Origin of the sequence: Aeromonas sp. DNRA1 (assembly GCF_963888745.1) — a bacterium.
Taxonomy (GTDB): domain Bacteria; phylum Pseudomonadota; class Gammaproteobacteria; order Enterobacterales; family Aeromonadaceae; genus Aeromonas; species Aeromonas hydrophila.
The window spans coordinates 57,672-114,683 of sequence record NZ_CAWPKQ010000006.1 but is presented as its reverse complement, the minus strand read 5'-3'; the positions used below and the strand labels follow the sequence as shown (position 1 = coordinate 114,683).

The following is a 57,012-nucleotide window of genomic DNA, read 5'->3' as shown; positions in this document are numbered from 1 at the left end:
CGACGTCAGCGCCCAGAGCCGCTTCTACAGTCTGGAGACCGCCCGCCAGCTGCAGGATCTGCAACTCGACAGCCAGCCCAGCAGCAAGCTGGGCCGCCTCGCCAGCCTGCGCGCTCACAAGCTGAGCCACCAGCTGGTGTGGCGTGCCGAGCAGGGCAAGATCGCCCTCTCGACGCAGGAGTCCAATCACCAATCGCTGAGCGAGCTGGAAAAAGGGCTGGAGGCGGAGCTGACCCGCGAACAGCTGGCCAATGCCTCTGCCCTGCTGCTGGAGAAGATTGGCGAGCTGATGGATGAGGCCATCGCCGCCGCCGGCGTGCAGCCGGATCGGGTCTTCATCACCGGCGGCAGCGCTCGCTCCCCGCTGATCCAGGCCTTCATCCGCCAGAAGCTGCCCCAGGTGCCGCTGGAAGGGGGTGATGACTTCGGCTCGGTCGCCTCCGGTCTGGCCCGTTACGCCGAGCGGCTGTTTGGCAACGGTCAACCCACCCCGATCTGACCCAAATGCAGCTAGGCATGGGGGCTGTGTTGCCATTTAACGACACAGGCCCCACCCACAGGGCGACAGAAGCAGTCGGGGGCGCTCCCCCTCGCCCTGCCTGAGGGCGCGCACAGAGGGTATGCTTGTCACTCCCACTACCGGAGCCCTTTCATGCCCAGATTCTTGCTACTGCTGCTCGCCCTGCTTCTGCTCAGCGCCTGCAGCAGTACTCCCCGCTTCGCCTCGCAAGACCTGCAGCACCACCACTGGGTGCTCGACAAGCTGGATGGCCAGCCCGTTGCCGCGCCGCGAGACAACCCACCCGATTTCGAGATAGGTGAGCACTTCACCGTCAACGGCATCGCCGGTTGCAATCGCTACTTCGGTCAGGGCCACCTTGAGGGGAACAAGTTCCGGGTGACCAGTCTGGGCAGCACCGAGATGGCCTGTCTGGCTCCGCTCGATGCGGTGGAGCAGGCAGTACTGACCACCCTCACCGAAGGGGCCACCCTGGACGGCACTACCCAGACCCTGATCCTGCAGGGCAAACGGCATCGTTTGGAATACACCCTGCGCGACTGGGTGCTCTAGGGCTCACAAACCGGCATCACAAACAGGAACATGTGCCCCGCCTGTGGCACAATATGAGGCAGTGCTCGCAATGGAGGCTGCCTCAGCCATGTCGATGGACCGTCTGTTTGACAAGATCAAACAACTCCCCACTATCCCGCAACTGCTTCATGAGTTGATGCAGAGCTTCAGCGATGAAAATGCCCGCATCGACGAGATTGCGGCCAAGATCGCCATGGATCAGGTGATCAGCGTCAAGGTGCTGAGAATGGCCAACTCGGCCGCCCTGCGCCGTGGCAACGAAGTCACTTCCATCGAACAGGCGGTGATCCGCCTCGGTTTCAACCGGCTGCGATCTGTGGTGGTCGCCTCCGGCATCATCGGTAGCTTCAAGGCGCCTCCCAGTTTCGACAAGAACAAGTTCTGGACCGAGACCTTCCAGGTCGCCACCATCGCCAAGACCCTGGCTCAGGAGGCCAAGGTGCTCGACCCCGAAACCGCCTTTACCTGCGCCCTCATCCACAATATCGGCGAACTGCTGATCCAGAGCACCTTGCCGGAAGAGGCGGAGCTCATCAATCTGGCGATCCAGAAAGGGAGCAGCCGGGTCGAGGCCCAACGCGAGATGCTGGGGTACGACTACGCTCAGCTCGGCGCCGAGCTGGCACGGCGCTGGAACCTCTCCGAGGCCTTCGTCGATGCCATCTCCCAGCAGCTGGATCCCCTCTCCCACGACCCGGTCAGCAAGGAGGCAGTGCTGATCCGCCTGGCGGTCTTCATCTCCTTCGCCTGGAACGCGGGAGTGCCGGCCCAGGCCATCATCGCCCGCTTTCCCAAGCCACTGGCCGACCAGCTGGGGCTGGATCCCAAGTCGCTCGCCGGCCAGCTCGAAACCTTGCATGAACAGGGCAATGCCCTCGCCGATCTTCTGACTCAATAAGCATCATGACCCATCCATTTCTGTTTCATCCCCAGGTGGCGCCCTGGTTCAAAGAGAGCGCCGATGCCCTGCAACTGACCCTGTTCAGCGAGCTGGATGCCCCGATCCGCGAGGTGTGGCTGCGCCACGAGCCGGACAACGAGGAGTACCTGATCCCGATGACGGCGGTCTCCACCCGCGACCGGCTGCAGGTATGGCAGGCGACCCTGCCGCTCATCAAGGGGCAGGACATTCACCTCTACTGCTTCAAGTGTCTCACCGATGAGGAGCAGTGGTGGCTGCACGGGGCCGGCGTCAGTGCCGCCATGCCGCCGCGCGAGCAGCATTTTCGCTTCAACAGCCTGCACCAGCCACCGGCCTGGGTGCAGGACCAGGTGTTCTACCAGATCTTCCCCGATCGCTTCTGCAACGGTGATCCGTCGCTCAGCGTCAAACATCACGAGTACGAGTACCGTGGCAAGGCGGTGATCAGCAAGGCGTGGGGCGAGCCGGTCAGCCGCCACGAAGAGGGCCACGGCGCCTGCGAATTCTACGGTGGCGACCTGGCGGGCATCGACGCCAAGCTGCACTACCTGCAATCTCTCGGGGTGACGGCGCTCTATCTCAACCCCATCTTCGATTCGCCGAGCAACCACAAGTACGACACCCAGGACTACTTCAAGGTGGATGCGCATCTGGGTACCAACGCCCAGTTTGCCGAGCTGACCCGCAACCTGCACCAGCGCGGCATGAAGATCATCCTGGATGCGGTGGTCAACCACACCTCCACCGAGCACCCCTGGTTCTGCCCTCCACTGGGTGCCCAGAGCAACCCGGACTCACCGTGGCGCAGCTTCTACACCTTTGACAACGAAGGGGATTATGTCAGCTGGAAGGGCATCCGCAGCCTGCCCAAGCTGGATTTCTCCTGCGAGAAGGTGCAGGACGCCGTCTATCGCGCCGACGATGCCATCCTGCGCTACTGGATGCGCGCCCCCTACCAGATCGACGGCTGGCGCTTTGACGTCATCCACATGCTGGGGGAGCGCGGCACCGCCGAGGGCAACCAAGGCCACGTGCGCGCCATTCGCGGCGCGGTGAAGCAGGAGAACCCGGACGCCTACGTGCTGGGCGAGCACTTCTTCGAGGCAAGCCAGTGGCTGCAGGGAGATCAGGAGGATGGCGCCATGAACTACTACGGCTTCGCCCATCCGATCCGAGCCTTCCTGGCCGGCAAGGATATCGCCTATCACCCCATCAAGATCAGCGCCGAAGAGCTGGATCGCTGGCTCAAGCTGGCGCGAGCCCACATCCCGTTCAAGAACCAGCTGGCCCAGTTCAACCTGCTGGACAGCCACGACACCGCCCGCTTCCTCCACCTGCTGGGGGAAGACAAGCAGCGGATGCGGCTCGCGGCCACCCTGCTGCTCACCTACATCGGCGTGCCGTCCATCTACTACGGCGACGAGGTGGGACTCTCCGGTGGCAACGATCCGGACTGCCGCCGCTGCTTCCCGTGGGAGACCACCGCCTGGGATCACGTGCTGCACGACCACTACCGCCGGTTGATCCAGATCCGCCGGCAACGTCCGGCCCTGCGCCGCGGCGACATCCAGACCCTCTATGCTGGCCCGCACAGCTATGTGTTCGCCCGCACCCTGCAAAGCGATCAGGTGGTGGTAGCCTGCAACCGTCACCCCAGCGAGCCGCGCACCATCAGCCTGCCCCTGTGGCAGACCGCCAGTCCCGCCAGCCGCTTCACCGACGCCTTCAACGGCGACAAGTTCGAAGTGGTGCAGGGCGAGGTACAGCTCACCATCCCCGCCAACTCGGCCAGAGTGTTGCTCTCCAGCTAGGCGTCAAAAAAGCGGAACCTTGTGTTCCGCTTTTTGTTAAAGCCCCCTATATCACATAAAGTTGTTTGAGCTGGGTTGGATTTCTCTATGAATCATCTAGTTAGTTCACTCAGAGTGGAATAAAACTGGCATCATACAAGGCCGCATCAGCCCCTTTTCGGCTAAACTGGCCCAAGGCACATAAATTGCTTGTCACTTGGCATCACTAGCGAGAATCCGTCATGTTCGACAATAAAACCCTATTGATTACCGGCGGCACTGGCTCGTTTGGCAAGATGCTGGTCAAAACAGTGCTGGAACGCTACAAGCCGAAACGGCTGATCATCTACTCCCGCGACGAGCTGAAACAGTTCGAGATGCAGCAGGTCTTCAATGCCCCCTGCATGCGCTATTTCATCGGCGACGTGCGGGACGCCAACCGGCTCACCATGGCGATGCGCGGGGTCGACTATGTGGTGCATGCGGCGGCGCTAAAGCAGGTGCCAGCCGCCGAATACAACCCCATGGAGTGCATCAAGACCAATATCCACGGGGCCGAGAACGTCATTCAGGCCGCCCTGCTCAATCAGGTCAAGAAGGTGATCGCCCTCTCCACCGACAAGGCCGCCAACCCCATCAACCTTTACGGCGCCACCAAACTGGCCTCCGACAAGTTGTTCGTCGCCGCCAACAACATCGCCGGTCAGGATCCGACCCGTTTTGCGGTGGTGCGCTACGGCAACGTGGTGGGCTCGCGCGGTTCTGTGGTGCCCTTCTTCCAGAAACGGATCGATCAGGGCGCCACCACCCTCCCCATCACCCACACCGAGATGACTCGTTTCTGGATCACCCTGCAGCAGGGGGTGGACTTCGTGATGAACAACTTTCCGCGCATGAAGGGGGGCGAAATTTTTGTGCCCAAGCTGCCCTCGGTGCGGATCATCGACCTGGCTACCGCCATGGCCCCTCAGCTGGACCAGGAGATCATCGGCATCCGCCCGGGTGAAAAACTGCATGAAGTGATGTGCCCGTGTGACGACTCCTACCACACTTTCGAGTTCGATGACTTCTTCATCATCGGACCGACCATCAACTTCAACAATCGCAACAATGACTTCTCTGTCACCGCCTCAGGTGAAAAGGGAACCATGGTGGCCCAGGGATTCGAGTACAACTCCCGTGACAACGATGATTTCCTGACGGTTGAACAGCTGAAAGCATTGAATAGCAAGGTGGTAATGGAATGATCCCGTACGGCAGACAGTCGATCAGCGAAGCGGATATCGAAGCCGTGGTCGAAGTATTGAGGTCCGATTTTCTGACCCAAGGGCCAGTGGTGCCCCGCTTCGAGCAGGCAGTGGCGGATTACTGCGGAGCCCGCTTCGGGGTGGCGGTCAACTCAGGTACAGCCGCCCTGCATATCGCCTGTCTGGCGCTGGGTGTCGGCCCGGGTGACTGGGTCTGGACCTCCCCCATCAGCTTTGTCGCCTCGGCCAACTGCGCTCTCTATTGCGGAGCCCAGGTCGATTTCGTCGACATCGAGCCCGATACCGGCAACATGTGCGTCATGGAGCTGGAGCGCAAGCTGGTAGCAGCCAAGGCGCAAGGATGTCTGCCCAAGGTGGTCATCCCGGTACACTTCGCAGGCCTGCCCTGCGACATGCAGGAGATCCATCGCCTGGGACAAGAGTACGGCTTTCGGATCATCGAGGATGCCTGCCACGCTCTCGGCGCCCGCTATCACGGCGAACCCACCGGCAACGGCCGCTACAGCGACATCACCGTCTTCAGCTTCCACCCGGTGAAAATCATCACCACCGGCGAAGGCGGCATGGCGATGACCAATGACCCTGCGCTCGCCAAAACCATGAGCATGTTGCGCAGCCACGGCATCACCCGGGATCCGGCCGACTTCATCAACGAACCGGACGGCCCCTGGTACTACGAGCAGCAAATGCTCGGTTTCAACTACCGGATGACCGACATCCAGGCTGCATTAGGGTTGAGTCAGATGGCTCGACTCGAGGAATTCTTGGTTAAACGACGGAAAATTGCTGCACGTTATCAGGCTGAATTACCACGCCTTGGCTTGGAAGTTTTATCAGACCGTAATAATCGACTCTCAGCTTGGCACCTGTTTGTTATCAAAGTCCAGACGGAAAACCGTAAGACTTGGTTTGAATTACTGAGATCATGTGGGCTTGGTGTAAACTTGCATTACGTACCTATTTACAACCAGCCTTATCATCATCAGGCTGAATGTATGCAGAAAATAGCAAGTATTTTTTCTGCTCAGAGTATATCGTTACCGATCTACCCAGATGTTGAACCATCGATAATAATAAACTCAATTAGTAACATTGAATTTGTAAACTAGATAATATGTAAAAAATATAAATAGATATTAACCTCTGCTGCTGCCTCATCTCTAGATAAAATTCACCCTATAAATAGCTCTCTCAAAATCATTATTTCATTGTAGTAACTTTAAGGAGCCGATAATGAAATCAAAGCAAGTTATAGTTACCGGTGCGACAGGATTTATAGGGCAGCATCTAATACCCCCTCTAATAGAACAGGGATATAGTGTAGTAGCAATCTCCCGAAACGTTAAAAAAGGGCATCAATTCGATTGGTTCGAAAAAGTACAATTTGTTTCAATGGACTATCATGAGGATGATTTCAATTTCACTCCAGAGGAAGGCTCAAGCCTTATTCACCTTGCTTGGCAAGGATTATCAAACTATATGTCGCTTTCTCATTTTGAAGAGGATCTTCCTAAAAGCTACAATTTCATTAAAAGATGCATATCATTGGGTGTTAAAAATGTCCTTATAACAGGAACATGCTATGAATATGGCATGCAACATGGGCAGTTATCAAGTTCGACCAAGACTGCCCCAGTCACTCCATATGGATTAGCAAAAGACTGCCTAAGACTATTCCTAGAAAATTTAAAACTGGAACACCCATTCACTCTACAATGGACTCGACTCTTTTATATATATGGTCATGGACAGAATAATAACTCTATAATTTCTCAACTAGATGCAGCAATTGAGAGAAACGATCCTATATTTTATATGAGCGGAGGAGAACAGCTAAGAGATTACCTACCAGTTGATGTAGCAATCATGCAGATTATGGAGATATTCGGTTCCGATCAAAATGGAATATTTAACATCTGTAGTGGCCAGCCGATTTCAATAAGAAGACTTGTAGAAAAAAGAATATTAGAAAAAGAGTCCAACATTTCTATATCGTTAGGCCACTTCCCATATAGAAGTTATGAACCAATGGCTTTCTGGGGTACCAAAGAATGAAGTTCGACATTAGGGAAATCACAGATAAAATATTAGATGATCTTTCTGAATACATGATCCAACAGTTAAGTTTTCTTTATCCAAGCACATCAATAAATGAAGATAAACTAGCAATCAAAAATAGCTTGCCATTAGCACTTATGAGAATAAAGGAAATAAAGAAAGTCGCCATGCCATATGATGAAAATATATTCTACACATACCATTCTATGGAATATAGTACTTTTCTTTATATCATAGCAAACACTATATACTTGACGAATGGGAGTATAGAACTATGTGATAGGCTTTTTCTCCTTAATAGGTCATTAAATTCAATTGATCTATTTTACAAAAACAATATGCCACCAATATTTATAATTGCCCATGGATTAGGCTGTGTAATAGGCAATGCAGAGTATGGAAATAATCTCATTTTCTTTCAAAATACAACCATTGGTAGAGTTGGAAATGACAGTCCAAAAATAGGAGATAATGTGATAATCTATCCAAACTGCGTTATTACAGGCAAGACTGTTATTGGTTCTAACTGTGTAATATCTGCTGGGACTGTAATACACAACAAAATAGTTCCTGATAATAGTCTCGTTAGATCTTCAGGTAATGAAATAAAATTCTCCACCTTAAAAAGGGATTACTTAGGATATTACTTCAGAGGAAAATAATTATATGTCAAAGAGTATTTTTGTTCCTGCGTTACCAAATAGTCCACTTATGTCAAAAAGTGATGAAGCTTTACATGGAGAGATACATCTTAGATTTAATCCGGAACTAGACTTTATTGAAAATTATGCCTTTGATCCAAAAAAAGCTGCATATGACAATAATTATCAGAACAGTCAAGCCCATTCAGATATATTCAATGCTCATATGAAAGGGATGTTTGGGATTATTAAGAAGTATATCCCCAAAGGAGGTTTAGTTGTAGAGGTTGGATGTGGCAAAGGGGATTTTGTTGAACTAATGGAATCTGATAGCTCATTCTCAGTAATTGGCTATGATGCAACCTATGATGGTGATAATCCTCTTATTGAAAAAAGATATCTATCATTTAACGATAAAATAGATGCTGACTTCGTTATTCTACGCCATGTTCTAGAGCATATTCAAAATCCACACGCCTTTTTGGTTCTTATGCAACATGTCTTCGGACATGTTAAAATATACATAGAAGTGCCTAATTATAGCTGGATTATAGAAAACCAAGCATTCTATGATATAACTTATGAGCATGTGAATTATTTCACACCATATTCTTTAGCATATCTCTTCGATCACCAAATACATAATTCAGGATTGTGCTTTAACAATCAATATCAGTTTTTAATAGCCGACCTTCAATTACTTTCCAATACTTACCAAGAGCAATATCTCAGTAATCAATGGATTGATATAGACTTTTATAAAACATTTCACATGCTCTCAGAAAAAATACTCCACATAGAGAAGAAGATAATAGAGAGTAATAAAATATATATCTGGGGTGCGTCCACCAAGGGTTGTATGTTCCTCGTACACTGCCTTGACCGTTCAAAGATAATAGATAACATTGGATTCGCCATAGACATTAATCCCAAAAAATGGGGGAAGTATCTACCTGGCTCACACGTTCCCATCCAATCAAAGGATGAATTTTTTCATACTGTTAGAGAAGAAGACATCTTGGTGATCGCAAACCCAAATTATAAAGACGAAATTATTTTCGAACTTACTTCACAAAAAATAAACAATCTAATTATAATCACATTATAATATTCTTAGAGAGGGGATTGCTGTGATGAATTTTGTGTTGAACTCTCGGAGATAATCTAATTGATTGATTATTTCATCTGAGATATTCCATGGTAATATCAGTACATAATCAGGAATCGACAAACATAAATCCTCAGGATGAAAAATTGGAATATGACTACCAGGTAAAAATAATCCCTGCTTTGACTTTGCTGCATCATATACACAAGGTAATAAATCCTTTCTAATACCAGCATAATTCAAAAGGGTATTACCTTTAGCTGCTGCACCATATGCAACCACAGTTTTACCTGCATGTTTCTGTAATAATAAAAATCCAAGTAGCTCATTCTTAATATTATTCACTTTCTCCTGAAAATCAGCATAAATATCTTTACTCTGTAAACCAAAATGCTCTTCTTCAGCTAGAACCTTACCAACCTCAGAACTAATACAGCGAGACTCCTCGGCATGACCCGCATATATACGCAAGCTACCTCCATGTGTAGGCAATCTCTCAACATTAAAAACTCTCAAACCTACAGAGTCGAGTATTCTCTTAACTACTTGTAATGAAAGGTAAGAGAAATGCTCATGATAAATAGTATCGAATTGTATTTTATTTAATAACTCCAACACATGAGGAAACTCTAGAGTGATAACTCCATCCCGCCTAAGCAAAATTTTCATACCAAGACAAAAATCATTTATATCGGGGACATGTGCTAGCACATTATTTCCGATTAATAGATCTGCACTTTTATTCTCTGCAACCAGATGACGAGCCAGTTCCGAACCAAAGAAGTGTCTAATTATCGGAATACCTATTTTTTCTGCAGCATCGGCTGTACAGTCCGTTGGCTCAATACCAAAACAAGGTATATCTGCTGCTACAAAATTTTTTAATAAATAACCATCATTAGCGGCTATTTCAACCACTAGACTTTTAGAATCCAAACTTTGCTCAGATATCATTTTTTTGCAATATCTAGCAGCATGTTCTAGCCAACTAACTGATGTACTAGAGAAATACGCATAATCGGCTTTGAATAATGACTTAGCATCAGTGAAGTCTTCTGTTTGAACCAGCCAACACTCATCACATACATGCAAGCGAAGAGGGTATGTTATTTCTGGAGCATTTAGATCATGGGTTTTTAAATACGCATTAGATGGAGGTGTAAAACCCAAATCTAGAAAGGGAAAATATTTCAATTGTTTATTACAATGTCGGCATTTCATGGCACTATAATTCCTTGGAAAGAAATATCTAATAGAGGGCGGATACGATCTCTTTCTGATATTTCAGAAGCAGCTAATGGCCACTTGATGTCAAGCTCAGGGTCAAATGGATTCAGCCCACCCTCAGCTTCAGCACGATATTCTGTAGAATGGCAGTATATCATCTCAACATCATCACATAGAGTCTGGAAGCCATGAGCAAATCCCTCTGGAATTAGTAGTGAATGATGCGTATCAGATGACAACTCTTCAACGTGATAACATAAAAAAGTGGGAGAATTAGCCCGAATATCTATAACCACATCCCATACCCGACCACGGATACAAGTGACTAATTTTTTTTCTGCATATGGTGAATGTTGAAAATGCATCCCTCGCAACGTTCCCTTCAGTAAAGTTCTCGTCATATTCATTTGTATGGCAGAAGAGTCCCACCCTAAAGCGGACATGTCATTTTCACAGAACAGCCTACTAAATTCACCGCGGTGATCAAGAAACACATTTCTTTGTAACAGTAAAACTCCAGGGAGAGGTTGCGCCAAAGTAGTGAACGAGCTCATCTTCCACCCTTTTCAAATAAATCAATTTGCTGTTGACATAACTCTCTAGCTTCACAACCATGATACCAATCTTTATACCATGTCATTGTTTGCTTGATAGCATCTAATAATGACCAGCGTGGTATGACGCCTAACCTAATATTGGCCTTGGTTGTTTCCAATGCCAAATATTCTGCCTCATAAGGCTCGTCACTGCTTCCACACCAAGTTACCTCACCTTTTCCGAATACATTTCTTGCCTCCATAATAACATCCTTAACACTCGCGAGTTCATGGCTATGTGGGCCAAAATTATACGCCCCCGAAAAAGCTGATGATTCATAAAGATGCTTTGCTAAAGTCAAGTATGCCGATATCGGCTCCAAAACATGTTGCCATGGTCGAATAGCCTCCGGGTTTCTGATCAACAGATTCCCACCCCCTTGCCAAGCACGTATAGCATCGGGAATTAAGCGATCCGCTGACCAATCCCCCCCGCCTATAACATTGCCAGCACGAGCAGATGCCAAAACGATTCCTTGTTCTGCCAAGAATGCATCTCTATAACTATTTATGACGAGCTCACAGGCAGCTTTACTAGCGCTATATGGATCATGACCTCCTAGAGTATCAGTCTCACGACAAGGCCATATTGATGATGCATTTGAATATACTTTATCTGTTGTCACCATTACCATACTCTTGACTGAGCTAACTCCACGAACGGCTTCAAGCAAGTGTACAGTTCCCATGATATTTGTTTCGAAAGTATTTACCGGGTTACGATAGCTCTCACGAACTAATGCCTGAGCAGCCAGATGAAATATAATATCGGGCTGAAATAAACGAACCAAAGATGCTAGGCTATATTTATCATTTATATTGCAAATGTGATGTTCACATAGCTCTGATATATTTGCAGCTTCAAATAGATTAGGAGAGGTCAATGGCGCTAAACCCACCCCCATGACAGAGGCCCCTAAATTATGCAGCCATAAAGTCAACCAACTACCTTTAAACCCAGTATGCCCTGTAACAAGGACTCTTTTACCTTTCCAAAAATAAGAATCATGCATTTTATCCATTACCAAACTTTCCATGGAGCTTGATTACTCATCCACAATTCTTCCAATTGATTTTTTTCTCGTAGAGTATCCATTGGTTGCCAGAAACCATGGTGTTCAAAAGAAACCAACTCCTTCATATTAGCTAATTCTATTAAAGGGTCACCTTCCCAGCTACACTGGTCACCATTCAACAACTTGAATACTGCTGGTGAAAGTACGAAAAAACCACCATTGATCAGACCACCATCTCCTCTTGGTTTTTCAGAAAAGCCTGTAACAACCTCCCCATCGCGAGTCAATGCACCATAACGCCCCGGAGGAGAGACAGCAGTAACGGTAGCAATTTTCCCATGAGATTTATGGAAGTCTATTAGCTCCTTAATATTAAGGTTACTGAGGCCATCACCGTAAGTAAAACAAAACTCTGACTCTCCCCTTAAATATTCTTCTACACGCTGTAGCCGCCCTCCAGTTAGAGTATTCTCCCCAGTATCTACTAATGTTACACGCCATGGCTCTACATGATTATGATGAACTTCCATTCTATTATTAAGCATGTCAAATGTCACATCAGACATATGCAAGAAATAATTTGCAAAGTATTCTTTTATTACATACCCTTTGTACCCTAGGCAAATAATAAAATCATTTACGCCATAATGTGAATATATTTTCATTATATGCCATAGAATTGGCTTACCACCAATTTCTATCATTGGTTTTGGACGAAGATGAGACTCCTCACTAATCCTAGTACCCAAGCCTCCAGCAAGAATAACTACTTTCATCCATCCTCCATTCTAGCTATATAGCTGTATAATAGTCACTTGTAATTTCCTCAACTCAGCTTCGCTACTCACCTCATGTGTAATATCAGTAGAAAACTCTTTAGAGGCAATAATGAAGCATGTAAATCCCAGCTCTATTGCATCGCTGACCCGAACAACAGGAACTGAAACGCCATCAAAGACCAATTCTTGACCAGACAGAGCCTTATCTGTAAATAATGATGCGGTTATACCATGGTCACTCATGCAATTATAAAGGCGACAACCTATATCACCAGCCCCACAGATGACAAATTTAGGCTGTATATCTTTATCATCCAACCTTATAACTTCAATAATTTGTGCTAGACGTTTGTCCCATTTGTCATGATTTAGCTGTGCTTTGAAACCTTTAATATTAAACTTTATCAGTTTATACAATAAATTGATCCATTCTATAACCCCTGCATCATTGACAATATTTATTGCTTTACGAGATGTCTTATGAAATGGGATGAAATAATCTAGCCAATTTTTTCTATAAAAAGCAAAAAGATTTCGTTTAGCACTTATTCCAAATGGACCAAATTTTACCCAACCTTGATTTGAACGATTTAATTTCCCTAATGAGGCAAGATGCATAACCAGCGTCCAATCATCACCATGGAAACCCTGCTGATATATTTCTGGCCATTTGATAACACTGGATCTTCTATGAAGTCCATAGAAATGGGAGTTAGCATGCCAACATGAAAAAAACTTCAACATTCGCAATGCAACTCTATCTTGATCAAGCATCCAATCCCCCATCATTTCATCAGGTACTTTCTTCCCATCAAAAATTGTAGGGGATGTAGAGGAGACATATGAAGGATTATTATCTAAAAAATTGACGTGAATAGCTAAAAAATCAGGAGATCGTATATCATCAACAGCGGCCCACATAAAATATTCTCCGATAGATTTCTCCATCAGAAATTTAAAGTTGAATGCAGTCCCCATATTTTCTTGATGTCTAATATATGTTACTCGCTTATCGTGAGACTCATACTCTCGACAGATTTGCTCAGTCTTATCATTTGATGCATTATCTGATATGATCAGTTCAAAATCAGTGAATGTTTGTTCAAGCATTGCATTGAGACACTGTCTAATGATCTTTTCACCATTATAAACAGGTACGCCAATAGTAACCTTTGGTTTCATTTTAGTCGTCTTATAAAAGTACTATCTAGATAAAATATTTAAACAGTATAAATTCGCAAATCACTGACTTCGTTATTAAACTTACTACGAATCTCTGACTCTATTTCATCCTTGTATACGTATGAAGCAATAATAAAAACATTACAACCATTGTCCACTGCGACATCAATAGATACTACATCAATATATTTGTCAACATATATAGAAGTTATATTTTTATCTGTAACATAGTCGAATTTTATATCTGCACTCTTAAGACTATTTATAACCTCCACTCCTACTTCTCCAGCCCCACATATTGCTACCGAGCCATTGTCACTATGACGCAACTGAGCAATAAGATCTGGAAACCCAATTGAAAGTAGAGGTGCATTGGCTAACTTTTCTATTACAATTTCAATCTCATAGCATCCTTTAGCATGCTCTGCATTAGATATAGAGTAATCAAATCCAGTATCATTCTCTTGTAAACTACGGATTCTATACGTATTTATATCTAATGCACTCTCAATATCAGCTATCAACTTTGCCGATGTATAAAACCGTAGATGTTCGCGGTTCCAGCGTGAAGGTAATGTCATTTTCCTTTCATAAAGAAATTGATGAGGAACAGTGATTATCAGATAACCCCCTATCTTAACCACCCGAAACCACTCCTTTAACGCCAATACCGGATCATCAACATGCTCAAGGCAATGACTGGAATGCACGGCATCTTGGCTAGATGTAGGAAAGGGTAATGTTAGGCCATCATAACCCGGAAAACCAATGTCGATAATAGTCGCATTGGGAACAACTGCAGGCCCTCTCCCCCCTCCAATATCAAGAATATGCCGTCCAGATAAATATTTTTTATAAAAACCCATTTTAAGACGCTCAGCATGGGTCTTGGATGGCTCTCCACCTGGAAGGAAGGTATTATCCATATTCATTGGTTATTACTCCTAAGATATTCAAAAAAAGTCAATACTTTCCGTATAACAGAGTCAACATTTATTAGGCTGATACAATGTACATCACTTGCTTGGCAACAATCAGAGCAACCATCTAAACCATATTCAGGTTGAATGCTGATGAATGGTACACCCCATGGGCCAAAGCGTTTAGGAGAGTTAGCATGCCAGATATAACCGCCTATAGGGTGCTTTGATATTTCTACCACAGGAGTTTTCGCTGCAGCAGAAATATGCATAAGACCACTGTCATTACCAATATATAACTCTGACTCAGAGATTATTTTTGCAGACTCAAATAAAGACAAGCTACCGACTAGATTAATAGAGTTTGTTGTTTCCTCAACATAGATAGCATCATCAACAACATCTTTACCCCCAAGCAAAAGGAACTCATAGGTCGGATAGTAATGGCTGAGCTTATTTATAAGTTTAGAATAGGACTCTTTTGGCCAACGTCGTTCTGGTGAGGCTGCCCCTAAGCCAATTACAAATCGCTGCTGTCTTGAGGCGTTCTGTTTAACAAAAGGAAGTTTTAGGCAGCTAAATTTTTTGCTTTCTAATCCTAGCTGCTCGATAAACCAAAGCATTCTTGCCGTCTCATGCACCTCAAAAGGAGGAGAAAGACAATCTGTCAACATTTGGTCATATAACAGATTGTATCTGTGACAAAATGGTTCACTTTGAAATCCTATGCGGACAGGTATATTAAGTAATACCGCAAGAAAGCGTGATACGTTAGTATCAATACAATATCTTGGGAATAATGCTATATCACAGTTAGGCAAATTGTTTTTTATTCTGTCTAGGTCTTCAGCTAAGACATGGCCATGTTCATGATTGAAACGAGAACGCTTGTGCTCAGTTGGTAAATAGACGATGCCAGAATAGCGATCGTCATGCTCAAAGATAGACCTCATTGCCTCAGTTGTAACAAGAAACACATTCCTCGCACCGCTACTTAGCACGGACTCAAAAAAAGGTGTAGTAGTGATGACATCACCAATACATTCAACTTTAAAGATGACAACATTCTTTCCTCTCAAGTCACGTATTATAGGGGCAGGAATAACTTGTGAGAAATTCCCCATATTTAAAATCATAGCTGTCATTATCGATAAGTAGCTATCGATTTCGTCTTTTTGCTCCAGAGATAAGTTACCACTTATTTTATAACTATTTATCATGTTCAATAGTGGTTGTGGGCTACTTATCATTTTAGAAAGCATCTGCTCAAACTTTTCAAAAAGATAAGCGACTAGAATTCGATTCTTTGAAACATGTATACCAGAGATTTGCCAAGGGTTAGGAAATACACTTTTTGGCTGTCGCATTACATAAATTTGCATACTACCTTCAATCGCCTGTAAGGCAACCAAATGAGCCAGCCATCTATTATTTGATTCAACAATAGATTCAATATAAAAATGGGCAAATCGTCCTGGAATAACTGCACTCGCCAGATAATTATCTGGCGTATCATAGTCATCTATTGAATATAACTTCCTTTTATCATAGCGTATCGATCCTGGATGGAAAATACCTATAGTATTTGGCATATTACTTAAGGCTTCCAACTCACTGTCTTGTGGCAAGACAATAGCTCCATCATCTGAACATACAATTATGAAATCATAACTCTCGGCTGCTATTAATAAATCCCTACTCAGATTATCAATGCTACATACCTGGCACCTAGTATTAAACTCATGATAAAGAAAATCGGATATGTAACTTTCTAATCCTGTCGGCGTTATCCAGTAATCCCATTCGCGAGGCCAAGTCGATAAAAGCTGATCGATGACATGAGGTTTATTATATGAACAATTAAGGATTATTAAATATGAGCCCATATTATTCCGCCTTACAATTAAGTAATTATAGACTCGGTAGGGAGAAGAGATTTAACACCATCAATGATCCTCATGACGACATCAGGCTGTCCAGCTGATACACGAACATGCTCCCACTCAGGATAATCAAGATGCCAGTTCTCTCCATCGGAAGGCACCCATACCACGCTCTTGATACCATAGCCTGCAGCTATATGAGCACTAGCTGAACGAGGGGTGAGAACTAATGCTGCATGGCGAATGATACTCAACATTGTGATTTCATCACCAAGATAGGATGAATCGGCACCTAGATGATTATTTTTATCTTTACAACCTATTTCAACCTCATCACTTATATTAGCTCTGGCATTTACGGGTATATATGAACCTGTGAGCACTACAGGAAGTGGACAATGCTGAATAATATTTCGAAGTTGAGCAGGAGTAAGATTTGGTTGTGCCCAATTTGCAGTAGGCTGTAAAGCAATATATTTCCCTGAAACCAGCCCCGGTAATAGTGGCATGTCCGGCAAGTCTATTTTTGGTAGCTCATCAAAGTCCATACCTAAACCAAGGTAATATGAACCAAGATAATTTCCAGCTGGTGATGACTCTTTCTCTCGATGAAAAAGAGCATAATTTTCTGGTAATGGGTAAGCACCCGAACCTAGATGAATAAGATGATCATTGTATGCGCGAACGATACTTGATAATGAATTATAGTAGACAGTGAGATTTGGATTCCTTCTTGCAAACTCTCTAGCAGCACTCAGAGCACATATCCTATCACCTAACCCCCACCCCGTCTCAACGATCACTTCCAATTTCATATTAACAACTGGATTGATATAATCAGGAACGTTAATACAACCAGGGCGTAGTTTGGCAATGTTTAGACAGTCTAACTCTTTTGATAACTCTTTTCTAAATACCCGATGAGAATATCCAGAACAAAGGTCTATTACCAAGAAATCATGTGGAGCAGACGTAAGTTCTAGAGTAATTTCACGATGATATTTAGTATTTGCCACTATAACTAAATCAGGTTTTATATCTTCCAATTCATCGTAGCTAAAAACTTGTAATCCATTACCAAACTTACCATGTTTTGCGCCGCTTTTATCTAAAGCCCCCAATACTTCAAAGCCAATAAAAAAGCCTCTATATACAAGATTAAAAACCAGTTCACAATGTGGAGCGAAAATGACTTTCTTATTCTGCCATTGAAACGGTTCAACTTGATCATGGTAGTTTTTCGAAACAATGGCTGGTAAAGGAGATAAGTATGTTTGTAACGTAAACGCCATGGGACCTCACATACCAACTAAAATTTACGATCAGAGCTTTTAATACTGTTGTTAAATCCTTATGGATAAATATGAAAATACACGAAAATCTTCACTGGCAGTGTATTCACTTTTTATATAAGACACGATTTCGTATGCATATGCTCGTGATGCAACCACAAAGCACTTTATATTTTGTAACTTTGCTTTTTCCAGTGTGATTACATCATGACCAGCAAGTTTGAAATTCGTTGTTATAGCCCTTCTATCAATTACACAGTTGATTCTGATACCATGGTTAACCAACAATTTATACACCGAAGACCCTAACTCACCGGCCCCATAAAGTGCTGTTTCTTTAATGCCGTGTTGCTGCAACTGTTGCAATAGATAAGGACCAACCTTCTCATCATCCTGACTAGACATCATTTCACCAATACTCTGAAGCTGACCAGGAAATGCAAGTGCTACCACACCAGGATACCACCAGCACTTACGTACAAGAGGAAATACCCCTTCACGCCCAATGTCAAACGCTCTAACACCACTATTGGTGATACTTAACAAGCCACTCACGTGTGCATCATCGATTAGGAACGCGTATTGGCCACCACTCAGAGGGACAGGCAAGGACTTCAGCATAGTCGCCTCCAACCAAGTCGGGTACTGCACTAACCGATAAAGTATCCCAAATAAATATTTACGTTCTAAAACATTTATACCATTTGATAACCAGTTATTATTTTTAGCTAAATGAGAGAATAATAACACAGCATCATGGAAACGCTCAAAATCCCTCCTCAGACCGACCTTAAATACTGGCTTTCTCACTGCAATCGGCAATATTTTTTCATTTTTAAATTTATAAGAACGCGTTGATGATAATAACCCATTCAGCAAAATTTCAGACAACTCAGGTGAATTCGCTATTACATCTGACCATGGTGAAGACGAACCAGGCTGAAACACATTTAGATGCTGAGACAATGAAAACTTCAATGCTCGCCTGCTGCTATAAAACATGAAATAATTTACATGATCAAGCGTAGCTATATTACATAAGTTGAATAGCAAGCTGCCACCACACCCCCAATCTAGAATTGCAGTTTCGGATGAGTTATCGACGCCTTGTTGTTCAAGATAGGCCTGTAACCATACGCGCTGTTGTTGAAGATGATTCTCGATATCTATCTGCTTATATATGATCCAAGAATAAATATCAGACCATAGCGGTAATTCAATCAATTCTGCTAGAGTTTGGCTAATTATTGTAAGCCACTTTTTAGGAGCATCCAACCCAACGTCTTCAAATAGTTCACCAAGAGTATATCCACGGCGTTGAGCTAATGTGTGAAGTATCTCTGGCGACCATTTATTCTGTGATGGTAAAAAACTAGAACGTCGTGAAACAGCTAGCGTTTTGACAACCAAGTTGTGACCGGGTACTAATTTAATTAAATTGGAAATTATCTCACCTTCACGGAGCAAACAGAATATTTTTTGAACGCCTAGTTGCTGACAGCGTATAACAACCCATCTCGCGAATGAAAATAATACCGGTCCATAGATTAATCCACCCAGGCGTGAAAATAGCGAATTATCCTTAGTATTCCATATCCATAGCTTTCTGAGATATTCTAACTCATGGATCTGCAATGAACATAATCGTTGCTCATATCTAATTTGAGAAACATAGTCGTCGCCTAATGAGGAATGAAAATACCGTACCCCTGCAGCAATAGCCATCTGCTCATCTGCAATCTTGTCATCACCAATGTGCAATATGGAATCTGCAGGGACTAACAGATGGTTCATGATATAAGGAAAAATATCTCCTCTACGTTTACTTAAGCCACGCTCACCAGAAACATAAATGGCCGAGATAGATAATTCAGGTTCATTTTCATGAAAGAACCGTAGAATTAATTCCGACTGCAAATACATATCAGATACAAGAATAAGCTCTCTATCGGGGTCCACGTACTGCAGTAACAACGCAATTAGAGAGCGATTCAAACGCCAATTTTTATATTCAAGGTCATTTTCTAACGCGAGCAATTTATCTGATGCAGCACTAGGCCAGCAAGCATAAATATCTGCCAGCATCACCTCTTGATGATGATAGCGTTTCATACTAACTTCTCTTGCTCTCTCTTCGGCCGCTTTGCGAAGAGCAACAAACGTCCAAAGATCATCATCAGGCCATAGTCCTTGTTGATGTGCTTGTCTTGCAAGAGATAGCCAGAATTGTTCGGGAGTCCCTGCAGCCCTGAAAATAAGAGTATCAAAGACATCACATGATATAATAGCAAGCCCTGGATGCTTCAAACATACTTCGAGCTCTCTCAAAAGCTCAGACTCTGTTGTCACCGGCATATCTCCAAACGTAGACATATTTTTTCGTAACAATACAGTGCATTCATAGCCGCATCATCCATATCAAAATAGCGGTATTCGGCAAGGCGCCCCAGGGCGATCAGTTGCGGGAACTGGACCAACTCATCACGGCACGCTTGATAATGCTGTTTGGCTGCATCGGTAAATAGTGGATAGTAAGGCTCGAGCCCCTGTTCCGGCTGATAGTCACAGGGATATTCGTAAACGATGCTAGTACCGGGATGTGCCTGCCCGCTGAAATGCTTGAACTCGGTGATCCGCGTGAAGGCTTCTTCATTTGGATAATTGACGGTGGTAACCGGTTGAAATTGTTCCTGCGCCAGATGGCGATGCTCAAAACGCAGTGAACGGTATGGCAGGTAATTCCCCTCTGCCGGCAGCAGATGATCCAGCATTCCGGTATAGACCAAGGGGCCATCAAATTGCTCGCCATCCAGCAACACCCGCTTCTGCTGCCATTCCAGCCTGACATGCTGTGCCATGGGAGTCGACAGCCTCACTTCAATCAGCGGGTGAGCAAGCATGCGCTCAAACATGGCTGTATAGCCTGCGGCCGGCACCGCCTGCCAGGGGTCGGTGAAGTAGCGATCATCCCGACTGACCACCACGGGTACCCGCGCCGTCACCTCGGGGGAGATCTGCTCGGGCGGTACTCCCCACTGTTTGCTGGTGTAGTTGACGAACGCCTTCTGATAGATGAAATCTGCCAGTTCGCCCAGCAGGGGATCCTGCTCCTTACGCAGCTCCAGAATCGGCACTCTGGCGCCATCCCCGAACCGGATGCGCAGGGCCTCAATCATGGCGCCGGCCTTGTCGGCGGGGAAACAGCGCTCAATACTGGTCAGGTTGAACGGGATAGGCACCAGTTGCCCATCGATGCGTGACAGCACGCGATGCTCGTAAGGCAACCATTCAGTAAACTGCGACAGGTAATCCCACACCTCCTTGCTGTCGGTATGAAAGAGGTGCGGCCCATAGCGATGGATCAGCACACCATGCTCGTCATACTCGTCGAAGCAGTTGCCCCCGATGTGATCGCGCTGTTCCAGCACCAACACCTTCCAGCCAAGCTGGCTGGCCATGCGTTCAGCCATGACTGCGCCCGAAAGCCCGGCGCCAATGACGATTGCCTGATAACTCACGCCGCTTCTCCAAACAGTTGTTGCACGACCCGGGCGGGATGGGCCCGCTGCGCCCACGCCAGCTGATGCCGCTCGTCGAAGAACCAGCCAGGGGCCAACTCCGCAACCTCTACCACCGACTGCTCGATGAGCTGCGTGAAGCGGGCGACGTCATCCTGCCGCAAAAAGTAGAGCGCGGCAGAGTAGTAGTGATGGGCACGCCCCTGGGCAATGATCACGGGATCAGCTCCGAATGCAGCCGCATTGTCACAGGCGCGCAGCATGTCGCGCAGCGACTGTTCACGCCGTTCTGCCGACTTGCGGGTCTGCCCGCCGAAGCTCTGGGTATGGAAGCGATAACGCCCCAGCAGCTCGGGGACGAAGTCCAGGGTGCCGGGGTTGAGGGAGAGATTCAGGATGTGCCAGGGGTAATCGAGAATGATCTTGCACCCTTCATCGACGGCCTCAGCCATGCCGTCATAGCGGCGGAACATGACGGAGCTGGCATTGACGAAGACCCCGAAGCGGATCAACGCCTCCCGCGTCATCACGGGTTCGAGGTAACGAGCGTTGTAGTAATCACGGGTGAAGAGCTTGATGCGCGCATCAGTCTCATCATCAAACATCTCCGCCTCGTGATAGCAAAGCGTGCAGCCGGGGTGCGCATCCAGATAGTCGGCCTGGCACTGCAGCTTGCCCGGCAAGGCCAGATCGTCGCCATCCACATAGGCAAGGTAGGCCCCTTTTGCTTCGCCAAGCAGCCGCTTCTGGGTTCTGGCCAGCCCCATGTTCTGTTCGTTTTGCAAGGCCCGCAGGGTCGGCCACTGCCGTGCCAGCCGCTGCATGATGGACCAGGAGTCATCACTCGAGCCGTCATCGATGGCGATCACCTCGAACTCGAAATCCGTCTGCTGCTCGAGCAGGCTGAGCAGGCAGGGTTCGATGAAGCGCGCCAGATTGTAGACGGGCACCAATACGCTGACTTTCATAGGGAAATCCAAGGGAAAATGAATAGAAAAGAAGCGGATGGGAGAAAATGGGCAAGGCTACCGCACGGTCCCTGTCAACCCTTCTCCCTCTCTGTCAGGTTTTACTGCAAGAGGTATGCCTGACCAAGCTAATCCATTGAAGCTGCTGGATTTATGTGAGCCACACCCGATTATTCGCGTCGGCCGAGGCCACGACTGCACAGTTGCAGCATGTCGATACCATCCCAGAGCCATTCGAATGCGAGTGCCTGTCCCGGCGCCACCACCCGGTCAATCCGGCAGGTGGGGGCAGTCGGCAGCGCCGCTTCGACCCCGGCCCTGTCACCGCCGACCCATACGCAGGTCTGCATGTCCCAGGGCTGTGCCAGCAGCTCATTCAGGGTATCGGCCATAAATTCGGCAACTGTACCTCCTCCGACGTGTGCGAGCCGCAGCGTGCTGGTCGGAGTCAATAAGGTGACGCCGGGCAAGCTGGTCACCTTCATTGCCCCCTGCTCGGCGGCATTTTGTTGACTGTGGATGAGCCTCTCCATCGCCAGGGCTGGATCGGTGGCAAAGGGGGCAAACAGGGCTTCCAGCAAGCGGCGGCGCAGCCCCTCATCGGGTTCGCCCAGCCAGCAGAGGGTGGTTGGCGAGGCGCAGGCCTGCTGGTTGAAACGGGTACAGTCCTGCTGCAAGGCATCCAGCGTCCGTTGCCACTCTTGCGGATCCAGTCCGGCCAGCCAGCGGCTGTCGAGCACCGCCATCGAGCGGCGATCCGGAAACACCACTTCCTGCGCCGTTGGTGCCAGGGGAATGGCCCGCACCTGGCGAATGGTCTCGTCGCCGCCCCAGATGATGCGCAGCCGGCAGCGCGCCGACAGCCAGGCGGTGATGCCCTCGTCGTGGTCATAGCGAATGAAGCGGGTACGGGCGGCGATCTCTTGCCATTCACCTAGGCTGAACAGTTCATTGAGGATCGCCAGCATGGCCTCCTGCTGCGGATCGCGGCGTGACGACAGCCGCACCACGCAGGGATTACCCATCAACAGAGCCACCAGCCAGGAGTAGAAGGCCACCGTCGGCACGTTGGAGGGCACCAGGTGAAAGGTGACCCCCAACGGCCCCCGTCCCTGCAAACGCTGCTGTTCTCTGGCCAGCTGGCGGGGCCGCAGCCAGAAACCGAACGCGGCCAGATCGGGATGACGACGCCCCTCCCGTTGCAGGCGGGTCGACAGCGCCGCCACGAAGTCACAGATGACGGGGGCAAAGCAGGGCAAGGGCTGCGGGCAGAAGGTCTGCCAGCCCGCCGCCGGGGCCACGAAGCTGACCGCCGGCCCCTCCTGCCAGAGCCCGGTGGTCGCCCCGGACGGGGTCATTGGAAGGTGTCGCTGCATCCCCTCACCTCGGCGCCGTGCTGGCGTCCCGCTACGTGAAAATAACGGCCATGGCGGCCACAAGGGCAGTCATCCTCCCCCAGCAGCACGCCGAGATCCTCGCTCAGCAGGCTGTGGCCGGGATAACTGCCGGGAATGGCGGAGAGCACCTGCAGCAGGCCTGGGCTGCCAATCCCGAGCGGCTGATGGGTGAGCGGATCACGCACCTGTACATCGGAAAACACGGGAGCATGCAGGTGACCCTGCTCGCACTCGACGAAGATGGAGCCCACCTGCTCCACCATGCCGTAGAAATTGTGCACCCGACCCAGTCCCAGCTGATCACGGCAGCGGGCCTTGAAGGCAGGATTGTCCACCGCCAGGTGTTGCAACTTCTTCCAGCCGCCGCTGTGAAACAAAATACCCTGCGTCAGCGGTAGTTGCAGGCCACGCTCGCGCAGCGGCTCCAGCAGGCATTGCCAAACCATGAAGGTGAAGCCGAACAGCAGCACCGGCTGGCCGGCATATTTGTCACAGAAGGCCTCGATGACGGGCCAATTGGGCCGCATCTGCTCGTCGAGGGCATAGGTATGGTCACGGCCGAGGAAAGAGAGCCCCAGCGCGCCCGCGCCGCGCGCCGAAAAGCCGCTGCGGTTCTGGATGAGAGCGGGCTGCTCCACCAGCAACATGGGCAGGCGCTGCTTGCCGACAAACTCCTGCAGGATCTTCACCAGCACCTTGCTCTGCAGGGCGGCGGTCTCCCTGTCCAGCACAATCCGTGATGGCGAGCCCGTGGTGCCCGACGAGGTGAGCACCTTGAACACCTCGCTCTGTGGCACGCTCTGCCATTGGGCCAGTTTGAACAGCCGGGCCGCCAGGTAGGGCAGCGCATCGTAATCGGTCGCCGCTGCCGTCCAGCCGAAGGCTTGCAGCACATTGTCATAGGCCGTGCAGTGCGCCCGATGATGCGCAGTCAGCGCGTTGAGCCGCGCCAGCAGCAACGCCTGTTTGGCAGCCTGGGGCAGCGCGAAGACCGGCGCGCTCAGCAAGTGCTCCATCACGCTTCCCCCGCCAGTCTGGCCAGAGCGGCGTAGTCAATCTTGTGATTGGCGGTGCGCGGCAGTTGTGTCACCTGCACCACCTGTACCGCCCGCGGCGGGGCTTGCAGCCACTGCGCCAGTTCGCGCTGCAAGCCGTCGGTCGTCAAGTCATCGCGGGGCTCGACGGCCACCAGCAAACAATCGTCACGCCCGCTGCAAGCCCCCGTCCAGCCCCAGCGATGGAGCTGGTTCTCGACCTCCGCCAGGCTGACCCGCTTGCCGAACAGCTTGAGAAAACGGCTGAGCCGGCCGCAGATGTAGTAGCGGCCCGCCTCGTCGCAACGGGCCAGGTCGCCGGTGGCCAGCTCCTGCAGCTGGGCGCCCCGCGCCAGATCCTCGGTCGTGCCGGCGTAGCCCAGCATGACGTTGTCACCGCGATAGACCAGCTCCCCCTCCCCGTTCTTGCCCCCTTCCAGTGCGCGCAAAGCGAACTGGCCGCCGGGAATGGCGCGGCCGATGGCATCGGGATGAGCGGCCACCTCGGGCGCCGCCAGCCAGGCCATGCGGGCGGTGGCCTCGGTCTGGCCGTACATGACGAAGAAGCGCCGCTCCAGCCGCAGGGCCTGCTCGGCAAACTGCTGTGCCAGCGCGGGCTCTAAACGCCCGCCCGCCTGGGTCAGGGTTTGCAACGAAGGGTAGCGGGCCCAGTCAAAGCGCAGCCTGGCCAGCATCTGATAGGTAAAGGGTACCCCGGCAAAGCTGCTCACGCCGTGCAGATCGACCTGCTGCCAGAAGTCGCGCTCCAGCACGCTCCCTTCGTGCTGCACCAGGGAGGCACCCACCAGCAGATGGCTGTTGAGCACCGACAAGCCATAGGAGTAGTACAGCGGCAGGCTGGTGATGGCCCGCTCGGCCGCCGTCAGCGCCAGATAATCGGCGATGGAGGCGGCGTTGGCAGCCAGATTGCGCCCCGACAGCCGCACCCACTTGGCGCTGCCGGTACTGCCCGAGGTCGGCAGCAATACTGACAGTTCCGGGTGCAGGGTGGGCGTCGTCGCGGCAAGCCGCTCCAGCTGGCCGGCGTCATTGACCCGCCAGCTCACGTCAAACTGCCGGCAGCTGGCATCGTGCTGGCTCGCTGGGAGGGCGGGGTCTGCCAGCATCACGACATGCCCCAGCTTGATTGCAGCCAGATAATGCAACAGGTGGGCGGTGCGGGTGAAAAAGGGCAGATAGACCAGGCTGCGCTCGTCCGGATAGCTGGCCGCCAGCCGCGCCACCCGCCGTGCCAGCTCACCATAGGAGAGCCAGCCCTCTTGCGGATCGCGCCAGGCCGGTGACGGGTTGTCTTCCCGCAGGTGGGCGAGCAGTGCGTGCGCGTGATCCATCAGACCGTCATGCCTCCATCCACGCCGATGACCTGACCGGTCACATAGCTTGCCAGGTCGGAGGCGAGAAACAGCGCCACCTTGGCCACTTCGTCCGGCGTACCGATGCGCCCCATGGCGATACTGGCGAGCCGCTCGGCGAACTTGTCGTCCGGGATGGCATGGGCCATCTCGGTGTCGATGAAGCCGGGGGCGATGGCATTGACCCGGATCTGGCTGGCGGCCAGCTCCTTGGCCAGCGACTGGGTGATGCCGATCACCGCCGCCTTGCTGCCGGCATAGCTGCAAAGGCCGGCGGCACCGACCCGCCCCATCAGGGAGGCCAAATTGATGATGCTGCCGCCACCGCTGCGCTGCATCAGGCGGGCGGCATACTGGCTGCAATAGACCACGCTGAAGGTATTGTGGCTGAAGGTCTGCTCCAGCTGGGCCTGATTGACCATACCGAGCAGCCCCTCTTCCAACATGCCGGCATTGTTGACCAGCACGTCCAGCGCTCTGGTCTGGGCAAACAGCTGCTGAAAGGCCTGCTTGACCGCCTGTGGCTGCGCCACGTCGACATAGAGCGGCTGGCAAGGCACGCCGAACTCGGCGCCGAGTTCATCAGCCAGCCGGCTCATGGCCGCCTCATCGCGTCCCGCCAGCCACAGTTCGGCCCCCTGCGCGGCAAACAGCCGGGCAATGGCGAGCCCGATGCCGCGCCCGGCGCCGGTGATCAACACCCGCTTGCCTTGCAGCAGCCCCTGCATCAGAGGGCGACCCCGTACTTGGCGAGGATCTCCCGCGCCTTGGCGACCGAGCTCATGTCGATGATGTCATCGGTATCGAGCAGCACGCCGTAGCAATCCTCCAGCTGGGCGATCAGGCCCATGTGGGCGACGGAGTCCCACTGGGGAATGCTGTTGTAGGCCAGCTGGTCGCTGACACTGCCGACATCGATGCCGAGGGCATCGGCAAACACCTGTTCCAACGCTGTAGTCATCTGAAAAATCTCCGTAGCCGTTCTCGGGCGGCATAATAGTCGGCGGGCTGCAGTTCGAGGGCGATGAAGTCGCCCTGTTGCCCCTGTTGGCGATAGCCGAGCTGTGCGTTGAGGCGCAGGGCGGCGTCGTTGCCGGTGCGCACCAGGGTGCGGATGCAGCCGAGCCCGAAGGTATCGAAGCCCTGATCGAGCTGTGACAGGGCGGCGGCGACGGCCAGCATGGGGTGACGCACACTGGAGCGGCCCAGATAGAGGCCGGCATCGGCCACCGGCTGCCCCTGCAGCGATTGCCGCGTCTCCCCTTTCAGGTTGACGTAGCCGGCCCGCAGGCCGCGGCACCAGAGCACCCAGTGCTGCTGGTCAGACCGTTCCAGGCTGCTGACGAACCACTGCCGCTGCTGGCGGGGGGAGATGAGCGTCTGCTCCACCATCTGCAACCGCACCTCGTCCAGGTTGCGCCAGCGTCGCAGGGTGGGCAGATCCCAGGGCTGGAGCGGGCGCAATTCGACACCATAACTCATGTTCAATACCAATGAGGTCCCATCACTTGCCCATGTTATCGACCATCACCGGGCAATTCCGTAGCAAAGCTCAATAATATAAGATGAAAACTCGGTATAATCTCAAAAATAATCAAAGAGTTGTCATCAATTATCCGGCTCGGCGACCACGTCGGGCTCCTCAGGGAGAGAGCATCATGGCCATCGCCATCATCCCGGCACGGGGCGGCAGCAAGCGCATTCCCCGCAAGAACATCCGTCCCTTTTGCGGCTTGCCCATGATTGCCTACGCCATTGAGGCGGCCAGAGACTCGGGCTGTTTCAGTCGGGTGGTGGTCTCCACCGATGACCCGGAGATCGCCGAGGTAGCCCGTCGCCTCGGGGCTGACGTGCCCTTCCTGCGGGGCGCCACGCTGGCCGATGACCATACCGGCACCACCCCGGTGGTGATCGACACCATCCAGCGGCTCGATCAGCTCGGCATCCAGGCAGAGCACTACTGCTGCATCTATGCCACCGTGCCGCTGATCCAGGCCGATGACCTGAAGGCCGCCTATCAGCGGTTGATCGCAAGCAAGGCACCATTTGTCTACACGGTGGCCGAATTCGGCTTCCCGATCCAGCGGGCGGTACGCATGGACGCGCAAGGCAGGGTCACCCCGTTCTGGCCGGAGCAGATGGCGAAACGCTCCCAGGATCTGGAGCCCGCCTATCAGGATGCCGGTCAGTTCTACTGGGGCAGCCGCGCGGCCTGGCTGGGGGGGATCAGCCCGGTGGGGGGAGAGGGGATCGGCCACATATTGCCAAGGCACAGGGTGGTCGACATCGACACGCCGGAAGATTGGCACCTGGCCGAACTGCTCTATCAAGTGCTGGCCCAAGATGACGTTTAAAGTTGCCTTCCGGCTCGACGCCGGCGCCGATATCGGCCTGGGCCACCTGATGCGCTGCCTGGCCATCGCCGATCGGCTGCACGCCGCCGGGGCCGAATGCCACTTCCTCTGCCACGATCTGCCGGCGCACCTGCTGGCGTTGCTGCGGCCCCATCACCATCATCCCCTGAGCACGCTCGATGACGCTGGCCCGTTGCCTGGCTTGCTGCCGGATTGGCTGGTGTTCGATCACTACCAGATTGACCAGCGGCTCGAAACCCAGCTGGCCGCCCACTGCAGCCGCATACTGGTGATCGATGATCTGGCCGACCGGCCGCACCACTGCCAGCTGCTGCTGGATCAGGGCCCCTTGCGCCGCGCCGCCGATTACCAGCCGCTCACCCCCGCCGATTGCCAGCTGCTGCTGGGTACCGACTATGCCCTGCTGCGCCCCGCCTATCGCCAGCTGGCGCGGCAACACGCCAGTCAGTGGCAACGGGGGCTTGTCTGCTTTGGCGGTGCCGACCCGGCGGGTGCCTGCCTCGTCACGCTCAACAGCCTGGCCCGGCTGCCCTGGGCCCGCACCATCCGCTGGACCCTGGTGGCGGGCGGCGCCAATCCCTTCTGGCCCGAGCTGGAGCAGAGAGTGGCCGAACTGGCCGACCTCAACCTGGTGCTGCTGCGTCAGAGCGACCAGATGGCCGACCTGATGAGCCGGCACGACTTCGCCATCGGCGCCGCCGGCGGCATGACTTGGGAGCGGGCCTGTCTCGGCCTGCCGACCCTGGCGGTGCCCATCGTCGACAACCAGCAGTTCAACGACCAGGTGATCGCCCGCTTTCGGCTGGCCGAGCGGCTGACCCTGAGCGAACTGGCCGAGCCTGAGCGGCTGATGCAGGCCCTGCAACGACTTGAATTGCAAGCAGATAACTATCGCTGCCGCGGCCAGCAACAGGTGGATGGGCTGGGGCTGGATCGGCTCACCGCCTGGCTGCTACCACAATCCGATTATCAACTGTTGCCAGATGGCCAACAGTGGCAACTACGCCATGATGACCAGCCGCAGCTCACCCTGACGCTGAACGGTCAGCAACTGACGTGGCAGGCCATCCGGCCACTGCAACCAGCGGACTGGCAAGAGCTGGCACATCGCTTGCAGACAATTTTCTCCCAATTTCCCCTCTATCTTGCCGAGCCACCGCAGATAGCGCCCCCTGCCCCTTGGCAGCCGGCGCCGCAAGGCTGGCAACTTGGCACAGGAGTCTGAACACAGATGCAGATCGCCCATCAATCCATCGGCCCGACGCAGGCTCCCTATGTGATCGCCGAGCTGTCGGCCAACCACAACGGCAACCTGGAGCGTGCACTGGCCATTATGACCGCCGCCAAGGAGACCGGGGCCAGTGCGGTCAAGCTGCAGACCTACCGGCCAGACACCATCACCCTCAACAGCGACAGGCCCGAGTTCCAGATCCATGGCGGCTTGTGGGATGGCCACAACCTCTATGACCTCTATGAGTGGGCGCACACCCCCTGGGAGTGGCACCAAGCGCTGTTTGCCAAGGGGCGCGAGCTGGGACTGACGGTCTTTAGCAGCCCATTCGACTTCAGTGCGGTGGATCTGCTGGAATCCCTCGACTGCCCGGCCTACAAGATCGCCTCCTTCGAGCTGGTGGACTTGCCCCTCATCCGCTACGCCGCCCAGACCGGCAAGCCACTCATCATGTCCACCGGCATGGCGAACGAGGCCGAGATCGCCGCCGCGGTCGAGATGGCGCTCAAGCACGGCAACGGCCAGCTGGCCCTGCTGCACTGCGTCAGCGGCTATCCGGCGCCGGCAGCCGAGTACAACCTGCGTACCATCCCTATGTTGCGCCAGCGCTTCGGGGTCGAGGTAGGGCTCTCCGATCACACCCTGGGATCGGCCACGGCCATCGCCGCCACCGCGCTCGGGGCTACCCTCATCGAGAAACACTTCACCCTGGCCCGCGCCGATGGCGGGCCGGATTGCGCCTTCTCCATGGAACCGGCCGAACTCACCGAGCTGGTGACCTCGGTCAATACCGCCCATGCCGCGCTCGGAGTGGCCGATTACCAGCTCACCGCCAGTGAACAGGGCAACCGCGCGTTTCGCCGCTCCCTCTATCTGGTCAAGGAGATAGCAGCCGGCGAGGTGCTCACCGCAGCGCACATCAAGTCGGTGCGCCCCGCCCTCGGCCTGCCCCCCGCCGATTACGATCGACTCATCGGCAAGCGGGTCAACCGCAGCTTGAGCGCCAATCAACCGCTGAGCTGGGAGTGGATAGATAACGATGAGTGATGATCTCTTCAACCAGCATGGCAGGCTCATCAGCCAGCGCTGGCCCGCCCTCTGGCCCCGCCTGCTGGCACAAGACGTTGAAAGCCAGCCGGTCGAGCTGACCGAGGGGCTCGGCTCCACCCTCAGCCTCCACGGCATCCAGCTCACCAGCCGGCACGACCGGGTGAAAGAAGCTGAACTGCAGGCCGCCAGCCTGCCCGAGCAGCCAGTGCTGCACCTCTACGGCACCGGGCTTGGCGATCTGCCGCGCGCCCTGCTGGGGCGCAGCAGCCTCAAGCGGCTGGAAGTGAAGATCATGAATGGCGCCCTGTTTGCCCTGGTGCTGCGGCTGCTGGACCAGCAAGATTGGCTGACGGATCCCAGGGTCGAGCTGATGATGGCCGGCGACGAAAGCGAGGTGCGGCTGCCCTTCTTCGCCCTGCCGCCCGAGCTGCTGCTGGTGGAAGATGCCGCCGCCCGCATCCGCGACCGGCTGGTGAGTGAAATAGACTTGCCGTTCGCCCGGGCCAGGTTCGATGCCGAGCACCCCGACGTCACTAGGCGGCTGGCCGAAAACCGCGATCTGCTGGCCAGCGACGGCGATGTGGCCTCCCTGTTTGGTCTGGCTCAGGGCAAGCAGGCCCTGATCGTGGCGAGCGGCCCGACCCTGCAGCACAACCTGACCACCCTGCAGGCCCAGTTGCAGCGCCGCCGGCAGGATTTCCTGCTGATCAGCGTCGATACCGCGCTGGCGTTTTTGCTTGGCCACGGCATCCGACCCGACATCGTCGTCACCATCGATGACGCCATCGACGGCAACCGGCTGCCCGCCGCCCAGTCGGCCCAGACCACCCTGGTCTATTACCCCACGGTTCCCACGGCAGCCCTGCTGGCCTGGCAGGGGCCGCGCAAGACCGCCTACTCCCGCAGCCCCATGTATCAGCAGCTGCGGCAGACGCTCCCCAAGGGCGTGCTGCACTCGGGCGGCAGCGTCATTCATCCCGCCGTGGATCTCGCCGTGCAGATGGGTTGCCACCAGGTCATCCTGCTGGGTACCGACTTCGCCTTTCCCGGCGAGCTCACCCACTCGGGCTGGGCCGACGGTGCCCTCGGTCCCAGCGCCGCGCTGGCACTCAGCTGGACCCTCGACGGTCATGGCCGGCGGGTCAAGACCAATCCGAACTTTTCCGCCTACCGCACCGAGCTCGAGCGCTACATAGCGCGCCACCCCGAGGTGCAGTTCTGGAACTGCAGCCGGGAAGGGGCGGAGATCGCCGGCTGCCGCTATCACCCGGAGTACGTGCAATGAAAAACGGCCAGATCACCCGCCTAACCGCCCTGGCACACCAGTTTCGGCTGGGGCAGTCGGTCGCCGCGAGTCAGGCATTGCCGGAACTGCTGCAAGAGGTGCTCACCGAGCAGGGCAACCTGCCACCCGGACTGGTAGCCGCCCTGCTGCAGTGCCAGGAGCGCCAGGACTGGCTGGGGCTGGCCGACTACCTCGAATATGAAGTGGTGCACTGCCTGTCGACCCCGACCGGCGACACCACCACAGGAGACCATTGATGATCAAGGCCATTTCCAACGCCTCCGAGCAGGAGCTGTCACGTCGCCAGACCTTCAGCGAGTTGCTGCACGCCAGCCCGCTGCCCGCGGCCGAGCTGCAGAACAACCTAGGCCTCTACCTCAAGCGCCAGTCGCTCTCCCGCATCCTGTTCATGCACGAGCTGTATCAGAAGATCGTACCGGTCCACGGCGTCATCATGGATTTCGGTACCCGCTGGGGTCAGAACCTGGCGCTCTTCTCCTCGTTTCGCGGCATGTATGAGCCCTACAACTACAACCGCAAGCTGGTGGGATTCGATACCTTCAGCGGCTTCCCTTCCCACGCTCCGCAAGATGGCAGCGATGCCGCCATCCAGCCCGGTGCCTACGGGGTGACGCCGGGCTATGAGCAGCATCTAGCCCAACTGCTCGCCGCCCATGAGGCGGAAAGCCCGCTGGACCACATCGTCAAGCATGAGCTGGTGAAGGGGGATGTGACCGAGACGCTGCCGGCCTATCTGGCTCGTCAGCCGGAGACCATGGTCGCGCTGGCCTATTTTGACTTTGATCTCTACGAGCCGACCCGCCGCTGCCTCGAGCTCATCAAACCGCACCTGACCAAGGGATCAGTGCTGGCATTCGATGAGCTCAACTGGCCCGCCTTTCCGGGGGAGACCCTGGCTCTCAAGGAGGTGCTGGGGCTGGATCGCTACGCTATCCGCCGCACCCCGCACAACCCGGGGCCAGCCTATCTGGTGATCGAGTAGTCCGGTTGCGGGCTGAGACGACGCAGCAGCCCAGCATCCAGCAACATCCGCGCCAGCGGCTCCACCCGCCAGAACGGCGCCCCTATGGTCTCGGCAATCTCGAACAGGGTCAGCCTGCCGTCGCTATAGGCCAGCAGATTCATCATCTCCCTCACCTGCCAGCCCGAATAGCGGGTCGACAAGTCCGGGTAGAGCCCTCGCTTGCCAAGCTGGGGCTCGCCCAGCACGGTGACCTCGCAGCGCTCGTCCAGCTCCAGACACTCGATGGCGCGGCGCAGCGCCAGGAAGCCGCCGGCCAGACCGGCCGGCGTTACCAGTGAGAGGTCATCGAGCGAGGTGTGGTACTCGGCATAACAGCCGTATCGGCTGCGCATCACCGAGGTAACCGGCAGATCGATGCCGGGCGCGCACAGCTGCCGCTCGTTGGAGCCCCGCTCCAGGAAGCTGTAAGCCTTGTAACCCGGCGCCAGATGACCCAGCACATGGCGACCGATGCGATCCGCCAGCGTGTTGCCTTGGCGTGAGGGCAGGAAGGAGTAGCTGCGATCATCGCCAAGGCAGGTCAGGTTGAAGCCGGCCAAGGTGCGCTGCTTGAGCTGGTCCAGATGGCGGGAGAGATAGACGATGGCCCCCAGAGTTTCAGGCACCAGCATCAGCCGGTAGCTGTAACGGCGTGTGGGCAGTGACGCCAGCCAGGCCATCAGGAAGACGCCGACACAGGGGCCGGAGAGCTCGTTGTTGGCCATGGAGGGGTGACAGGTGTAGCTCGACAGCAGGATCTCCTGCTCGCTCTCCCCCGGCAGCACCCAGTCACCATAGGTGAGCGAGCCCGGTGCCAGGGTGGCATCGATCACCACCTGATATTCCCCCTCCGGCAGCGCCTCACGCAGCCGATGGGGCAGACAGAAGCCCCAGCGACGCTTGTAGTAGGAGGTCACATAGGGAATGGCGTCCGGTTGCTCGGGCAGAGAGTGAAGATGGGGCTGCAGTTCGGCCAGCGAGAGGGTGCAGCGCACCGGCTCCGAGTAGCCGACCAGATGCAGGTTGTGGTCCTGGAAATCCGCCACCCTGCGTCCATCCGGCCCCACTATGTAGGCCTCCCGCACGTTCCACTCGTCAGGCACGGTCCAGTCGAAGCACTCGGTGCCGCTGGCCACTTCATGGATCTTCAGCTCGGGCAGACAGTGCTCGCGCCACAGGGCCAGCGACTGCCGTACCCCGTCCCCGGTCAGGCTGCGGTTGAGCGGAAACAGCAGGGTGAGCAGTCGATGCAGTTGCTCACCGACTTGTGCCTGGTCGTCCCAGTCAGTGGGCAGATAGCCACTCTTGGGTGAAAAACTCATGGGGTGGATGCCTCGATCAATTCGACAATGTGGCCAAGGGGGCTCAGGAAAAACTGGACGTGGGCGCCGCCAAAGGCGATGGCAGGCTGGCTGGGTCCGAGGGGCAGGTGGCGCTGTGTGCGCAGCCGTTCGGCGCTCTCCTGCAGATTGCTCACCCGATAGGCAAGGTGGTTGATGACGTTGCGCCGGGTCTTGAGCACCTGGGCGACCGGGCTCTCCTCGCAGGCCGGGGCGACCAGCTCGTAGCAGAGGCCATGGTCGTCATGCACGAACTGCACCCAGACCCGTTGCAGCGGATCTTCCACCGCAACCGAGCAGCGGCTCAGCCCCAGCACGTCGCGGCAATAGGCCACACCGCTAGCCAGGTCCGGCACCACCAGTCCGATGTGATCAAACTGCATGGGACTCTCCTCCCGCCCGGATCAGGGCGTATGGGGCCGTTGCCAGCAACTCGCTGGCAGCCAGGATGAAGTCGCGGCACGACACCGCCCAGACCGGCACCCGCTGGCACAACGTCTGGCGCCAGGCACCCCGCTCCTGCAGCAGGGCCACCAGCCGGGAGAGGTCGATTTCGCTGGCCAGCGACAGATCGCGCACATAGTAATCCGCCTGCCACTCCCGCACGCCGCCGTCTACGCACACCCGGCCAGCAAACATCTTGTGATAGCGGTAGGAGACGGCCAGCCGCTGCTCCACGTAGTGGGTGAAGGTGATGCGGTCGGGGTGGCAACCCAGCCCCAGCAGCCAACCATCCTGCTCAGCCAGCCAGCCGAACGGGCTCTCCTGACCGAAGCAGTCGTGACACTCCCGCGCCACCAGTGCAGGCCCCTGCGGGCCGCTGATCGCCATGCTGAAGACGGGATCCAGTGTGCGCACCACCCCTTCTCGCTGGCGGAACAGCTCCGTCATCAAGCCCACCTTGCTCGGGGTCTGCGCAGGGTCGAAGCACTCGTCCGCCATCGGGCTGTAGCTGAAAGTCGGCACCAGCAGGTGCCCGCCCAGCCACTGCTCGAGGCATGTCCAGAAGGCCGCGATACCCGCGGCGTTGCCCATGCCGGCAAACTGGGCCACCACCATGGCATCCGAGTGCACCATCAGAGCGCCGCCTCTGGGGATCCCCAGCTCGGTCAGCGCCTGCTCGAGTGCCTGTTTCACACGGCAACCCCTTTGCGCAGCAGGGCTTGCTGGATGTCGGTCAGGCTCTTCAACTCGGCCAGCTCGTGCGGCTCGAACCGCACGGCATAGTGCTGTTCGACCAGCAACAGCAGGTTGAAGTGACCCAGAGAATCCCACTCGGGACAACTGCCGAGGGCAGACTGTGCATTGACGCTGGCCTGGGGGAACTGCTGGTGTGCCAGCGCGATAAGGTCATTCATGGGCGTAGAACTCCAAAAACGGGAGAGAAAGAGAGCAGAGATCCAGACTGAGGAAAACCTCGTCCGCCAGCGGCAGCAACCCCGCTGGAGTGGTTATCGGCCGGGTTGGCAGGCTCGCCAGAAAATCCCGTGCCGGCTGGTTGCGGGTGGTGGCAACCAGGCTGATGACCAGCTCGGTCACGCCCTGTGCCCGCAGATGGTTTGCCAGTTGCGCCAGCAGCCAGTATTCAAAACCGCGCCCCAGCACCCGGCAGCTGATGGCCAGGGTATCCAGCAGCGCCCTGCCCTCATCGAGCGAGCGCACCACCAGCAGGGCCGTCATGCCGTGATCGGCGAACCTGTCTCGTAGGCTGGCCAGCCAGACGTCGCCTCCCTCGGCGGCCAGCCGGGCCAGCTCCGCCGCCTGATAGCGGCGGCCGGAGAGGTTGAACTGATTGGTCTTCTGGCTGAGCTGTTCGGCTCGCAACTGGTTGCCCGGGGAGAACGGCTGCCAGTCAGCCTGCAGCGCCAATTGTCGCAGGAAGGCGTGCTCGTCGCCCAGTTGCCGGCGCACCGCCTCGGCCTCGGCCTGGGCCTGATAGGAGTGCTGCCGCAGGCCGTCATCACGGCTCTGGTGGCGACTGCACAGGGCTGGCAGCGTCAGCAGGGCATCCGGCCAGCTCCAGAGATCGGCCGGCGGGGTCATCACCATCACCTCGGGGCAGTTGGCCCGCACCTCGGCCCGCTCCAGCTCGCTGTCATCCCAGAAGACCAGGCTGTCCAGCCCGACATTGAGGCGGGCGGCCAGCCGCCGCAACCCCTGGGATTTGGGCTCCCAGCCGATTTCGGCAGCGGCGATTTGCGCCCGTGTCAGCACCATGCCCGGATGCTCGTCAAACAGCCGCCACACATCGTCCGCCAGATTCTTGGAGCAGAGCGCCAGCACTATGCCCTGCCCGTGCCAGTGGCTGGCCGCCTGCTGGAAGGCCTGGTAGAGCCGGCCCATCCCGTCCTGTCCCAGCAGGACGCCGCCGACACCGTCTTCGCCGACCACGCCGCCCCACAGGGTATTGTCGCAGTCGAGCACCAGCACCTTGTGGGCGGGTTGCTGCAACCGCTGCAGCAAGGGAAGAATCCACTGCGCCAGGCTGGCCAGACCTGCCATGGAGAAGGGGCAGGACATCAGATAGAGGTTGCGCCGATCGAAGCAGTGCTGGCGGCCATGCTGTTGCAGCCAGAGCGGCAGGTGCAGGTCGTCCAGGCCCGGTTGCTGCAGGCGCAGGCGGGCCATCTGCTGCTCGAACGCACTGGCCAGCGCGGCGAGCACGGCAGGGGCCGGGCCATAGACACAGAGCGGCGCATGGCTGCAGGCCCCCACCAGCAGGTGATCCTGCGGGCGGCGCTGCAGATGCTGCAACAGAGGCAAGCAGAGCGCGTCGACAAAGGCGGCAACCGCCAGTTGCTGCTCGTCCTGCGCCAGACGGCCCCACTCCTGCAATGTCCGTGCAGGCACCAGATCTTCCCACAGCCAGATGATGATGTGGGTCCCGGCCGCGGCATCGGCGCTCTGGTGCATCAGGGTCTGCAACCACTGGCCATGGGGGGCCACCTGCACTTCGCCGTATTCAGCCAGGGGGCGCCAGGCGAGGTTGCCCGGCATCAAGAACGAACTGCCACTGAGATGAAGCATGGTCATGACCTTCCCCACTGCGCTACCGGAACCATCCCGGCGACCGACAAATGGGATGATCGTGTTTGATCTTCATGAAAAACAAAAGCTTTTTTGGCCGTATTCAGTAGTTGATGCTGACGTAGGGTACCTCGTCCACCTGCCACAACTGCTTGAGGTAGACGGTCAGCACGAAGAAGAAGTTGGCCAGCAGGTTGGCAAACCGATAGAGGATGGGGTCGAAGCGCACCCCGCTCTCTTCCAGCCGCACCAGCAGCCGTACCACCTTCTTGCTGCCGCAGCGGCACAGGTGCAGGGTAGGGATCGGCTGCGGCCCCTGCGGCAGCACGAAACCGTTGACCCGGCCGCGGCTCGCCTCGTTGTAGTGATCGTAACGCCCCTTCAGCCACGCCAGATCCTCCTCGAAGATGCCGAGCCTGCCGCGCACCGAGCCGTTGAGGTTGTAGATAAGCCGCTGCAGCGCCGCGAGATCCGCCTGCATGGGCGCAATCTCGGCCTCCGGAGCCAGGTGTGACAATACGGCGCCCACCTGGCAGCAGAGCTCGTCGGTGGCGATCTCGTAGTCACACTGGAACTGGGTTTCGAAGATGAAGGGGTAGCAAAGCTCGCGCTTGTCTCTGGGCTTTTTCGGGTTCATGGGCTGGCCGGATCGGGAAAAAGGCCAGTTTGCCAGCCCCCGCAGGAGCTGGCAAACGGCCGGTCATGGTCCTCGATTCGAAACGGTTCAGACGCTCTTGCTGCTGGCATCCGTCGCCGGCTGGAACTGGCCGATCATCCGCAGCGCATCCAGCATCCGCTGGTTGAAGCTGGTGAAGCTGCCCACCTGGGCCGGATCGCTCTGGCCACGAGCCGCCAGCACCGCCGGCGTCAGCGCCTGCTGCTGGGATGCCGGCAGCAGAGAATCCGCCTGCTGCTGCACCTGATCCAGCTTGGGCAGGTAGTCCGCCAGCGGCTTGAGCATCTCCTGCAGGGAGTGCGCCCCCTGATAGGTCTGGCTCAGCTTGAGACTCTGCTTGAGCTTGAGCGAATAGGAGGCCAGCTGGCTGTCATCCAGCTTCAGCTCGCCTGCCTTCTTCAACAGGTCGTCGAAATTGCCGGAGAAAAAGTTGCCGGCCAGATCATCGATCCCCTTGACCAGCTTGCCGATGGAGTCCATCTCCTCGCTGCTCAGGTTGCCCTCCAGCGAGAAGCTGAAGCTCTGGCTCGACTTGAGGCTGAACTGGCTGCCGCTGTCATCCTTCTGGGACTTGGTCTGCCAGCTGTCGTTGAAGCGCAGCACCACCTTGTCGCCATCCTTGGTCTGGATCTCCAACGAGCCCTGCTGGCGGCTGGCCATCTCGGCCTGGCCCATGTCGGTGGTGGAGACCTTGCCGAAGAACTCCTTCTCGAACTGGTCGAGCCCCTCCTGGATCAGCTTGTAGCTCTGATCCATGCCGGTCTTGATGTCTTCGTTGTCTGCCCAATCGCCGAGCTGCTTCCTGGCGTCGCCAAAGCCCTTGTCCACCCCCTTGCGGGCCTGCTCCATCATGCCGGTCAGGCTGTCATCCGACTTGCCGTCGGCCCGGGCAGACCCCAGCCGGCCGGTGACGAACTGCAGTACGTTGTCGGCCACCGACTGAAAGTCGAACAGGGTATTCGGGGTCACCGCCTCCGGCTGATCCTGCGCCTTGGGCGCCTTGTAACCCTGACCATTGATCTCCAGCGCGAACTGCAGCGCCTGCTGCACCAGCACCTGCGCCCATTTTGGCGCCTTGTGCAACGAGACTTCATCCCCGTTGCTTACCGGCTTCGAGTCCGCCTGCTGGGGCGATTTGGGAGCAACACCCACTCCCTTGGGTTGGGCCGCGCCCACTCCGTCGATCTGCATAATGTGTCCTCCCACCATGCCTGTAGATCAGCTATCGGCCTGACTGCACACTTCTTGACCACAAAATACTGGACAATCTGCGGCGGCCTTTTAAAATCGGGCCCCTTTGGGTGGCTGCAGGCTTCCCCCGATTTCGACCCGGCCAGACCGGTGTGCATGTGAGGTAAATCATGACCCAATCCCAGCAGGTTTCCGCCGACCCGGCGCCCCTTCGAACCCCGGCCGACTACCAGGCCCAGCTCGACGAGAAGCGCGAGCGCCTCTGCGGGTTGTTTGCCGACTTCACCCTGCCTGCGCTGGAAGTGCACGCCTCCCCCGCCGAACACTACCGGATGCGCGCCGAGTTTCGCATCTGGCACGACGGTGACGACCTGTACCACTGCATGTATGCGCCGGCCACCAAGGAGATCATCCGGGTTGACCAGTTCCCCACCGCCAGCCGTCTCATCAACCAGCTGATGCCGGTGCTGCTGGAAGGGCTGCGCCCGCACCCCGTGCTGCGCCGCAAGCTGTTCCAGATCGACTACCTCTCCACCCAGTCCGGCCAGATCTGCGTCAGCCTGCTCTACCATCGCAAGCTGGAGAGCGAGTGGCAGCAGGCTGCCGAAGCGCTGCAGGCCGACCTGCGGGCCAAGGGATTCGAGCTGCAGCTGATTGGCCGTGCCCACAAGCAGAAGATCTGCCTGGGGGAGGAGTTCGTCATCGAACGGTTGAATGTGCAGGGCCGCGAGCTGGTCTACAAGCAGGTGGAGAACAGCTTCACCCAGCCCAACGCCGCCATCAACGAACAGATGCTGGGCTGGGCGCTGGACGTGACCAAGGGGAGCGAGGGCGACCTGCTGGAGCTCTACTGCGGCAACGGCAACTTCTCCATCGCCCTGGCGCAGAACTTCCGCAAAGTGCTGGCCACCGAGATCGCCAAGCCGAGCGTGGACTCCGCCCAGTTCAACATCGCCGCCAACGGCGTCGACAACCTGATCATCCTGCGCATGTCGGCCGAGGAGTTCACCATGGCGATGCGCGGCGAGCGGGAGTTCAACCGCCTCAAGGAGGTGGATCTGGCCGCTTACCAGTGCAACACCATCTTCGTCGACCCGCCCCGGGCCGGCCTCGACGACGCCACCGTCAAGCTGGTGCAGGATTACGACAACATCCTCTACATCTCCTGCAACCCCGAGACCCTGCAGGCCAACATGGCGGTGCTCGGCGAAACCCACGAGATCGCCCGCTTCGCCCTGTTCGATCAGTTCCCCTGGACTCACCACATGGAAGCCGGGGTCTATCTCAAACGCAAGGCGGGTTGATGCCGCCGGGGCACGACGCCCCGCTCGACCAGCAAGACAGGGCCCGCGGGCCCTGTTTGATTATTTAACCCTGTGCATGGGGCGGCCGGAGCCGCTATGCTGGCGGCACGCGCATCCGCGCCACAGTCTGGGTGTCATGCCACCATGCAACGCATTCTTTTTGTTGAAGATGATCCCGAGATAGGCCAGCTCATCAGCAGCTGGCTGGCCCGCCACGACATGGAAGTGCTGCTGGAGCCGAGGGGCGATCTGGCACTGGCCAGGGTCGAGGCCGAGCAGCCGGACCTGGTGCTGCTCGACATCATGCTGCCTGGTCAGGATGGTCTCTCCCTGTGCCGGGATCTGCGCCCTCGCTTTGCCGGCCCCATCGTCATGCTCACTTCGCTGGACAGCGACATGAACCAGATCCTGAGCCTGGAGCTGGGCGCCAACGACTACATCCTCAAGACCACGCCGCCCCCCGTGCTGCTGGCCCGGCTGCGGGTCCAGTTCCGCCAGCAGGGGCAGCAGGCCCCGCAACCCGTGGTCGCCAGCACACCGCCCCAGCGCCTGCAGTTCGGCCGGCTGCAGATCGACGGCCCGGGCCGGGACGTGCGCCTTGACGGCGACAGCATTCCGCTCTCCACCGCCGATTTTGATCTCCTGTGGGAGCTGGCCTGCCACGCCGGCCAGATCCTGGGGCGGGAGGCGCTGTTTCGCAGCCTGCGCGGTCGCGACTACGACGGCCAGGATCGCAGCATGGACGTGGCCATCTCCCGCCTGCGCCGCAAGCTGGGGGACGACACCAGCAACCCGACCCGCATCAAGACAGTGCGCCAGAAGGGCTACCTGCTAATACCCCAGGCCTGGGAATAAGCCCCGCCGAATGACCTTGATGCTCTCTGCTCCCTTCTCCCCTTGCAGGAGAAGGGTTGGGGATGAGGGGGCAGCAAGGCAATGCCCAGACGTAATCCAGGCAAGAGGAGAGCCCCCATGCGCCGCCTGTTTATCCAGTTCTATCTGCTGCTGATCGGCTGTTTCACCCTGGCCATTCTGCTGGTCGGCATGGTCTATCAGGTCACCGCCGAACGGGCGGGAGATCGCTATCTGGAGCGGATGATGCAGGGCTCCCTCGGCCTGCTCACCGGCGAGCTGGCCCGCTTGCCGCCGGAGCACTGGCCCGCCCGCACGGCGGAGCAGAGCCGCCAGCTCACCCTGCCGCTGCAGATCGGCGCCCTCGCCAACCAGCCGCTGGCCAACGAGGATCAGGCCTTTCTGGAGGCCGGCAACATCGTCATCGTCGAGGAGGATGACACCTTCCTGCAGCGCATTCCGGGCACCGATCAGGTGCTGATCGTCGGCCCCGTGCCCTATCTCTCCTACCTGCACGAACTGCACTGGGTCGACGTGGGGCTGCTACTGGTCATCGGTCTCTCGCTGGGGCTGCCGATCCTGCTCTGGCTGCGCCCGCACTGGCGCGGCCTGCAACAGCTCGAACAGACCGCCCGCCGGGTCGGCGACGGCGATCTCTCCTGCCGCACCCGTTTGCCACCCGGCAGCAGCCTGGGCCGGGTCGGCCGCACCTTCGACCAGATGACCGAGCAGCTGCAGGCCATGCTGGCCAGCCGTAAGCAGCTGACCGATGCCATCGCCCACGAGCTGCGCACCCCGCTGGTGCGGCTGCGCTACCGGCTCGCCATGCTGGATCCGGCGCCCTCGGCCGAGGAGCAACAGGGGCTGGAGCGGGATCTTGGCGCGCTGGACGCCCTCATCGAGGAGATGCTCACCTACGCCAGGCTAGATCGCCCCGAGCTGCCGCTGCAATGCAGCGAGCTGGAGCTCGGCAGTTGGGCCGGCAGCCGCCTTGCCGACTGGCAGGCGCTGCGGCCGGACAAGCGGCTCGACTTCGTGCGCCCGGCCATGGCCCTGCCCTGGCGCGGCGATACTCGTCTGCTGGATCGGGCGCTGGAAAACCTCATCGGCAACGCCCTGCGCCACGCCGCCGGCCGGGTGACCCTCAGCATGGCGCGTCAGCAGGATCACTATCTGCTGGAGGTGGCCGACGACGGCGCCGGCATCGATCCCGCGCTGGCGCCGCAGATCTTCGAGCCCTTCGTGCGGCTGGATCAGAGCCGCGACCGACGCACCGGCGGCGCCGGGCTGGGGCTGGCCATCGTGCGCAGCATCGCCCGCCACCACGGCGGCGAAGTGCAGCTGCTGCCCAGCAGCAGCGGTGCCCGTTTCTGCCTGATGCTGCCTGTACATTTGGATACAAACCGTCACCAGTCACTCACTGAACCGCAGGTCGAACAGCCCTAGGATGAAGTCATGGAGAAACGCTCCATGTCATCAACCCGAATGAGGAACTGGAATATGAACAAGCTGATCCCCCTGAGCCTGGCTGCTGTCTTCGCCCTGACCTCCGGCTTCACCATGGCTGCCACCCCGACCAAGGCTGCCGCTCCCCAGGCTACCCAGACCAAGGTCGTGAAAAAACACCACAAGGCTGCCCACGCCAAGGCGCCGGCCGTCAAGGTTGCTCCCAAGACCAAGTAATCGACCAACAAGCTTCCCGTAATGAAAAGGGGCCCCGACATGGGGCCCCTTTTGTTTTCTGTGCGCGGGTGCAGTGATTCAACCCAGCATGTAGTCCGCCGGCAAGGCAACGCGGGCCACCCCGGACTCCACCGCCGCCAGTGCCACGGCACGGGCGACGCGCGGCAGCAGACGGGCATCCATCGGCTTGGGAATGACGTAGTCCTTGCCAAAGGCCAGCTCGCTGACGCCGGCGGCGGTCAGCACCTCGGCCGGTACCGGCTCTTTGGCCAGCGCGCGGATCGCCTCGACCGCGGCGATCTTCATGGCATCGTTGATGCGGCTGGCACGAGCGTCAAGGGCACCGCGGAAGATGAAGGGGAAGCAGAGCACGTTGTTGATCTGGTTCGGATAGTCGGAACGACCGGTGCCCATGATGAGGTCACCGCGCACTGCGTGAGCCAGCGCCGGCTTGATCTCGGGATCCGGGTTGGAGCAGGCGAAGATCACCGGGTTGGCGGCCATCAGGGCCACCGCCTCGGCGGGCAGCACATCCGGGCCGGAGACGCCGACGAACACGTCCGCCCCGTCGATCACCTCCATCAGGGTGCGCAGGGGGGTGTCGTTGGCGAAGCGCTGCTTGTACTGGTTCAGATCGGTGCGACCGCTGTGGATGACGCCCTGACGATCCAGCATGAAGATGTTGTGGGGCTTGGCGCCACACTTGATCAGCAGGTCCATGCAGGCGGTGGCAGCAGCCCCGGCACCCATGCAGACGATGCGGCTGTCGCTAATCTGCTTGCCCTGCACTTCCAGCGCGTTGAGCAGGCCGGCGGCGGTGACGATGGCGGTACCGTGCTGATCATCGTGGAACACCGGAATGTCGCAGCGCTCGATCAGCGCCTGTTCGATCTCGAAGCACTCGGGTGCCTTGATGTCTTCCAGGTTGATGCCGCCGAAGGTGTCGGCGATGGCGGCAACCGTGTCGATGAACTGCGCGCTGGTCTCGTGCTTCACTTCGATGTCGATGGCGTCGATGCCGGCAAAGCGCTTGAACAGCAGGGCCTTGCCCTCCATCACCGGCTTGGAGGCCAGCGGGCCCAGATTGCCCAGCCCCAGGATGGCAGTACCGTTGGAGATGACGGCCACCAGGTTGCCCTTGCCGGTGTAGCGGTAGGCATCGGCCGGGTTGGCGGCGATCTCGCGCACCGGCTCGGCAACGCCCGGGCTGTAGGCCAGCGCCAGATCGCGGGCGGTCTCGGCGGGCTTGGTGAGGGCGATGGCGATTTTGCCCGGCACGGGCTGGGCGTGGTAATCGAGTGCTTGTTGACGAAGATCGTGACGCTGATCGGACATGGGGGACCCCGATACGGTAGTGAATTGAGTGGTGCATTGGCTCGCCCACGGGCGAGGGCTGGGGATCATAAAGAAAACCATCGGGCTTTCACAGAGGAAAGTATCGTCACCCAGCCACTGACAAGCCAGTAATTAGCATGTCATGCCAACCACAAATACCCATTTAGTTATAGATATGGTTTCACCCCATCACCGGAATGCCGGCTTTCGCCTCCGCCTGTCTGGCGATCGCCTCCGTCATGCCCTGAAAGATGAAGAGGTGGAACGGCAGCATGGCGAGCCAGTAGGCCAGCCCCCAGGCCCCCTGCGGATGCCAGTGGGCAGTCACCTTGATGCGGGTCAGCCCCGACTCTTCCGGCAGTATGTTCAACTCCAGCCGGCCGACGCCGGGGGCCTTCATGTTGAACAGCAGATCGAGCCTGCTCCCCTCATCCACCCCGAGGATCTGCCAGGAGTCCAGCATGTCCCCCTTCACGAAGCGATCCGGATTGGTGCGACCACGGGTCAGCGCCGGGCCGCCAATCAGGTGATCCATCCATTCCCGCACCACCCACAGCTGGTTCATGTAGAAGTAGCGCTGCTCGCCCCCCAGTTGTTGCAGCACCTGCCACACCACCTCGGGCGAGGCGAGGCAGATGGCATCGCCGCTGGCGGTGCGGTCATAGAAGCCGTACTCGGGATGGCGCCAGCGCAGGCCGAGCGGGGTCTCCTCCCCCTGCTGCTCGGCGCCCAGCTTCTGCTCCAGCGCCAGACTCTCCGCCAGCGCCTCGTCGAAGCTAAGCAGGGTTTGCGGCAGCAGGGCCCGCAGCGGGCCGTCGTCGGCCGGGATGTCGTGCTTGAGGCCACCCACCAGCGCCTTGGCCACCGGCTGCGGCACCGAAGTGACAAACTGCAGCCACCAGGCGGAGAGGCGCGGACTGAGAAACGGCAGCGGGATGATGGGGCAACGCTTGCCGATGTGGGCGGCGAACTTCTGCAACTGCTGCTGATAGCTGAGCAGCTCGGGACCGGCGGCGTTGAAGATCTGGCCGTCCACCCCGTCGGCCTCCACCAGCCCGCCCAGATAGTGCAGCAGGTTGGAGAGCGCAATGGGCGGCGTACGCGAGCGCACCCACTTGGGCGTCACCATCATCGGCAGGTTGAACACCAGATCCCGCATCACCTCAAACGCCGCCGAGCCGGGCCCCACTATGATGCCGGCGCGCAGCTCTACCGTCGGTACGCCAGATTCGCGAAACAGCTCGCCGCAATAACGGCGGGAGTTGAGGTGGCGGCTGTTGCACTGCGCCGGCTGGATGGCGCCCAGATAGATGATGCGACGCACCCCGGCGGCGCGGGCGGCGGCGGCGAAGTTCTTCACCCCCTGCTGCTCCAGCCGGTGGAAGTCGGCCCCCGCTCCCATGGCGTGCACCAGATAGAAGACGGTGTCGATGCCTGCCAGCGCAGGCAGCAATGTGATCGGCTTGAGGCTGTCGGCAAGGCGAAACTCCACCCCGGGCGGCAGACGGCAGGGGCGCCGCGCCCCGGCAATCACCCGATAACCCAGTTCTTGCAGATGGGGCACCAGATAAGAACCTATGTAGCCCGCCGCCCCCATCACCAGACAATCACGCATCTGCCCACTCCCTGTCTTGCCCATGTTACCGCCCCTCATATCCGACCCCGCTCCCGCAAAGGGAGAAAGGAGAGTCCCACCATAGGGCAAAGCGGGCCGTTACAGAACGCCGACCAATAAAAAAGGCGCCCATTGGGCGCCTTTTTCAGAATTCTTCAGAAGTAGAATTACTTCTTGGTGGTCATCGCACCGAAACGCTTGTTGAACTTGTCTACGCGGCCGCCGCTAGAAACTTCTTTCTGCTTGCCGGTATAGAACGGGTGGCACTCGGAGCACACGTCCAGGTTCAGATCTTTACCCAGGGTAGAGAAGGTGTTGATGACGTTACCGCAAGAGCACTTGGCGGTGATGGCTACGTAGTCAGGATGGATACCAGCTTTCATGGACAACCTCAATTATCAGGCCGTGTCGCTATCCGATCTTCTGTCGGACACCACACGATTGTTGAACACAGTTTCAAAGGCTGCGAATAATATAGGAAATGCCTGAGTTCAGGCAAGTGGCTTCGCAGAAAAAATAGGCAATCTCTGGTGAATTCTTCCCAAACGCTGGATCTGGTTCGTGTGGCTGTACCGGTGCCGTTACGCCGTCACTTCGACTATCTCTCCCCCCTGCCTCTGCCTGCTCCCGGCTGCCGGGTCGAGATCCCGTTCGGCCCGCAAACCCTGGTCGGGCTGGTGGTGGATCACTCGGCCGACAGCCAGGTACCGCGCAATAAGCTCAAGCCGATCAAACGCGTGCTTGATGGCGCTCCCGTGCTGGGGCCCGACATTCTGGCGCTGATGAACTGGAGCGCCAGCTACTACCAGCACCCGCTGGGAGAGGTACTGCCTCACGCCCTGCCGGTGCTGGTGCGCAAGGGGGAGCCTGCCGCCTATCGCGAGCTGGAATTCTGGTTCGCCACCGAGGCCGGCATGGCGGTCGATCTCAACGAGCTCAAGCGAGCGGCCAAGCAGCAGCAGGCGCTCGCCCTGCTGCGCAAGGGGCCGCAGACCCCCTCCGCCCTCAAGCAGGAGGAGATCCAAAGTGCAGCACTCACCGCGCTGGAGAAGAAAGGGCTGCTGGAGAAGCGTTCGCTGGAGCCGAGCCATGACGGCGACTGGGTCGCCCGTTTTGAGCCGGGGGAGGGGCTGCGCCTCAACGGCGAGCAGGCGCTGGCGGTCTCTGCTGTCACCAGCCAGAGCGACAGGTTCGGCGCCTTCCTGCTGGACGGCATCACCGGCTCCGGCAAGACCGAGGTTTACCTGAGCATCCTCGAGCCCCTGCTCAAGGCGGGCAAACAGGCGCTGGTGATGGTGCCCGAGATAGGCCTCACTCCGCAGACCATCAACCGCTTTCGCCGCCGCTTCAACGTGCCGGTGGTGGCGATGAACTCGGCCATGAACGATCGGGAGCGGCTCGATGCCTGGCTGGCCTGCCGCGACGGTGGCGCCGCCATCCTGATCGGCACCCGCTCCGCGGTGTTCACCCCGTTTCACAACCTCGGCATCATCATCATCGACGAGGAGCACGACGGCTCTTTCAAGCAGCAGGACGGTTTTCGCTACCACGCGCGGGATCTGGCGGTGATGCGGGCCCATCGCGCCGGCATCCCCATCCTGCTCGGCTCGGCCACCCCGTCGCTGGAGACATTGCACAACGCCCGCACTGGCAAGTATCACCACCTCACTCTCACTCGCCGCGCCGGCAATGCCCAGACCGCCCGCCAGGTGATCCTGGACATCAAGAACGTGCGGCTGCAGGCCGGTCTCTCCCCTCAGCTGGAGCAGCTGATGGCGGAACATCTGGTGGCGGGCAACCAGGTGATGCTGTTTCTCAACCGTCGTGGCTATGCCCCGGCTCTGATTTGCCACCAATGCGGCTGGAGCGCCGCCTGCGAGCGCTGTGATGCCTGGTACACCTGGCATCAGGCCGGGCGACGGCTACACTGCCACCACTGCGACAGCGTGCGCCCGCTGCCCCATCACTGCCCCGAGTGTGGCAGCAACGAGCTGATCGGCTCCGGGGTGGGCACCGAACAGCTGGAGCAGCTGCTCGGCACCGTGTTCCCGCAATATCCGGTGGTGCGCATCGATCGGGACAACACCCGGCGCAAGGGGGAGCTGGAGACCCACCTCGGCGACATCAAAGCGGGCAAGTACAAGATCCTGATCGGCACCCAGATGCTGGCCAAGGGCCACCACTTCCCGGACGTGACGCTGGTCGGGCTGCTGGATGTGGATGGTGCCCTGTTCAGTGCCGATTTTCGCGCCGCCGAGAAGCTGGCCCAGCTCTACACCCAGGTGGCGGGCCGCGCCGGCCGCGCCAGCAAGCCGGGGTTGGTGGTGCTGCAGAGCCACCATCCGGAGCACGCCCTGCTGCAGGATCTGACCCAGAACGGCTATGGCCACTTCGCCGACACGGCGCTGAAAGAGCGCCGCCTGCTGGGGCTGCCACCGTTCAGCTATCAGGGGCTGTTTCGGGCCGAGGCCAACGGCCGCGACGAGGTGCAGCTGTTCCTCAGCCGCCTCGCCGATACCCTGCGCAGCGCCCGTTATCCCCATGTTCAGGTGCTGGGGCCCATCAGCGGCTTCATGGAGCGCAAGGCGGGCAAGTTTCGCATGCAGTTGCTGGTGCAGGGGCCCAACCGGGCGCCACTGGCCCAGTTGCTGGATTGGGCGGTGAAGGAGCTGGAGGGGTGGCCCGAGACCAAGCGGGTACGCTGGAGCCTCGACATCGACCCCACCGAGCTGAACTGAGTCAGGCTCTGGTCGCAGAGGGGGAAACGGCCGCCGACGTGCGGCGCCAGCGGCCGGGTTTGCCATGCGGGTGCCGGGTTCAGACCCGCAGGTCGACCTGCTGCACCCAGCCTCCCTTGCCCTGCTCGGTCACATAGAGACCGGACTGGCGCAACACCCCCTGATTGCCGCTTTCCCCCAGATGGTTGAAGGGGGTATCGAGAGGATGCAGCAGGATGGCGCCGATCCCCAGCTCCACCAGGGCGATGGGGGACTGTTCTGGCTGCCAGAACTGCAGCGCCGAGAACTGGCTGTCCCGCTCGTCCAGTACCCCGTTGCCATCCTCATCCAGGGTCGCCAGCTCGCCAAAACCGTTGCCGGAGCGGGCCCCGAACAGCTCGCCGCCGTCATCTATGGTGCCGTTGCCGTTGCGATCCAGCGCCACGAAGCCGCTCCCTTCACTCAGGCCGGGCAGACTGTCCGCCTTGCCATCCTGATCGATGTCGAAATTGACCCGGGCGTCGGTCAGACCGGCTATCTTGCCGTCCAGGCTGAGCACCAGCGGATCCTTGAGGGCATTGAGGGTGGTGCGACGCTGGCTGATGTCGAGCTGGCGCCAGTCCAGCACAAAACCCAGATCCAGCTGCAGGGTCTGGCCATCCTGGGTCTGCAAGTTCGCCGCCGCCACCACGTTGAGCTGCTCTTTTTGCAGCAGGCTGTCGGTCACCTCCACCAGCTGATCCGGCTCGGCGGCGGGCTGGGTCCCCTCGCCCGTCGGCGCGGAGACTCCCTCCGCGCTCTGCTCGGCCGGCTTTATCGGGTCCGGCAACTCTATCTCGTGGCCCAGCATCGCCTCGATCATCAGCTTGATGAGCCGCTGGCGGTTGTCGAGCCCGTCGTTGGGAATGCCATCCTGTTCGCCCTTGTCGGTCTCGGCAGGCTTGGCGGGTGCCGGTGTCGGGGCGGCTGGCACCGGGCCGGCAGCAGTACGGCTGGCCATCTGCAGCGTCAGCAGGCTGCTGCGGGTGAAGGTGAGCTGGCTGCCACCGCCGATCGCAGGCGTCGAGTCCGCCGGCACCGTGGCCTGGGACTGCACCTGGCTGGCTGCCGGCACGGGACCGAGCCGGCGCACCTTGCGGGACTGCGCCTGTTGCTGCTGGTATTGCACCTCCCCCTGGAGGTCGTAGTGATCGATGCGCATATCTTCGCCCTCGGCGCCATACATCTGGTCAGTTATCGACCAGCTGCCGGGGTGGCCTTAACACCGATTGGCTATATCAGGGGGTTGCTGCATCGGCCTCTGCGTATAACCGCTCCCGCTGGCGGCAATGAAAAGGGAGGCCTGAGCCTCCCTTGTCGTTCATGCTGTCACCGTGGTCATTGCGCCGCTTGGGAGACCCCTTCCAGCCGCACTTCCACCCGCCGATCTGGTGCCAGGCAGGCGATCAGCGCCGGTTTGGAGCCGCTGCTGCAGTTGTTGCCGGTGATCGGAGAAGACTTGCCGCGCCCCTCGACCCGCACCTTGTCGGCAAACAGTCCCTTGGCGATCAGATAGTCGGCGACGCTGCGAGCGCGCTGCTCGGAGAGCGCCTGGTTGTAGGCGTCGGAGCCGATGCGATCGGTGTGGCCGATCACGGTCGCCACCCCGTCTTTCGGATTGGCCGCCACTATCTGGCTGAACAGGTTGTCGAGCGCCTGGCTGGCAGCCGGCTTCAGGGTCGCCTTGTTGAACTCGAACAACACGTCCGAGCTCAGGCTGAAGGTCTTGGGCACCACCACCACGGCGGGAGCAGGCGCCGCAGCCGGGGCCGGGGCGGGCGCCGCCACTTCGCCGCCCTGCTGGCCGAAGCGATAGAGCATGGCGAAGGCCAGCATGCCGTTGTCCATCTCGATGCCGGCACGATCGAGGGAGGTATCCCCGAGCGGGGTGGTGTACTGGTATTCGAGGCGGGCGGCCCAGTCACGGTCGATGGCGTATTCGGCCCCCAGCGCCCCGACGAACACGGCGCCATGCTTGTTGCCGGTATCCTTGATGAAGTCGGTGGCTGTCTGGGCCGACAGTTCGCTGTTGGTCCAGGCGTAGCCACCGCCGATCCGGCCATAGAGATCCAGCGCATCGTTGACCGGGAACCCTATCTTCATGGTGGTCTGGATCATCTGGCTCTTGGCTTCCCCTTCCACCCTCACCCCGCTCAATTCGCCGGACGAGGTGTACTTGCCGAACCAGTCATAACCGAATTCGAAGCCCAGGTTGGGGTTGAGCTGATAACCGGCAAAGGCGCCCAGCCCGAGCGTATCCTTGCTGGTGCTGGTGTTCTGCAGCGCCCCCAGGGTGTCGGAGACGACCTGCTTCTGATCCACGTCGAAGAACTTGGACCAGCCGGCCTTGCCGCCGGCGTACCAGGTGTTGTCCTGAGCGGCAGCCTGCACGGCCCCGCTGACGAGCAGGCCGCTGACCAGCACGGCAAGTATCGATTTGTTCATGGTGAAAGCCTCTGCAATGAGTCGTGATGGGCGCTCTTGCGCCTCTCTTCCCTGATGGGGCAAACCCGGCCCCGTCCATCAGGTTATCCCATCTGTTGCCAGCCTCAAATGACTTGGGACTCAAGAGTGTGAAGCGCCCGGCATTCCCGGCAGGAAAAGGCCCCATGCAGGGGGTATCTGCGGATGTGCCGGCCAGCACCATGAAAGAGGGAGGCCGATGGCCTCCCTCATTGCTGCTTGCAACGCACCTAGCTGGCCAAAAACAGCCGGTAGGCGGGGTCATCGCTCACCTCTTTCCAGCCGTAGCCAATTTCGTGCAGGTAGTCGTGGAAGGCCGCCACGTCTTCATCAGGCAGCTCGAACGCACAGAGCACCCGGCCGTAGTCGGCGCCGTGGTTGCGGTAGTGGAACAGGCTGATGTTCCAGCGACAGCCCAGGGTCTCCAGAAAGCGCATCAGGGCACCAGGCTGCTCCGGAAACTTGAAGCTGTAGAGGCGTTCACCGAGGGGCCGGGCCGGGCGGCCGCCAATCATGTAACGCACGTGGTTCTTGGCCAGCTCGCTCTCGGTCATATTGACCACCGGATAGCCGTTGCCGCCCAGCTGATCGATGATCTGGCCCAGCTCCTCGTCACCGCCGGTGAGGCGCACCGAGACGAACAGCGACGCCTGCTCGGCATCCGCATAACGATAGTTGAACTCGGTCACCATGCGCGGCCCAAGTTGACGGCAGAAGTCGAGGAAGGCCCCCTTGCGCTCAGGGATGGTCACCGCCAGCATGCCCTCGCGCTTCTCGCCGATCTCGCAGCGCTCCGACACGTAACGCAGGCTGTGGAAGTTGACGTTGGCACCGGACAAAATGGCCGCCATCCGACCACCTTTGACCTGCTCCCGCTCGCTGTAGGCCTTGAGGCCCGCCAGCGACAGGGCCCCCGACGGCTCGGCGATGGCGCGGCAGTCATCGAAGATGTCTTTCAGTGCGGCGCAGATCTGGTCGTTGGAGACGGTCACCACTTCGTCCACATACTGGTTGCAGAGGCGGAAGGTCTCCTCGCCGATGCGCTTGACCGCCACCCCGTCCGCAAACAGCGAGACCCGCTCCAGATTGACCGGCTCACCGGCCGCCAGGGCGGCCTTGAGGCAGGCGGAGCCCTCCGCCTCCACCCCGATCACCTTCACATCCGGCAGCAGCTGCTTGATGTAGACCGCCACCCCGGCGGCCAGTCCGCCGCCACCCACCGGCACGAACACGTGGGTGAGGTGGGTATCCTGCTCCAGCAGCTCCTTGCCGATGGTGCCTTGGCCGGCGATCACCTCGACGTCGTCAAACGGCGGGATCAGGGTGTAGCCCTCCAACTCGGCGAGGCGGCGGCTCTCGCCGTAGGCCTCGTCGAAGCTGTTGCCAAACAGCATGACGTTACCGCCCTGACGGCGCACCGCGTCGATCTTGATGTCCGGCGTGGTCTTGGGCATCACTATGATCGCCTTGATACCGAGCTTGGCGGCCGACAGGGCGACCCCCTGGGCGTGGTTGCCGGCGGAGGCGGCGATGACGCCGCGCGCCTTCTGCTCCTCGGTCAGAGTGGCGATCTTGTGGTAGGCGCCGCGCAGCTTGAAGGAGTGGACCGGTTGCAGGTCCTCCCGCTTCAGGCTGACGTGGTTGCCGAGCCGCTCGGAGAGTTTCTTCAGGGTTTGCAGGGGGGTGACCCGCGCCGCCTCATAGACGGGGGAGAGCAACACCTTGCGTAGATAATCCGCTGCAGAGACCATGGTTTATTCCCCCAGCATCGAGCGATCGCGCACCGCGCCTTTATCTGCGCTGGTGGCGAACATGGCGTAGGCGCGCAGGGCAAAGGAGACCTGACGCTGGCGATCGAGCGGCTTCCAGCCACGGGCCTCGACGGCGACGCGGCGGGCGGCCAGCACGCTGTCGGCCACCTCCAGCACCATGCTGCGGGCCGGGATGTCGATGTTAATGATGTCGCCATCCTCCACCAAACCTATGGTGCCGCCGGAGGCCGCCTCCGGCGAGACGTGGCCGATGGAGAGACCCGAGGTACCGCCGGAGAAGCGGCCATCGGTGATCAGGGCACACGCCTTGCCCAATCCCATGGATTTCAGATAGGTGGTGGGGTAGAGCATCTCCTGCATGCCTGGACCCCCTTTCGGCCCTTCGTAGCGGATCACCACCACCTCACCGGCCTTGACGGTGCCATCCAGAATGCCGGCAACCGCCGTATCCTGGCTCTCGAATACCCGGGCCGGGCCACGGAAGGTGAGGTTCTCCTCATCCACCCCGGCGGTCTTGACGATGGCACCGTTCAGCGCCAGGTTGCCGGCGAGCACGGCCAGGCCCCCTTCCAGGCTGTAGGCGTTGTCCAGCGAGCGGATGCAGCCTTCGGCGCGGTCCAGATCCAGCTCCGGCCAGCGGCAATCCTGGCTGAACGCCTTGGTGGTGCGGATCCCGGCCGGCCCGGCGCGATAGAAGTCCACCACCTCCTGACTCGGCTGGCGGCTGACGTCGTATTCGGCCAGCAGCTCCACCAGCGAGGTGCCCAGCACGTTGCGGGTATCCCCGTGCACCAGGCCCGCTTTTTCCAGCTGCCCCAGGATGGCGACCACCCCGCCGGCGCGGTGCACGTCTTCCATGTGGTATTTCTGGGTGGAGGGCGCCACCTTGCAGAGCTGGGGCACCTTGCGCGACATGCGGTCGATGTCGGCCATGGTGAAGTCGACGCCCGCCTCCTGGGCCGCCGCCAGCAGGTGCAGCACGGTGTTGGTGGAGCCGCCCATGGCAATGTCGAGCGCCATGGCATTCTCGAACGCCGCCTTGGTGGCGATGTTGCGCGGCAGTGCCGAGGCATCGTCCTGCTCATACCAACGCTTGGCCAGGGTCACGATGCGCTGGCCCGCCAGCTTGAACAGCTGCTCGCGGTCACTGTGGGTTGCCAGCAGCGAACCGTTGCCAGGCTGGGACAGACCCAGCGCCTCGGTCAGGCAGTTCATGGAGTTGGCGGTGAACATGCCGGAGCAGGAGCCGCAGGTGGGACAGGCACTGCGCTCCACCTGTTCGCTCTGGGCGTCTGAAACCTTGGGGTCGGCGCCCTGGATCATGGCGTCCACCAGGTCCAGCTTGATGATCTGGTCGGAGAGCTTGGTCTTGCCCGCTTCCATCGGGCCGCCGGAGACGAAGATCACCGGTATGTTGATGCGCAGGGCAGCCATCAGCATCCCCGGGGTGATCTTGTCGCAGTTGGAGATACAGACCATAGCATCGGCGCAGTGGGCGTTGACCATGTACTCCACCGAGTCGGCAATCAGCTCGCGCGACGGCAGGGAGTAGAGCATGCCGCCGTGGCCCATGGCGATGCCGTCATCCACGGCGATGGTGTTGAACTCCTTGGCGACGCCGCCAGCGGCTTCAATCTCGCGCGCCACCAGCTGGCCCAGATCCTTGAGGTGGACGTGACCCGGCACAAACTGGGTGAAGGAGTTGACCACAGCGATGATGGGCTTGCCGAAATCCTGATCGGTCATTCCGGTGGCGCGCCACAGGGCGCGGGCCCCGGCCATGTTACGTCCGTGGGTGGTGGTGGCGGATCTCAACTTCGGCATGTCTCTACTCCCTGAATGCCCAGCGGGCTCATTATCTTTGGAAATGAAAAAGTGACTCTCGGATCGGGAATCGATCCTGGTGAGGGCACCGCGCAGAGCCCTGACCGGAAGCGACTCGGGGAGGCATGACGCCTCCCCTCTCTCATCAGTCGTTGACGGGGGTCAGCCAGCCCCACTTGTCCTCGGTCTGACCGTTGAACAGGCCGAAGAAGGCGTTTTGCAGCTGCTCGGTCACCGGGCCGCGACAGCCTGCGCCCACCTTCATCCGATCGACGGAACGCACCGGGGTCACCTCGGCGGCCGTGCCGGTCATGAAGATCTCGTCTGCGACATACAGGGCCTCGCGGGGCAGCGCCTGCTCGCGCACCTCGTAACCCAAGTCACGGGCCAGCGTCATGATGGTGTCACGGGTGATGCCGGGCAGGATGGCAGCGGTAGCGGGCGGGGTGAACAGCACGCAGTTCTTTACCAGGAACAGGTTCTCCCCCGCCCCTTCGCTCAGGTAGCCGTTCACGTCCAGCGCCAGCCCCTCGGCGAAGCCGTTGCGCTTGGCCTCGCGGCTGATCAGCTGGGAAGAAAGGTAGTTCCCGCCCGCCTTGGCGCCGGTGGGAATGGTGTTGGGAGCGAGCCGGTTCCAGGAGGTGACACAGACATCCACCCCGTTTTTAAGCCCCTCTTCCCCCAGATAGGCACCCCACGGCAGGGCGGCCACCATCAGGTCGGCCTTGGCATCCAGCGGCGGATGCAGCCCCAGCCCCACGTTGCCGACAAAGGCCAGCGGGCGCAGGTAGCCGCTCTTCAGGCCGTTCTCGCGCACCACGGTGCGGCAGGCTTCATTCACGTCGGCCTCGCTGTAGGGAACGTCCATCCAGTAGATTTTGGCGGAGTCGAACAGGCGGCGGGTGTGCTCCTGCAGGCGGAAGATGCAGGTCCCCTTGGGGGTATCGTAGGCGCGCACCCCTTCGAACACCGAGGAGCCATAGTGCAGGGCGTGACTCATCACGTGCACCTGGGCATCCTGCCAGGGCACCAGTTTGCCGTTGAACCAGATGTATTGGGGGTGAGTGGCGGATTGGGAAGGCTGTGACATTGGCTTGGCTCCTTAAGCTCTGATCCGGGGTTGCTGTTCCAGTGCATCGACCCGGGAGACGTCCACCAACTTCACCAGCTGGCTCCACAACTGCTGGATGGGACGCACCGACTCGACAGTAACCGTGATCCGCAGTTGTTGGCAATCCTGCTCCATGTTGAGGGCGCAGAGGTTGAAACCGCGGTGACGAACCACCCGCAGCACCCGCTCCATCACTTCTGGTCTGGGCTGGGCATGGATTTGCAAGGTATTGAACTGACTCATGGGCGTTGCTCCATCATCTGGTGGTTGGCGACTCCTGGCGGAACCAGGGGCCAGACGTTTTCTTCCTCTGAAATGGCCACATGCAGCAGGTAGGCACTCTCGCTGGCCAGCAGGCGATCGAGGGCGCCGGCTATCTGATCCTTGCATGTGATGGTTTCGCCGGGGATGCCGAAGGCGGCAGCCAGGGCGATGAAATCGGGGTTGTCGGAGAGGATGGTCTCGCTGTAGCGGCCGTCGAAGAACAGCTCCTGCCACTGGCGCACCATGCCGAGGCGCTGGTTGTCCAGCAGCACCATCTTCACCTTGAGCTGGGCCCGGCGGATGGTGCCGAGCTCCTGCACGTTCATCATGAAGGAGCCGTCACCGCTCACCAGCACCACTTCATCTTCGGGGCGCGACATCTTGGCGCCGATGGCGGCCGGCAGGCCGAAGCCCATGGTGCCGAGACCGGCGCTGGAGAGGTGGTTGCGCGGACTGGTGAAGCGCATGTGCTGGGCCACCCACATCTGGTGCTGACCCACGTCGCAGGCCACCACGCTGGTCTCCGGCAACCTGGCAGAGAGCTGCTTGAGCAGCGCCGGGGCATAGATGGGCTGACCGGGGTGGTCGTAGCGAAAGGCATACTCGCGGGCCATGTTCGCGCAATGCTCACGCCATGGGTCGATGGAGAGGGACATGGCGAGGCGCGGCAGCACCTGTTTGAGATCCTGAGTGATGCCCACCTCGGCGGCGCGGCGCTTGCCGAACTCGGCGGCATCCACATCGAGATGGATCACCTTGGCTTCGGGGG

Annotated in this window: 54 protein-coding genes (2 of these 54 running past the window's edge); 20 read left to right on the top strand and 34 right to left on the bottom strand. The window is 57.5% G+C overall.

All coding sequences use genetic code 11. The features are described 5' to 3' along the window. The 9 genes from yegD to AACQ43_RS18535 form a co-directional block, all read left to right on the top strand. Positions 1-499 carry the end of a molecular chaperone gene (gene yegD / locus AACQ43_RS18575; RefSeq protein ID WP_168968230.1) on the top strand. The gene continues 881 nt to the left of window position 1, outside the view, so only the last 499 of its 1,380 coding nucleotides appear in the window; its start codon lies beyond the left edge, outside the window; its stop codon occupies positions 497-499. A gap of 153 nt (positions 500-652) precedes the next feature. Next, a complete protein-coding gene (locus AACQ43_RS18570; protein ID WP_168968228.1) occupies positions 653-1,072 on the top strand; it encodes an META domain-containing protein in 420 nt (139 codons plus the stop codon). Positions 1,073-1,142: 70 nt separating this feature from the next. Next, positions 1,143-1,991, top strand: coding sequence for an HDOD domain-containing protein (locus tag AACQ43_RS18565; protein WP_041213562.1), 849 nt, complete (start codon positions 1,143-1,145; stop codon positions 1,989-1,991). A gap of 5 nt (positions 1,992-1,996) precedes the next feature. Continuing rightward, the gene (gene malZ, locus AACQ43_RS18560) at positions 1,997-3,826 is read left to right on the top strand and encodes a maltodextrin glucosidase (RefSeq protein ID WP_168968226.1); all 1,830 of its coding nucleotides are present in this window, start codon (positions 1,997-1,999) and stop codon (positions 3,824-3,826) included. A 221-nt stretch (positions 3,827-4,047) separates the two neighbouring features. Then, entirely contained in the window at positions 4,048-5,052 is a 1,005-nt protein-coding gene (gene pseB / locus AACQ43_RS18555) for a UDP-N-acetylglucosamine 4,6-dehydratase (inverting) (protein WP_168968224.1), read from the top strand. Next, a complete protein-coding gene (gene pseC, locus AACQ43_RS18550; protein WP_168968222.1) occupies positions 5,049-6,182 on the top strand; it encodes a UDP-4-amino-4,6-dideoxy-N-acetyl-beta-L-altrosamine transaminase in 1,134 nt (377 codons plus the stop codon). The genes pseB and pseC overlap by 4 nt, the downstream gene beginning before the upstream one ends. Positions 6,183-6,306: 124 nt before the next feature. After that, on the top strand, positions 6,307-7,128 hold the full coding sequence (locus AACQ43_RS18545) for an NAD-dependent epimerase/dehydratase family protein (RefSeq protein WP_168968220.1): 822 nt from the start codon (positions 6,307-6,309) through the stop codon (positions 7,126-7,128). After that, entirely contained in the window at positions 7,125-7,793 is a 669-nt protein-coding gene (locus tag AACQ43_RS18540) for a hypothetical protein (protein ID WP_168968218.1), read from the top strand. The genes AACQ43_RS18545 and AACQ43_RS18540 overlap by 4 nt, the downstream gene beginning before the upstream one ends. Before the next feature lie 4 nt (positions 7,794-7,797). Then, positions 7,798-8,880, top strand: a complete 1,083-nt coding sequence (locus tag AACQ43_RS18535) for a class I SAM-dependent methyltransferase (RefSeq protein ID WP_168968216.1) — start codon at positions 7,798-7,800, stop codon at positions 8,878-8,880. On the opposite strand, the gene AACQ43_RS18530 is transcribed toward AACQ43_RS18535, so the two are convergent. The 17 genes from AACQ43_RS18530 to AACQ43_RS18450 form a co-directional block, all read right to left on the bottom strand. Next, positions 8,875-10,101 carry a class I SAM-dependent methyltransferase gene (locus tag AACQ43_RS18530; RefSeq protein WP_168968214.1) on the bottom strand — a complete coding sequence of 409 codons (1,227 nt, stop codon included), beginning with the start codon at positions 10,099-10,101 and terminating at the stop codon, positions 8,875-8,877. The two genes, AACQ43_RS18535 and AACQ43_RS18530, sit on opposite strands and share 6 nt — an antisense overlap. Next, a complete protein-coding gene (locus AACQ43_RS18525) occupies positions 10,098-10,661 on the bottom strand; it encodes a dTDP-4-dehydrorhamnose 3,5-epimerase family protein (RefSeq protein ID WP_168968212.1) in 564 nt (187 codons plus the stop codon). Before AACQ43_RS18525 ends, AACQ43_RS18530 begins: the two co-directional genes overlap by 4 nt. Then, positions 10,658-11,740: a CDP-glucose 4,6-dehydratase gene (gene rfbG / locus AACQ43_RS18520; protein WP_248281024.1), complete on the bottom strand. Its 1,083-nt coding sequence runs from the start codon at positions 11,738-11,740 to the stop codon at positions 10,658-10,660. The genes AACQ43_RS18525 and rfbG overlap by 4 nt, the downstream gene beginning before the upstream one ends. Further along, positions 11,725-12,495, bottom strand: a complete 771-nt coding sequence (gene rfbF / locus AACQ43_RS18515; RefSeq protein ID WP_017409729.1) for a glucose-1-phosphate cytidylyltransferase — start codon at positions 12,493-12,495, stop codon at positions 11,725-11,727. Before rfbF ends, rfbG begins: the two co-directional genes overlap by 16 nt. A gap of 12 nt (positions 12,496-12,507) precedes the next feature. Then, positions 12,508-13,680 carry a glycosyltransferase family 2 protein gene (locus tag AACQ43_RS18510; RefSeq protein WP_080602716.1) on the bottom strand — a complete coding sequence of 391 codons (1,173 nt, stop codon included), beginning with the start codon at positions 13,678-13,680 and terminating at the stop codon, positions 12,508-12,510. Between the two features lie 38 nt (positions 13,681-13,718). Then, complete coding sequence (locus tag AACQ43_RS18505) at positions 13,719-14,612, bottom strand: methyltransferase domain-containing protein (protein ID WP_211162604.1); 894 nt, start codon at positions 14,610-14,612, stop codon at positions 13,719-13,721. Then, positions 14,609-16,486, bottom strand: a complete 1,878-nt coding sequence (locus tag AACQ43_RS18500) for a glycosyltransferase family 9 protein (RefSeq protein ID WP_168968210.1) — start codon at positions 16,484-16,486, stop codon at positions 14,609-14,611. Before AACQ43_RS18500 ends, AACQ43_RS18505 begins: the two co-directional genes overlap by 4 nt. Positions 16,487-16,503: 17 nt before the next feature. After that, entirely contained in the window at positions 16,504-17,775 is a 1,272-nt protein-coding gene (locus tag AACQ43_RS18495) for a glycosyltransferase family 9 protein (RefSeq protein WP_164672894.1), read from the bottom strand. A 51-nt stretch (positions 17,776-17,826) separates the two neighbouring features. Beyond that, positions 17,827-20,148 carry a hypothetical protein gene (locus tag AACQ43_RS18490; protein WP_168968208.1) on the bottom strand — a complete coding sequence of 774 codons (2,322 nt, stop codon included), beginning with the start codon at positions 20,146-20,148 and terminating at the stop codon, positions 17,827-17,829. Then, on the bottom strand, positions 20,121-21,293 hold the full coding sequence (gene glf / locus AACQ43_RS18485) for a UDP-galactopyranose mutase (protein ID WP_168968206.1): 1,173 nt from the start codon (positions 21,291-21,293) through the stop codon (positions 20,121-20,123). Before glf ends, AACQ43_RS18490 begins: the two co-directional genes overlap by 28 nt. Then, complete coding sequence (locus tag AACQ43_RS18480; RefSeq protein WP_168968204.1) at positions 21,290-22,273, bottom strand: glycosyltransferase family 2 protein; 984 nt, start codon at positions 22,271-22,273, stop codon at positions 21,290-21,292. The genes glf and AACQ43_RS18480 overlap by 4 nt, the downstream gene beginning before the upstream one ends. A gap of 158 nt (positions 22,274-22,431) precedes the next feature. Next, positions 22,432-23,619, bottom strand: coding sequence for an acyl-CoA reductase (locus tag AACQ43_RS18475; protein WP_168968350.1), 1,188 nt, complete (start codon positions 23,617-23,619; stop codon positions 22,432-22,434). Next, entirely contained in the window at positions 23,616-24,674 is a 1,059-nt protein-coding gene (locus AACQ43_RS18470) for a LuxE/PaaK family acyltransferase (RefSeq protein WP_168968202.1), read from the bottom strand. Before AACQ43_RS18470 ends, AACQ43_RS18475 begins: the two co-directional genes overlap by 4 nt. Beyond that, the gene (locus AACQ43_RS18465) at positions 24,674-26,044 is read right to left on the bottom strand and encodes an AMP-binding protein (protein ID WP_168968200.1); all 1,371 of its coding nucleotides are present in this window, start codon (positions 26,042-26,044) and stop codon (positions 24,674-24,676) included. Before AACQ43_RS18465 ends, AACQ43_RS18470 begins: the two co-directional genes overlap by 1 nt. Beyond that, positions 26,044-26,793, bottom strand: a complete 750-nt coding sequence (locus tag AACQ43_RS18460) for an SDR family NAD(P)-dependent oxidoreductase (protein WP_168968198.1) — start codon at positions 26,791-26,793, stop codon at positions 26,044-26,046. The genes AACQ43_RS18465 and AACQ43_RS18460 overlap by 1 nt, the downstream gene beginning before the upstream one ends. After that, positions 26,793-27,026 (bottom strand): acyl carrier protein, encoded by a 234-nt coding sequence (locus tag AACQ43_RS18455; RefSeq protein WP_005306726.1) that lies wholly within the window; start codon positions 27,024-27,026, stop codon positions 26,793-26,795. Before AACQ43_RS18455 ends, AACQ43_RS18460 begins: the two co-directional genes overlap by 1 nt. Next, positions 27,023-27,559, bottom strand: a complete 537-nt coding sequence (locus AACQ43_RS18450; protein ID WP_211162603.1) for a GNAT family N-acetyltransferase — start codon at positions 27,557-27,559, stop codon at positions 27,023-27,025. Before AACQ43_RS18450 ends, AACQ43_RS18455 begins: the two co-directional genes overlap by 4 nt. Before the next feature lie 164 nt (positions 27,560-27,723). Here AACQ43_RS18450 and pseF point away from each other — a divergent pair, with 164 nt between their 5' ends. Genes pseF through AACQ43_RS18420 form a run of 6 tightly spaced genes read left to right on the top strand, consistent with a single transcriptional unit; the run spans position 27,724 to position 33,009 of the window. Then, positions 27,724-28,419 carry a pseudaminic acid cytidylyltransferase gene (pseF, locus tag AACQ43_RS18445; RefSeq protein ID WP_168968194.1) on the top strand — a complete coding sequence of 232 codons (696 nt, stop codon included), beginning with the start codon at positions 27,724-27,726 and terminating at the stop codon, positions 28,417-28,419. Next, positions 28,409-29,665 (top strand): UDP-2,4-diacetamido-2,4,6-trideoxy-beta-L-altropyranose hydrolase, encoded by a 1,257-nt coding sequence (gene pseG / locus AACQ43_RS18440; protein ID WP_168968192.1) that lies wholly within the window; start codon positions 28,409-28,411, stop codon positions 29,663-29,665. The genes pseF and pseG overlap by 11 nt, the downstream gene beginning before the upstream one ends. Before the next feature lie 6 nt (positions 29,666-29,671). Next, entirely contained in the window at positions 29,672-30,718 is a 1,047-nt protein-coding gene (gene pseI, locus AACQ43_RS18435; RefSeq protein ID WP_168968190.1) for a pseudaminic acid synthase, read from the top strand. Beyond that, the gene (locus AACQ43_RS18430) at positions 30,711-32,006 is read left to right on the top strand and encodes a motility associated factor glycosyltransferase family protein (protein WP_168968188.1); all 1,296 of its coding nucleotides are present in this window, start codon (positions 30,711-30,713) and stop codon (positions 32,004-32,006) included. The genes pseI and AACQ43_RS18430 overlap by 8 nt, the downstream gene beginning before the upstream one ends. Further along, positions 32,003-32,263, top strand: coding sequence for a hypothetical protein (locus tag AACQ43_RS18425; protein ID WP_168968186.1), 261 nt, complete (start codon positions 32,003-32,005; stop codon positions 32,261-32,263). Before AACQ43_RS18430 ends, AACQ43_RS18425 begins: the two co-directional genes overlap by 4 nt. Beyond that, positions 32,263-33,009, top strand: coding sequence for a crotonobetainyl-CoA--carnitine CoA-transferase (locus tag AACQ43_RS18420; protein WP_017787046.1), 747 nt, complete (start codon positions 32,263-32,265; stop codon positions 33,007-33,009). The genes AACQ43_RS18425 and AACQ43_RS18420 overlap by 1 nt, the downstream gene beginning before the upstream one ends. Here the strand turns inward: AACQ43_RS18420 and AACQ43_RS18415 are convergent. From AACQ43_RS18415 to AACQ43_RS18385, 7 genes are all read right to left on the bottom strand, one after another. Continuing rightward, a complete protein-coding gene (locus AACQ43_RS18415; protein ID WP_168968184.1) occupies positions 32,991-34,352 on the bottom strand; it encodes a DUF4910 domain-containing protein in 1,362 nt (453 codons plus the stop codon). The genes AACQ43_RS18420 and AACQ43_RS18415 overlap by 19 nt on opposite strands. Beyond that, positions 34,349-34,753 carry a VOC family protein gene (locus AACQ43_RS18410; protein WP_168968182.1) on the bottom strand — a complete coding sequence of 135 codons (405 nt, stop codon included), beginning with the start codon at positions 34,751-34,753 and terminating at the stop codon, positions 34,349-34,351. The genes AACQ43_RS18415 and AACQ43_RS18410 overlap by 4 nt, the downstream gene beginning before the upstream one ends. Further along, the gene (locus AACQ43_RS18405; protein ID WP_168968180.1) at positions 34,743-35,507 is read right to left on the bottom strand and encodes an AAC(3) family N-acetyltransferase; all 765 of its coding nucleotides are present in this window, start codon (positions 35,505-35,507) and stop codon (positions 34,743-34,745) included. Before AACQ43_RS18405 ends, AACQ43_RS18410 begins: the two co-directional genes overlap by 11 nt. Beyond that, entirely contained in the window at positions 35,504-35,728 is a 225-nt protein-coding gene (locus AACQ43_RS18400; RefSeq protein WP_168968178.1) for an acyl carrier protein, read from the bottom strand. The genes AACQ43_RS18405 and AACQ43_RS18400 overlap by 4 nt, the downstream gene beginning before the upstream one ends. Next, positions 35,721-37,403 carry an HAD-IIIC family phosphatase gene (locus AACQ43_RS18395; RefSeq protein WP_168968176.1) on the bottom strand — a complete coding sequence of 561 codons (1,683 nt, stop codon included), beginning with the start codon at positions 37,401-37,403 and terminating at the stop codon, positions 35,721-35,723. Before AACQ43_RS18395 ends, AACQ43_RS18400 begins: the two co-directional genes overlap by 8 nt. 97 nt (positions 37,404-37,500) lie before the next feature. After that, on the bottom strand, positions 37,501-38,034 hold the full coding sequence (locus AACQ43_RS18390) for an ATP--cob(I)alamin adenosyltransferase (RefSeq protein WP_168968174.1): 534 nt from the start codon (positions 38,032-38,034) through the stop codon (positions 37,501-37,503). Positions 38,035-38,121: 87 nt separating this feature from the next. Continuing rightward, positions 38,122-39,264, bottom strand: coding sequence for a DUF5610 domain-containing protein (locus AACQ43_RS18385; protein ID WP_168968172.1), 1,143 nt, complete (start codon positions 39,262-39,264; stop codon positions 38,122-38,124). A gap of 170 nt (positions 39,265-39,434) precedes the next feature. Here AACQ43_RS18385 and trmA point away from each other — a divergent pair, with 170 nt between their 5' ends. The 4 genes from trmA to AACQ43_RS18365 all read left to right on the top strand — a co-directional run bounded on the left by trmA (position 39,435) and on the right by AACQ43_RS18365 (position 43,103). Further along, positions 39,435-40,568, top strand: a complete 1,134-nt coding sequence (gene trmA / locus AACQ43_RS18380; protein WP_168968170.1) for a tRNA (uridine(54)-C5)-methyltransferase TrmA — start codon at positions 39,435-39,437, stop codon at positions 40,566-40,568. A gap of 144 nt (positions 40,569-40,712) precedes the next feature. After that, positions 40,713-41,423, top strand: a complete 711-nt coding sequence (rstA, locus tag AACQ43_RS18375) for a two-component system response regulator RstA (protein WP_168968168.1) — start codon at positions 40,713-40,715, stop codon at positions 41,421-41,423. Positions 41,424-41,540: 117 nt separating this feature from the next. Beyond that, entirely contained in the window at positions 41,541-42,866 is a 1,326-nt protein-coding gene (rstB, locus tag AACQ43_RS18370; protein WP_168968166.1) for a two-component system sensor histidine kinase RstB, read from the top strand. 54 nt (positions 42,867-42,920) lie between these two features. Further along, positions 42,921-43,103: a hypothetical protein gene (locus AACQ43_RS18365; protein WP_010635722.1), complete on the top strand. Its 183-nt coding sequence runs from the start codon at positions 42,921-42,923 to the stop codon at positions 43,101-43,103. Between the two features lie 78 nt (positions 43,104-43,181). Here the strand turns inward: AACQ43_RS18365 and AACQ43_RS18360 are convergent, their stop codons facing one another. From AACQ43_RS18360 to rpmE, 3 genes are all read right to left on the bottom strand, one after another. Next, positions 43,182-44,438 carry a malic enzyme-like NAD(P)-binding protein gene (locus AACQ43_RS18360; RefSeq protein ID WP_168968165.1) on the bottom strand — a complete coding sequence of 419 codons (1,257 nt, stop codon included), beginning with the start codon at positions 44,436-44,438 and terminating at the stop codon, positions 43,182-43,184. A gap of 181 nt (positions 44,439-44,619) precedes the next feature. Continuing rightward, positions 44,620-46,053 carry a DUF2867 domain-containing protein gene (locus AACQ43_RS18355; RefSeq protein WP_168968164.1) on the bottom strand — a complete coding sequence of 478 codons (1,434 nt, stop codon included), beginning with the start codon at positions 46,051-46,053 and terminating at the stop codon, positions 44,620-44,622. Positions 46,054-46,220: 167 nt separating this feature from the next. Further along, positions 46,221-46,436, bottom strand: a complete 216-nt coding sequence (gene rpmE / locus AACQ43_RS18350) for a 50S ribosomal protein L31 (protein ID WP_016352348.1) — start codon at positions 46,434-46,436, stop codon at positions 46,221-46,223. A 147-nt stretch (positions 46,437-46,583) separates the two neighbouring features. Here rpmE and priA point away from each other — a divergent pair, with 147 nt between their 5' ends. Further along, positions 46,584-48,791, top strand: a complete 2,208-nt coding sequence (gene priA / locus AACQ43_RS18345; protein ID WP_168968163.1) for a primosomal protein N' — start codon at positions 46,584-46,586, stop codon at positions 48,789-48,791. A gap of 79 nt (positions 48,792-48,870) precedes the next feature. Here the strand turns inward: priA and AACQ43_RS18340 are convergent, their stop codons facing one another. The 7 genes from AACQ43_RS18340 to ilvG form a co-directional block, all read right to left on the bottom strand. Next, on the bottom strand, positions 48,871-49,995 hold the full coding sequence (locus tag AACQ43_RS18340) for a hypothetical protein (protein WP_168968161.1): 1,125 nt from the start codon (positions 49,993-49,995) through the stop codon (positions 48,871-48,873). 152 nt (positions 49,996-50,147) lie between these two features. Then, positions 50,148-51,254, bottom strand: a complete 1,107-nt coding sequence (gene ompA / locus AACQ43_RS18335; protein WP_168968159.1) for a porin OmpA — start codon at positions 51,252-51,254, stop codon at positions 50,148-50,150. A gap of 248 nt (positions 51,255-51,502) precedes the next feature. After that, positions 51,503-53,023 (bottom strand): threonine ammonia-lyase, biosynthetic, encoded by a 1,521-nt coding sequence (gene ilvA, locus AACQ43_RS18330; RefSeq protein WP_168968155.1) that lies wholly within the window; start codon positions 53,021-53,023, stop codon positions 51,503-51,505. A 3-nt stretch (positions 53,024-53,026) separates the two neighbouring features. Beyond that, positions 53,027-54,868 (bottom strand): dihydroxy-acid dehydratase, encoded by a 1,842-nt coding sequence (ilvD, locus tag AACQ43_RS18325; RefSeq protein WP_024945527.1) that lies wholly within the window; start codon positions 54,866-54,868, stop codon positions 53,027-53,029. Positions 54,869-55,013: 145 nt separating this feature from the next. After that, positions 55,014-55,958 carry a branched-chain amino acid transaminase gene (locus tag AACQ43_RS18320; protein ID WP_076362184.1) on the bottom strand — a complete coding sequence of 315 codons (945 nt, stop codon included), beginning with the start codon at positions 55,956-55,958 and terminating at the stop codon, positions 55,014-55,016. Positions 55,959-55,970: 12 nt separating this feature from the next. After that, a complete protein-coding gene (gene ilvM / locus AACQ43_RS18315) occupies positions 55,971-56,222 on the bottom strand; it encodes an acetolactate synthase 2 small subunit (RefSeq protein WP_005306810.1) in 252 nt (83 codons plus the stop codon). After that, positions 56,219-57,012 carry the 3' end of an acetolactate synthase 2 catalytic subunit gene (ilvG, locus tag AACQ43_RS18310; RefSeq protein WP_168968153.1) on the bottom strand. 853 nt of this gene lie beyond the right edge of the window, so only the last 794 of its 1,647 coding nucleotides appear in the window; the start codon falls outside the window, past its right edge; it ends in the stop codon at positions 56,219-56,221. The genes ilvM and ilvG overlap by 4 nt, the downstream gene beginning before the upstream one ends.

What these genes read in the sequence shown, in the direction of transcription:
- AACQ43_RS18570 (WP_168968228.1), top strand. Translation starts at nt 653, where the DNA reads ATGCCCAGATTCTTGCTACTGCTGCTCGCCCTGCTTCTGCTCAGCGCC.
- AACQ43_RS18565 (WP_041213562.1), top strand. Translation starts at nt 1,143, where the DNA reads ATGGAGGCTGCCTCAGCCATGTCGATGGACCGTCTGTTTGACAAGATC.
- malZ (WP_168968226.1), top strand. Translation starts at nt 1,997, where the DNA reads ATGACCCATCCATTTCTGTTTCATCCCCAGGTGGCGCCCTGGTTCAAA.
- pseB (WP_168968224.1), top strand. Translation starts at nt 4,048, where the DNA reads ATGTTCGACAATAAAACCCTATTGATTACCGGCGGCACTGGCTCGTTT.
- pseC (WP_168968222.1), top strand. Translation starts at nt 5,049, where the DNA reads ATGATCCCGTACGGCAGACAGTCGATCAGCGAAGCGGATATCGAAGCC.
- AACQ43_RS18545 (WP_168968220.1), top strand. Translation starts at nt 6,307, where the DNA reads ATGAAATCAAAGCAAGTTATAGTTACCGGTGCGACAGGATTTATAGGG.
- AACQ43_RS18540 (WP_168968218.1), top strand. Translation starts at nt 7,125, where the DNA reads ATGAAGTTCGACATTAGGGAAATCACAGATAAAATATTAGATGATCTT.
- AACQ43_RS18535 (WP_168968216.1), top strand. Translation starts at nt 7,798, where the DNA reads ATGTCAAAGAGTATTTTTGTTCCTGCGTTACCAAATAGTCCACTTATG.
- AACQ43_RS18530 (WP_168968214.1), bottom strand. Translation starts at nt 10,101, where the DNA reads ATGAAATGCCGACATTGTAATAAACAATTGAAATATTTTCCCTTTCTA.
- AACQ43_RS18525 (WP_168968212.1), bottom strand. Translation starts at nt 10,661, where the DNA reads ATGAGCTCGTTCACTACTTTGGCGCAACCTCTCCCTGGAGTTTTACTG.
- rfbG (WP_248281024.1), bottom strand. Translation starts at nt 11,740, where the DNA reads ATGGAAAGTTTGGTAATGGATAAAATGCATGATTCTTATTTTTGGAAA.
- rfbF (WP_017409729.1), bottom strand. Translation starts at nt 12,495, where the DNA reads ATGAAAGTAGTTATTCTTGCTGGAGGCTTGGGTACTAGGATTAGTGAG.
- AACQ43_RS18510 (WP_080602716.1), bottom strand. Translation starts at nt 13,680, where the DNA reads ATGAAACCAAAGGTTACTATTGGCGTACCTGTTTATAATGGTGAAAAG.
- AACQ43_RS18505 (WP_211162604.1), bottom strand. Translation starts at nt 14,612, where the DNA reads ATGAATATGGATAATACCTTCCTTCCAGGTGGAGAGCCATCCAAGACC.
- AACQ43_RS18500 (WP_168968210.1), bottom strand. Translation starts at nt 16,486, where the DNA reads ATGGGCTCATATTTAATAATCCTTAATTGTTCATATAATAAACCTCAT.
- AACQ43_RS18495 (WP_164672894.1), bottom strand. Translation starts at nt 17,775, where the DNA reads ATGGCGTTTACGTTACAAACATACTTATCTCCTTTACCAGCCATTGTT.
- AACQ43_RS18490 (WP_168968208.1), bottom strand. Translation starts at nt 20,148, where the DNA reads ATGTCTACGTTTGGAGATATGCCGGTGACAACAGAGTCTGAGCTTTTG.
- AACQ43_RS18475 (WP_168968350.1), bottom strand. Translation starts at nt 23,619, where the DNA reads ATGACCCCGTCCGGGGCGACCACCGGGCTCTGGCAGGAGGGGCCGGCG.
- AACQ43_RS18470 (WP_168968202.1), bottom strand. Translation starts at nt 24,674, where the DNA reads ATGGAGCACTTGCTGAGCGCGCCGGTCTTCGCGCTGCCCCAGGCTGCC.
- AACQ43_RS18465 (WP_168968200.1), bottom strand. Translation starts at nt 26,044, where the DNA reads ATGGATCACGCGCACGCACTGCTCGCCCACCTGCGGGAAGACAACCCG.
- AACQ43_RS18460 (WP_168968198.1), bottom strand. Translation starts at nt 26,793, where the DNA reads ATGCAGGGGCTGCTGCAAGGCAAGCGGGTGTTGATCACCGGCGCCGGG.
- AACQ43_RS18455 (WP_005306726.1), bottom strand. Translation starts at nt 27,026, where the DNA reads ATGACTACAGCGTTGGAACAGGTGTTTGCCGATGCCCTCGGCATCGAT.
- pseF (WP_168968194.1), top strand. Translation starts at nt 27,724, where the DNA reads ATGGCCATCGCCATCATCCCGGCACGGGGCGGCAGCAAGCGCATTCCC.
- pseG (WP_168968192.1), top strand. Translation starts at nt 28,409, where the DNA reads ATGACGTTTAAAGTTGCCTTCCGGCTCGACGCCGGCGCCGATATCGGC.
- pseI (WP_168968190.1), top strand. Translation starts at nt 29,672, where the DNA reads ATGCAGATCGCCCATCAATCCATCGGCCCGACGCAGGCTCCCTATGTG.
- AACQ43_RS18430 (WP_168968188.1), top strand. Translation starts at nt 30,711, where the DNA reads ATGAGTGATGATCTCTTCAACCAGCATGGCAGGCTCATCAGCCAGCGC.
- AACQ43_RS18425 (WP_168968186.1), top strand. Translation starts at nt 32,003, where the DNA reads ATGAAAAACGGCCAGATCACCCGCCTAACCGCCCTGGCACACCAGTTT.
- AACQ43_RS18420 (WP_017787046.1), top strand. Translation starts at nt 32,263, where the DNA reads ATGATCAAGGCCATTTCCAACGCCTCCGAGCAGGAGCTGTCACGTCGC.
- AACQ43_RS18415 (WP_168968184.1), bottom strand. Translation starts at nt 34,352, where the DNA reads ATGAGTTTTTCACCCAAGAGTGGCTATCTGCCCACTGACTGGGACGAC.
- AACQ43_RS18410 (WP_168968182.1), bottom strand. Translation starts at nt 34,753, where the DNA reads ATGCAGTTTGATCACATCGGACTGGTGGTGCCGGACCTGGCTAGCGGT.
- AACQ43_RS18400 (WP_168968178.1), bottom strand. Translation starts at nt 35,728, where the DNA reads ATGAATGACCTTATCGCGCTGGCACACCAGCAGTTCCCCCAGGCCAGC.
- AACQ43_RS18395 (WP_168968176.1), bottom strand. Translation starts at nt 37,403, where the DNA reads ATGACCATGCTTCATCTCAGTGGCAGTTCGTTCTTGATGCCGGGCAAC.
- AACQ43_RS18390 (WP_168968174.1), bottom strand. Translation starts at nt 38,034, where the DNA reads ATGAACCCGAAAAAGCCCAGAGACAAGCGCGAGCTTTGCTACCCCTTC.
- AACQ43_RS18385 (WP_168968172.1), bottom strand. Translation starts at nt 39,264, where the DNA reads ATGCAGATCGACGGAGTGGGCGCGGCCCAACCCAAGGGAGTGGGTGTT.
- trmA (WP_168968170.1), top strand. Translation starts at nt 39,435, where the DNA reads ATGACCCAATCCCAGCAGGTTTCCGCCGACCCGGCGCCCCTTCGAACC.
- rstA (WP_168968168.1), top strand. Translation starts at nt 40,713, where the DNA reads ATGCAACGCATTCTTTTTGTTGAAGATGATCCCGAGATAGGCCAGCTC.
- rstB (WP_168968166.1), top strand. Translation starts at nt 41,541, where the DNA reads ATGCGCCGCCTGTTTATCCAGTTCTATCTGCTGCTGATCGGCTGTTTC.
- AACQ43_RS18365 (WP_010635722.1), top strand. Translation starts at nt 42,921, where the DNA reads ATGAACAAGCTGATCCCCCTGAGCCTGGCTGCTGTCTTCGCCCTGACC.
- AACQ43_RS18360 (WP_168968165.1), bottom strand. Translation starts at nt 44,438, where the DNA reads ATGTCCGATCAGCGTCACGATCTTCGTCAACAAGCACTCGATTACCAC.
- AACQ43_RS18355 (WP_168968164.1), bottom strand. Translation starts at nt 46,053, where the DNA reads ATGCGTGATTGTCTGGTGATGGGGGCGGCGGGCTACATAGGTTCTTAT.
- rpmE (WP_016352348.1), bottom strand. Translation starts at nt 46,436, where the DNA reads ATGAAAGCTGGTATCCATCCTGACTACGTAGCCATCACCGCCAAGTGC.
- AACQ43_RS18340 (WP_168968161.1), bottom strand. Translation starts at nt 49,995, where the DNA reads ATGTATGGCGCCGAGGGCGAAGATATGCGCATCGATCACTACGACCTC.
- ompA (WP_168968159.1), bottom strand. Translation starts at nt 51,254, where the DNA reads ATGAACAAATCGATACTTGCCGTGCTGGTCAGCGGCCTGCTCGTCAGC.
- ilvA (WP_168968155.1), bottom strand. Translation starts at nt 53,023, where the DNA reads ATGGTCTCTGCAGCGGATTATCTACGCAAGGTGTTGCTCTCCCCCGTC.
- ilvD (WP_024945527.1), bottom strand. Translation starts at nt 54,868, where the DNA reads ATGCCGAAGTTGAGATCCGCCACCACCACCCACGGACGTAACATGGCC.
- AACQ43_RS18320 (WP_076362184.1), bottom strand. Translation starts at nt 55,958, where the DNA reads ATGTCACAGCCTTCCCAATCCGCCACTCACCCCCAATACATCTGGTTC.
- ilvM (WP_005306810.1), bottom strand. Translation starts at nt 56,222, where the DNA reads ATGAGTCAGTTCAATACCTTGCAAATCCATGCCCAGCCCAGACCAGAA.